51 protein-coding genes (2 of these 51 running past the window's edge) are annotated in these 56,434 nt (G+C 71.0%); 23 read left to right on the top strand and 28 right to left on the bottom strand.

What is annotated here, in order from left to right; genetic code table 11:
* Positions 1–532: the 5' portion of a CU044_5270 family protein gene (locus tag AB0K18_RS16745; RefSeq protein WP_364914889.1), read on the bottom strand. Its footprint begins 506 nt before the window's first position; only the first 532 of its 1,038 coding nucleotides appear in the window; its start codon is at positions 530–532; the stop codon falls past the left edge of the window.
* Entirely contained in the window at positions 529–1,113 is a 585-nt protein-coding gene (locus AB0K18_RS16740; RefSeq protein WP_364914888.1) for an RNA polymerase sigma factor, read from the bottom strand. Before AB0K18_RS16740 ends, AB0K18_RS16745 begins: the two co-directional genes overlap by 4 nt.
* 211 nt (positions 1,114–1,324) lie before the next feature.
* Between AB0K18_RS16740 and AB0K18_RS16735 the strand changes: the two genes are divergently transcribed.
* Positions 1,325–1,549, top strand: a complete 225-nt coding sequence (locus AB0K18_RS16735; protein ID WP_364914887.1) for a hypothetical protein — start codon at positions 1,325–1,327, stop codon at positions 1,547–1,549.
* Between the two features lie 13 nt (positions 1,550–1,562).
* On the opposite strand, the gene AB0K18_RS16730 is transcribed toward AB0K18_RS16735, so the two are convergent.
* The 3 genes from AB0K18_RS16730 to AB0K18_RS16720 all read right to left on the bottom strand — a co-directional run bounded on the left by AB0K18_RS16730 (position 1,563) and on the right by AB0K18_RS16720 (position 4,415).
* Entirely contained in the window at positions 1,563–2,771 is a 1,209-nt protein-coding gene (locus AB0K18_RS16730; protein WP_364914886.1) for an acyl-CoA dehydrogenase family protein, read from the bottom strand.
* Between the two features lie 90 nt (positions 2,772–2,861).
* Positions 2,862–3,788, bottom strand: a complete 927-nt coding sequence (locus AB0K18_RS16725; RefSeq protein ID WP_364914885.1) for a glucosyl-3-phosphoglycerate synthase — start codon at positions 3,786–3,788, stop codon at positions 2,862–2,864.
* Between the two features lie 219 nt (positions 3,789–4,007).
* Positions 4,008–4,415 carry a RidA family protein gene (locus AB0K18_RS16720; RefSeq protein ID WP_364914884.1) on the bottom strand — a complete coding sequence of 136 codons (408 nt, stop codon included), beginning with the start codon at positions 4,413–4,415 and terminating at the stop codon, positions 4,008–4,010.
* 99 nt (positions 4,416–4,514) lie between these two features.
* Between AB0K18_RS16720 and AB0K18_RS16715 the strand changes: the two genes are divergently transcribed.
* The gene (locus AB0K18_RS16715; RefSeq protein ID WP_364914883.1) at positions 4,515–4,907 is read left to right on the top strand and encodes a helix-turn-helix domain-containing protein; all 393 of its coding nucleotides are present in this window, start codon (positions 4,515–4,517) and stop codon (positions 4,905–4,907) included.
* A gap of 429 nt (positions 4,908–5,336) precedes the next feature.
* Here the strand turns inward: AB0K18_RS16715 and AB0K18_RS16710 are convergent, their stop codons facing one another.
* Entirely contained in the window at positions 5,337–6,377 is a 1,041-nt protein-coding gene (locus tag AB0K18_RS16710) for a DUF6461 domain-containing protein (protein ID WP_364914882.1), read from the bottom strand.
* A 215-nt stretch (positions 6,378–6,592) separates the two neighbouring features.
* The gene (locus tag AB0K18_RS16705) at positions 6,593–7,723 is read right to left on the bottom strand and encodes an NAD(P)/FAD-dependent oxidoreductase (RefSeq protein WP_364914881.1); all 1,131 of its coding nucleotides are present in this window, start codon (positions 7,721–7,723) and stop codon (positions 6,593–6,595) included.
* Between the two features lie 131 nt (positions 7,724–7,854).
* Here AB0K18_RS16705 and AB0K18_RS16700 point away from each other — a divergent pair, with 131 nt between their 5' ends.
* Both AB0K18_RS16700 and AB0K18_RS16695 read left to right on the top strand, forming a co-directional pair.
* On the top strand, positions 7,855–8,553 hold the full coding sequence (locus tag AB0K18_RS16700; protein ID WP_364914880.1) for a helix-turn-helix domain-containing protein: 699 nt from the start codon (positions 7,855–7,857) through the stop codon (positions 8,551–8,553).
* A gap of 51 nt (positions 8,554–8,604) precedes the next feature.
* Positions 8,605–10,128, top strand: a complete 1,524-nt coding sequence (locus AB0K18_RS16695; RefSeq protein ID WP_364914879.1) for an FAD-dependent oxidoreductase — start codon at positions 8,605–8,607, stop codon at positions 10,126–10,128.
* Positions 10,129–10,278: 150 nt separating this feature from the next.
* Here the strand turns inward: AB0K18_RS16695 and AB0K18_RS16690 are convergent, their stop codons facing one another.
* A complete protein-coding gene (locus AB0K18_RS16690; RefSeq protein ID WP_364914878.1) occupies positions 10,279–10,869 on the bottom strand; it encodes a helix-turn-helix domain-containing protein in 591 nt (196 codons plus the stop codon).
* Between the two features lie 276 nt (positions 10,870–11,145).
* On the opposite strand from AB0K18_RS16690, the gene AB0K18_RS16685 reads away from it, so the two are divergent.
* Both AB0K18_RS16685 and AB0K18_RS16680 read left to right on the top strand, forming a co-directional pair.
* On the top strand, positions 11,146–11,376 hold the full coding sequence (locus AB0K18_RS16685; protein ID WP_364914877.1) for a hypothetical protein: 231 nt from the start codon (positions 11,146–11,148) through the stop codon (positions 11,374–11,376).
* 58 nt (positions 11,377–11,434) lie between these two features.
* The gene (locus AB0K18_RS16680) at positions 11,435–12,652 is read left to right on the top strand and encodes a pectin acetylesterase-family hydrolase (protein WP_364914876.1); all 1,218 of its coding nucleotides are present in this window, start codon (positions 11,435–11,437) and stop codon (positions 12,650–12,652) included.
* Between the two features lie 1,234 nt (positions 12,653–13,886).
* Here the strand turns inward: AB0K18_RS16680 and AB0K18_RS16675 are convergent.
* The 5 genes from AB0K18_RS16675 to AB0K18_RS16655 form a co-directional block, all read right to left on the bottom strand.
* Positions 13,887–14,642: a hypothetical protein gene (locus AB0K18_RS16675; RefSeq protein ID WP_364914875.1), complete on the bottom strand. Its 756-nt coding sequence runs from the start codon at positions 14,640–14,642 to the stop codon at positions 13,887–13,889.
* A gap of 479 nt (positions 14,643–15,121) precedes the next feature.
* Positions 15,122–17,146 (bottom strand): beta-galactosidase, encoded by a 2,025-nt coding sequence (locus AB0K18_RS16670; RefSeq protein WP_364914943.1) that lies wholly within the window; start codon positions 17,144–17,146, stop codon positions 15,122–15,124.
* 32 nt (positions 17,147–17,178) lie between these two features.
* Positions 17,179–18,549, bottom strand: a complete 1,371-nt coding sequence (locus tag AB0K18_RS16665; RefSeq protein ID WP_364914874.1) for a sugar ABC transporter substrate-binding protein — start codon at positions 18,547–18,549, stop codon at positions 17,179–17,181.
* Between the two features lie 76 nt (positions 18,550–18,625).
* The gene (locus AB0K18_RS16660; RefSeq protein WP_364914873.1) at positions 18,626–19,519 is read right to left on the bottom strand and encodes a carbohydrate ABC transporter permease; all 894 of its coding nucleotides are present in this window, start codon (positions 19,517–19,519) and stop codon (positions 18,626–18,628) included.
* Positions 19,520–19,522: 3 nt separating this feature from the next.
* The gene (locus AB0K18_RS16655; RefSeq protein ID WP_364914872.1) at positions 19,523–20,449 is read right to left on the bottom strand and encodes a sugar ABC transporter permease; all 927 of its coding nucleotides are present in this window, start codon (positions 20,447–20,449) and stop codon (positions 19,523–19,525) included.
* 256 nt (positions 20,450–20,705) lie between these two features.
* Here AB0K18_RS16655 and AB0K18_RS16650 point away from each other — a divergent pair, with 256 nt between their 5' ends.
* Positions 20,706–21,797, top strand: coding sequence for a LacI family DNA-binding transcriptional regulator (locus AB0K18_RS16650; protein ID WP_364914871.1), 1,092 nt, complete (start codon positions 20,706–20,708; stop codon positions 21,795–21,797).
* Positions 21,798–21,807: 10 nt separating this feature from the next.
* A complete protein-coding gene (locus tag AB0K18_RS16645) occupies positions 21,808–22,428 on the top strand; it encodes a TetR/AcrR family transcriptional regulator (protein WP_364914870.1) in 621 nt (206 codons plus the stop codon).
* Positions 22,429–22,489: 61 nt separating this feature from the next.
* Here AB0K18_RS16645 and AB0K18_RS16640 read toward each other — a convergent pair whose 3' ends face one another.
* Both AB0K18_RS16640 and AB0K18_RS16635 read right to left on the bottom strand, forming a co-directional pair.
* Positions 22,490–22,852, bottom strand: coding sequence for a peptidase inhibitor family I36 protein (locus AB0K18_RS16640; protein ID WP_364914869.1), 363 nt, complete (start codon positions 22,850–22,852; stop codon positions 22,490–22,492).
* Positions 22,853–23,042: 190 nt separating this feature from the next.
* Positions 23,043–24,164, bottom strand: a complete 1,122-nt coding sequence (locus tag AB0K18_RS16635; RefSeq protein ID WP_364914868.1) for an FAD-dependent monooxygenase — start codon at positions 24,162–24,164, stop codon at positions 23,043–23,045.
* A gap of 62 nt (positions 24,165–24,226) precedes the next feature.
* Here AB0K18_RS16635 and AB0K18_RS16630 point away from each other — a divergent pair, with 62 nt between their 5' ends.
* Both AB0K18_RS16630 and AB0K18_RS16625 read left to right on the top strand, forming a co-directional pair.
* The gene (locus AB0K18_RS16630; protein WP_364914867.1) at positions 24,227–24,673 is read left to right on the top strand and encodes a MarR family transcriptional regulator; all 447 of its coding nucleotides are present in this window, start codon (positions 24,227–24,229) and stop codon (positions 24,671–24,673) included.
* 257 nt (positions 24,674–24,930) lie between these two features.
* Positions 24,931–26,376 carry an MFS transporter gene (locus tag AB0K18_RS16625; protein WP_364914866.1) on the top strand — a complete coding sequence of 482 codons (1,446 nt, stop codon included), beginning with the start codon at positions 24,931–24,933 and terminating at the stop codon, positions 26,374–26,376.
* A 6-nt stretch (positions 26,377–26,382) separates the two neighbouring features.
* Here the strand turns inward: AB0K18_RS16625 and AB0K18_RS16620 are convergent, their stop codons facing one another.
* From AB0K18_RS16620 to AB0K18_RS16610, 3 genes are read right to left on the bottom strand one after another with little or no spacing between them, the layout of a single operon-like run.
* Positions 26,383–27,633 carry a wax ester/triacylglycerol synthase domain-containing protein gene (locus tag AB0K18_RS16620; RefSeq protein ID WP_364914865.1) on the bottom strand — a complete coding sequence of 417 codons (1,251 nt, stop codon included), beginning with the start codon at positions 27,631–27,633 and terminating at the stop codon, positions 26,383–26,385.
* Positions 27,630–28,601 (bottom strand): NAD-dependent epimerase/dehydratase family protein, encoded by a 972-nt coding sequence (locus AB0K18_RS16615; protein ID WP_364914864.1) that lies wholly within the window; start codon positions 28,599–28,601, stop codon positions 27,630–27,632. Before AB0K18_RS16615 ends, AB0K18_RS16620 begins: the two co-directional genes overlap by 4 nt.
* The gene (locus tag AB0K18_RS16610) at positions 28,598–29,743 is read right to left on the bottom strand and encodes a hypothetical protein (protein ID WP_364914863.1); all 1,146 of its coding nucleotides are present in this window, start codon (positions 29,741–29,743) and stop codon (positions 28,598–28,600) included. Before AB0K18_RS16610 ends, AB0K18_RS16615 begins: the two co-directional genes overlap by 4 nt.
* Before the next feature lie 79 nt (positions 29,744–29,822).
* On the opposite strand from AB0K18_RS16610, the gene AB0K18_RS16605 reads away from it, so the two are divergent.
* The 3 genes from AB0K18_RS16605 to AB0K18_RS16595 all read left to right on the top strand — a co-directional run bounded on the left by AB0K18_RS16605 (position 29,823) and on the right by AB0K18_RS16595 (position 34,281).
* Complete coding sequence (locus AB0K18_RS16605; protein WP_364914862.1) at positions 29,823–31,082, top strand: cytochrome P450; 1,260 nt, start codon at positions 29,823–29,825, stop codon at positions 31,080–31,082.
* A 36-nt stretch (positions 31,083–31,118) separates the two neighbouring features.
* On the top strand, positions 31,119–33,011 hold the full coding sequence (gene asnB / locus AB0K18_RS16600; RefSeq protein ID WP_364914861.1) for an asparagine synthase (glutamine-hydrolyzing): 1,893 nt from the start codon (positions 31,119–31,121) through the stop codon (positions 33,009–33,011).
* Positions 33,012–33,108: 97 nt separating this feature from the next.
* On the top strand, positions 33,109–34,281 hold the full coding sequence (locus AB0K18_RS16595; RefSeq protein ID WP_364914860.1) for an FAD-dependent monooxygenase: 1,173 nt from the start codon (positions 33,109–33,111) through the stop codon (positions 34,279–34,281).
* Positions 34,282–34,285: 4 nt separating this feature from the next.
* Here the strand turns inward: AB0K18_RS16595 and AB0K18_RS16590 are convergent, their stop codons facing one another.
* Positions 34,286–35,725, bottom strand: a complete 1,440-nt coding sequence (locus AB0K18_RS16590) for a helix-turn-helix domain-containing protein (protein ID WP_345409739.1) — start codon at positions 35,723–35,725, stop codon at positions 34,286–34,288.
* A gap of 292 nt (positions 35,726–36,017) precedes the next feature.
* Between AB0K18_RS16590 and aceA the strand changes: the two genes are divergently transcribed.
* Positions 36,018–37,304 carry an isocitrate lyase gene (gene aceA, locus AB0K18_RS16585; RefSeq protein WP_345402404.1) on the top strand — a complete coding sequence of 429 codons (1,287 nt, stop codon included), beginning with the start codon at positions 36,018–36,020 and terminating at the stop codon, positions 37,302–37,304.
* 102 nt (positions 37,305–37,406) lie between these two features.
* On the opposite strand, the gene AB0K18_RS16580 is transcribed toward aceA, so the two are convergent.
* The 3 genes from AB0K18_RS16580 to AB0K18_RS16570 all read right to left on the bottom strand — a co-directional run bounded on the left by AB0K18_RS16580 (position 37,407) and on the right by AB0K18_RS16570 (position 41,149).
* Positions 37,407–39,038, bottom strand: a complete 1,632-nt coding sequence (locus AB0K18_RS16580) for a serine/threonine-protein kinase (protein ID WP_364914859.1) — start codon at positions 39,036–39,038, stop codon at positions 37,407–37,409.
* A gap of 203 nt (positions 39,039–39,241) precedes the next feature.
* Positions 39,242–40,078, bottom strand: coding sequence for a siderophore-interacting protein (locus tag AB0K18_RS16575; protein WP_364914858.1), 837 nt, complete (start codon positions 40,076–40,078; stop codon positions 39,242–39,244).
* A 93-nt stretch (positions 40,079–40,171) separates the two neighbouring features.
* Entirely contained in the window at positions 40,172–41,149 is a 978-nt protein-coding gene (locus AB0K18_RS16570; RefSeq protein ID WP_364914857.1) for an alpha/beta hydrolase, read from the bottom strand.
* A gap of 121 nt (positions 41,150–41,270) precedes the next feature.
* Between AB0K18_RS16570 and AB0K18_RS16565 the strand changes: the two genes are divergently transcribed.
* From AB0K18_RS16565 to AB0K18_RS16555, 3 genes are read left to right on the top strand one after another with little or no spacing between them, the layout of a single operon-like run.
* Positions 41,271–42,158, top strand: coding sequence for an ABC-2 family transporter protein (locus AB0K18_RS16565; RefSeq protein WP_364914856.1), 888 nt, complete (start codon positions 41,271–41,273; stop codon positions 42,156–42,158).
* Complete coding sequence (locus tag AB0K18_RS16560; protein ID WP_364914855.1) at positions 42,151–42,939, top strand: ABC-2 family transporter protein; 789 nt, start codon at positions 42,151–42,153, stop codon at positions 42,937–42,939. The genes AB0K18_RS16565 and AB0K18_RS16560 overlap by 8 nt, the downstream gene beginning before the upstream one ends.
* A gap of 2 nt (positions 42,940–42,941) precedes the next feature.
* A complete protein-coding gene (locus AB0K18_RS16555) occupies positions 42,942–43,688 on the top strand; it encodes an ATP-binding cassette domain-containing protein (protein WP_364914854.1) in 747 nt (248 codons plus the stop codon).
* Here AB0K18_RS16555 and AB0K18_RS16550 read toward each other — a convergent pair.
* Positions 43,682–44,164: a hypothetical protein gene (locus AB0K18_RS16550; protein ID WP_364914853.1), complete on the bottom strand. Its 483-nt coding sequence runs from the start codon at positions 44,162–44,164 to the stop codon at positions 43,682–43,684. The genes AB0K18_RS16555 and AB0K18_RS16550 overlap by 7 nt on opposite strands.
* A 119-nt stretch (positions 44,165–44,283) precedes the next feature.
* Here AB0K18_RS16550 and AB0K18_RS16545 point away from each other — a divergent pair, with 119 nt between their 5' ends.
* Complete coding sequence (locus AB0K18_RS16545; protein ID WP_364914852.1) at positions 44,284–44,820, top strand: MFS transporter; 537 nt, start codon at positions 44,284–44,286, stop codon at positions 44,818–44,820.
* 48 nt (positions 44,821–44,868) lie between these two features.
* Positions 44,869–45,591: a YcnI family protein gene (locus AB0K18_RS16540; protein WP_364914851.1), complete on the top strand. Its 723-nt coding sequence runs from the start codon at positions 44,869–44,871 to the stop codon at positions 45,589–45,591.
* A 50-nt stretch (positions 45,592–45,641) separates the two neighbouring features.
* Here the strand turns inward: AB0K18_RS16540 and AB0K18_RS16535 are convergent, their stop codons facing one another.
* Genes AB0K18_RS16535 through AB0K18_RS16525 form a run of 3 tightly spaced genes read right to left on the bottom strand, consistent with a single transcriptional unit; the run spans position 45,642 to position 48,860 of the window.
* Positions 45,642–46,730, bottom strand: a complete 1,089-nt coding sequence (locus AB0K18_RS16535; protein ID WP_364914850.1) for an ABC transporter permease subunit — start codon at positions 46,728–46,730, stop codon at positions 45,642–45,644.
* Positions 46,717–47,694, bottom strand: coding sequence for an ABC transporter ATP-binding protein (locus AB0K18_RS16530; RefSeq protein ID WP_364914849.1), 978 nt, complete (start codon positions 47,692–47,694; stop codon positions 46,717–46,719). Before AB0K18_RS16530 ends, AB0K18_RS16535 begins: the two co-directional genes overlap by 14 nt.
* A complete protein-coding gene (locus AB0K18_RS16525) occupies positions 47,691–48,860 on the bottom strand; it encodes a DUF2092 domain-containing protein (protein ID WP_364914848.1) in 1,170 nt (389 codons plus the stop codon). Before AB0K18_RS16525 ends, AB0K18_RS16530 begins: the two co-directional genes overlap by 4 nt.
* A 145-nt stretch (positions 48,861–49,005) precedes the next feature.
* On the opposite strand from AB0K18_RS16525, the gene AB0K18_RS16520 reads away from it, so the two are divergent.
* Positions 49,006–49,680, top strand: coding sequence for a response regulator transcription factor (locus tag AB0K18_RS16520; RefSeq protein ID WP_355429009.1), 675 nt, complete (start codon positions 49,006–49,008; stop codon positions 49,678–49,680).
* Entirely contained in the window at positions 49,673–51,019 is a 1,347-nt protein-coding gene (locus tag AB0K18_RS16515) for an ATP-binding protein (RefSeq protein WP_364914847.1), read from the top strand. Before AB0K18_RS16520 ends, AB0K18_RS16515 begins: the two co-directional genes overlap by 8 nt.
* Positions 51,020–51,413: 394 nt before the next feature.
* On the opposite strand, the gene AB0K18_RS16510 is transcribed toward AB0K18_RS16515, so the two are convergent.
* Complete coding sequence (locus AB0K18_RS16510) at positions 51,414–52,283, bottom strand: LysR family transcriptional regulator (protein WP_364366831.1); 870 nt, start codon at positions 52,281–52,283, stop codon at positions 51,414–51,416.
* Positions 52,284–52,758: 475 nt separating this feature from the next.
* Between AB0K18_RS16510 and AB0K18_RS16505 the strand changes: the two genes are divergently transcribed.
* Entirely contained in the window at positions 52,759–53,913 is a 1,155-nt protein-coding gene (locus tag AB0K18_RS16505; RefSeq protein WP_364914846.1) for a neutral zinc metallopeptidase, read from the top strand.
* A 134-nt stretch (positions 53,914–54,047) separates the two neighbouring features.
* A complete protein-coding gene (locus AB0K18_RS16500; RefSeq protein WP_364914845.1) occupies positions 54,048–55,952 on the top strand; it encodes an LCP family protein in 1,905 nt (634 codons plus the stop codon).
* 60 nt (positions 55,953–56,012) lie between these two features.
* Here AB0K18_RS16500 and AB0K18_RS16495 read toward each other — a convergent pair whose 3' ends face one another.
* Positions 56,013–56,434: the 3' portion of a cytochrome P450 gene (locus tag AB0K18_RS16495; protein ID WP_364914844.1), read on the bottom strand. Its footprint extends 790 nt past the window's final position; 422 of the gene's 1,212 nt are visible here — the last part of the coding sequence; its start codon lies off the right edge, out of view; its stop codon occupies positions 56,013–56,015.

Here is a 56,434-nt window from a genome sequence, read left to right as displayed (position 1 = left end):
CGGTGCACGGCCCGGCGCGCTGGAACTCCACCGTGCCAGGGGTCTCCATGCTGGTCGGGACCGGGCCGGTGTGGGTGCGCAGCTTGCCGTAGGTGAGGCGGGTCAGCGCGCCGCCGGGGTCGGCGGCGGGGATCCAGTACTCGCGGTCGATCTCCTGGGTGACCTCGGAACGTCGGTCGCGGCCCCACACGGTCGTCCTGCTCTGGTCCGTACGGTCGACGTAGAGGATCTGCCCCGGCCCCGGCGCCGATTGCCGTCCGGCGGCCGTGGCCGCCTCCAGGAGCAGTTCCGCCGCGTCGGCGGGGGTCCCACGGCCGTCGGTACCGGCCAGAAAGGCGACCGCGGCGACGGCCGCCGCCAGGCCGACCGCGGCCGTCCTGAACAGGAGAAGACGCTTGGTCGAGCCGGTACGCGGCGTTCGCTCCGCCACCACCTCGGCCGCGAGCAGGTCCGCGGCCTTGGCGGTGGCCGTGGCGGAGGGACCGGGCAGCGCGTCGTGGAACGTCCTGATCTCCTGCAGATCATCGGTCATGACGACTCCTCGATGGTGATGAACGGGCGGAGCTTCCTGCGGGCCCGGTTGAGCCGGGAACCGACGGTGCCGCGCGGCACGCCGAGCGCCACCGCGATCTCCTCATAGGAGAGCTGAGCGCAGGCCACCAGCAGCAGCACCGTCCGGTCACCAGGCGAGAGCGCGGCCAGACCGGCGGCCAGCCGGGGACGCATGACGGCGGCCGCCACCCGCTGGACCACCCGATCGTCGTGGCTCACGACATCGGTGACCTCGGCGCTCCTGGCCAGGGCGCGGTACCTGCGGGCCTCGGCACGCCGGTGACCCTCCACCAGATTGGAGGCGATGCCGTACAGCCAGGCGCGGGCATCGGAGCGGGAGAGGTCGTAGCCCTCACGGCTGCGAAAGGCCCGCAGGAACGTCTCCGCGGCGATGTCGTCCGCCGCCGACTCGCCGAGACGGAGGTGCACGTAGCGGTGAATGGCCTCGTGATGCCGGTCGAACAGTGCACCGAACCGCTCAGGACGGTGCAGTGACACCTCGATGAGCTGCGCGTCGGTCTCAGCGGTTGGCGGAGCCGACTGCGGAGGGGGAGCTGGCATGCCTGCCCTTCGAAGAAGAACCATGGACACGCCTACTTCGCCGTTCCCCTGATTCGTGTTCACGCCCAGCAGATCATTCCTGCACCTGCTCGTCCGCCGGGCCCCAGAGCGCACATGACGGCCCATGGCCTTGAGAAACCCGCCGGGTGCGCCTGGCTTCCCCGCTGCATACGATCAATGACGTGGCCGGGCCCAGAACGGAGGTGGTCTGATGGCGCGTCGTTCCTGGTTCAAGGGTCAGGACCCCAGTCAGGTCGTGCTCGGTTGTGCCCTCACCGTGACGATCACGTTCATCGGGTCCGCCATCACCGAGTACATCGTCGAAGGGCCGGAAGGCTTGACGATGGCGTATCTGGCGGCTCGGGGGCTCATCCTTCTCATCACATGGGTGATCGCGCTGGTGATCATCGGTTGTCTTGCCCGTCGGCAACGATGATGCACCTGGGGTGTCAGCGGACCGGCAGGCCCGTCACCGCGCGGCCGATGATGAGGCGCTGGATTTCTGACGTGCCCTCGAAGATGGTGTAGATCTTGGCGTCGCGGTGGAAGCGTTCCACCGGATGTTCGCGGGTGTAACCCGCGCCGCCCAGGATCTGGATGGCCTGTTCCGTCACCCAGACCGCGGTCTCTCCTGCCACCAGTTTCGACATCGAGCCTTCGGCCTGTTCGAAGGGGCGGGCGTTTCGGGCCATCCAGGCGGCGCGCCAGGTGAGAAGGCGGGCCATGTCGACGCGGGTGGCCATGTCGGCGAGGAGGAAGGCGATGGCCTGGTTCTCGCCGATCCTGCGGCCGAACTGGGTGCGTTCGCGGGCGTAGTCCCTGGCGTACTCGAAGGCGGCGCGGGCGATGCCGACCGCCATGGCGGCGACCACGGGGCGGGTGGTCTCGAAGGTGCGCATCGCGGCCTGCTCGCCGGCCCGCTCCCCCTTCCGTACGCGCGCCAGCCGCGCCTCCAGCTTCTCCTCACCCCCGACCAGGCACGAGGCGGGCACCCGTACGTCCTCCAGGACGACCTCGGCGGTGTGCGAGGCGCGGATGCCGTGCTTGCGGAACTTCTGCCCCATGGACAATCCCGGCGTGCCGGGCGGGATGATGAAGGACGCCTGGCCGCGGGTGCCGAGTGACGGGTCCACGGAGGCGACGACGACGTGGACGTTCGCGATGCCGCCGTTGGTGGCCCAGGTCTTGACGCCGTTCAGCACCCAGTCGCCGCCGTCGCGGACGGCGCGCGTACGGATGGCGCCGACGTCTGAGCCCGCGTCCGGCTCGGAGGCGCAGAACGCGCCGAGCTTGACGTCGTTCTCGGTGCCGAACATCTGCGGCAGCCACTCCCCCACCTGCTCGGGGGTGCCGTTGGAGGCGAGGGCGGCGGCGGCCAGGCCGGTGCCGGTGATCGACAGGCCGATGCCGGCGTCGCCCCAGAACAGCTCCTCGAACGCCACGGGCAGCGCCAGTCCGCTCTCCTCGAACCACTGGGTGGCGAAGAAGTCGAGGGAGTACAGGCCGACCTTGGCGGCCTCCTGGATGACCGGCCAGGGGGTTCCTTCGCGTTCGTCCCATTCGGCGCCGGCGGGGCGGATCACGTCGCGGGCGAAGGCGTGCACCCAGTCGCGGACCTCCTTGACGTCGTCGCTGAGCTCCGGGCAGAAACCCGCCATGTGCCGCACCTCTCGAACCGCGTCGCCGTTACCGGTGGTAACACCTTACCGGTGAGTAGCTCCGCGGGGTGCGGCGTTCCGGTGACGGGCTCAGGCCGCCATGGTGATCATCGGCGGGCGTTCGCCGATGCCGATGTCGCGGACGAGCACCTCGTGCCCCTCCGGCCCCCTCCTGAACTGGGAGAGCCGCAGGGACGGCGCGGCGGCCGCGGTGATGCGGCCCTGGCGTTCCAGCCGCGACCAGGCGGCGAGCATGATCTGGGACGACATCCGCCCCAGCGCCTCGGTGCACTGCGGCGCGTGCTCGCGCGAGCCCAGGTCCACCTGCGCGAACCCGTCGAGCCCGGCCAGCTCCAGCAGGTCGATGAGCAGGCCCAGCTCCACGGCGTACCCGGTGAGGAAGGGGACACGTTCGAGCGCGGAGCGGCGGCCCGCGTACTCCCCGGCCAGGGGCTGGACGAAACCGGCGAGTTCCGGCCAGTGCAGGTTGATGAGCGGGCGGGCGACCAGTTCGGTGACGCGGCCGCCGCCGTTGGGGGTGCCGTGCAGCGGGCGGTCATAGCACCCTTTCGTGTACATGACGCTCGGATCCGCGAGCAGCGGCCCCAGGACCCCGAGGATCAGCGAAGCACGAAAATTCCGGATGTCGGCGTCGGCGAAGACGAGCACGTCCCCGGACGTGACCGCCAGCGACTTCCACAGCGCCTCCCCCTTGCCGTCCATCGGCTTGAGCTGCGGCAGGATCTCGTCCTGAGCGTGCACCCTGGCTCCGGCCCGGGCGGCCACCCGGGCGGTGTCGTCGGTCGAACGCGAGTCGATGACCACGAGCTCGTCCACGAGCGGAGCCAGCTCACGCCGGATCACTCCGACGATCTCTCCCACGGTCTCCCGCTCGTCGCGGGCTGGGAGCACCACGCTGACCGTGGTCTCCCCCTTGGCGGCCACCAGGTCCCGGACCGGCCAGTCCCCGGCGGACGAAGTGCGGCGTCGCAACCATCCGTGCACTTCAGGAAGCATGCGACCCCTCCCTCCGTATCCCAATTAATCAGCGTAAGCGAAGTGCCGATCCGGCCTCGGGATACGTCGTCCACACAGGTCAAGCCGGCTTGAAGGGATCCGCGGGCCGGGCAACGCCACCACAAAGGGACAGCCGGAGGCGGGACAAGCTTCGCAGGCGTCAGGAATAGCATTTTCCGGCGGCGGTGGTGGCCGTCCGACGAGGGGACCGGCCTTCGGTCAGTCGAGAACCGCGATCGCCTCCACCTCCACCAGATGCTCCGGTACGTGCAGGGCCGCCACCCCCAGCAACGTGGCCGGCGGCGCCGCCGTCACCCCCAGCCCCGCCATGGCCCGCGACACCCCCTCCATGAACTGCGGCATCTGCTCGGGACTCCAGCCCGCGACGTACACGGTCAGCTTCGTCACGTCCTCGAACGTGGCCCCGGCCCCCGCCAGAGCGGTGGCGACGTTGCGGTAACACTGCTCGACCTGCGCCGCGAGATCCCCCGCGCCCACGGTCTTCCCGTCGGCGTCCCAGGCCACCTGACCGGCGATGCAGACGAGCCGCGACCCGGACGCGACCGCGACCTGCCGGTAGGCGGGCGACTCGATCAGCCCGTCCGGGTTCAGCAATGTGACGGCCATGACTTTCTCCTCGATTCAGCTCTCTTGTGGTTACCTAGGAACTGTAGGAGAGTGTTCGCTGACGTGGAAGAACGCACTTTTTTGTGACTGGGGCACCAAATGGTGAGCAAGCAGTTCGACGGCCCGGCGGCGGCGGACCTGCGCAGGGCCGACTCCCTGGCGCGCGAGATCTTCTCGGACGTCGCCAACAAATGGGCCCTGCTGATCATCGAGGCACTCGGCGACCGCACCCTGCGCTTCAGCGAGCTGCGTACGCAGGTCCAGGGCATCAGCCACAAGATGCTCACCCAGAACCTGCGCATGCTGGAACGCAACGGCCTGGTCGAACGGCGCGTGTACCCGACGGTGCCGCCACGCGTCGAGTACACCCTGACGGAGGCGGGACTCGGCCTGCAGGCGACGGTGGACGCCATGTGCGACTGGACGCAGCGCTTCCTCAACCACATCGAGTCCGCCCGCACCCACTTCGACAACCCGGACCCGCTCTCCTAGAGCGGGTGCCGCAGGTTCGAATTCTGCCGGGGCACTCGCCTTGATCGGCCTACAACGCCCCTGACCTGCGGTTTCACAGCAGCAGGTCTTTGTTTCACCACCCTCGATAGGCAGCGGGCAATGCCCGTACGCAGCCGTACGACCATGATCAGGGGACATACGGGGGGTGATCTTGAAGATGTTTCCCCAGGTCAACCCCCGATTCCGGGCCGTCCACGCAGCGAGACCCTGCTACGACCGCCTCCGCCCGCGGGCGACGCAGCCGTCGATCGTGCCAAATACGTGCGTACAACCCGGAACGGCAACCGGCCATCGCCATTGGGGGCGTCGTCGCTCCCCTGGGCGACGCCCTGGCCGCGGACCACCGCCCATCCACGAGGGCACCGTCGGCAGCCTCCTCACTGAGGACGCCACGCTGCGGGAGCGCGTTCAGGGCGCGGTGCGGCCGATGCGCTGCAGGCACCGCTTCATGATGACGACGACGGCTTTCTGATCGTCGGTGAGATGCCCCATGTAGGCGCGGCCCGCGACCGCGTCCGCGGATGCGGTGAGGTCGTCTCCCAGCGCGTCCAGCAGCACCTTCACGGCCGCACGGCGCGGCGTCCAGTCCGGGCCGGGTTCACGTGAGACCTCCTCGCGCAGCAGGGCGACCCGGCGGCGAACCTCCCACCGCCGGGTGGCATCGTCGTCGCCGCGCAGGAACTCCAGCGCCTCATCCACTGCCGGGTGCGACAGCTGCGAACCCTGCACCACCGTCTCCGTCATCAGATAGCGGATGGAAGCCACCTTGCCCGGCGACAGATCATCGAGGATGGCCCGTACGTCGGACCGGTCCAGTACGCGGTGATCGCGTAACTGATCGGGAACGATGTCGGCGGGCAGCGGATTTTCGACGAGCAGGCGCGTGAGACCGCCGTCCAGCAGCCACTCCTCCGTGAGGCGGGCACCGGTGATGTGCTCCGCCGCCAGAAGCGTGGCGACTTGGAGCCCGATGACATCATCGGTGCCGACCGCGTCGATGACGGCGTCGATGACCGCGTCGGCGTCACCCGGAAGCCGGTCGGAGCCGGACGGGGAGGACGTCAGCCGGACGGCCGGCAACCGCCCGGCGGCGGCGTAGCCGAGCCGGTCGTACCGGCCTCCGTCGAGCAGCACGTTCACCACCCGCCCCCGGGCCGACAACGCCTTCAGCACCTCGGGCCGTGCGCCCTGGCACCCGTTCGGTTCGACGACCAGCATCCCGTCACCGATCGTCCCGGCCACCAGACTGGGCAGGAGGCCGGGAATGTCCGCGTTGTACTGCTCGAGCTGGGCGTCCTCGAAGCTCATCGACTCGGCCGCGGCGAGGTCGGCGCCGAAGGACCGCGCCACGTCGTCCAGCCCCGATGCCTCGCACCAGGTCAGACAGCTGGGATCGGAGAACCACGCGGAGACGAGCCCCTCGTAATGGGTGAAGTCGTCTTCCCTCATGCCGCGGCCTCCATCGTGTGGAGCCGGCGGGCCTCCTGGAACGCCCGCCGGCACAGCGCCTACTGGGCGGGCGGCTGCCCGTCATAGATCTTCACATAGAACGTGTCTCCAGGGAGCACTCCGTACCGCATCCAGAAGATGCTCTGAGTCGAACCGGCCGCGCAGTTCGCGCATTCCGGGGTACCGAAGATGCGGCCCCATCAGCCTGGTCCTGCTCAGTTGTCCTGCTGGTGTTCGGGCATCAGCGCCCGCAGGGCTTCCGGGATGTCATCGCCGAAGGTCTCCTCGAGGTGTTGGTTCATCACGTCGTCGGCCTGGCTCATGCGGGTGAACAGGGCCTGTTCGTAGGCTTCGAGGCCGGCTTCGAAGTCGTCGGGGTGAGCGGCGAGGGCGTCGGCGAGTTCGGCGCCGTCGCACATGGCCCAGTTGGCTCCCTCGCCGTTGGGGGCCTGCAGGTGTGCGGCGTCGCCGATCAGGGTCACCCCTGGCGTGCGCTGCCAGCGGTGCCCATCGGGCAGGGCGAAGTGCGGGCGCAGGACCGGCGGGGTGTCGCTGTCGGTGATCAGTGCGGTGAGCTCTGGGGCCCAGCCGTCGAATTCGGCGGCGATGTGGGCGGCGGCCGCGGCGGGGTCGGTGAAGTCGATCTGGCCGAACCAGTCCAGCGGTTTGGTGAGGGATATGTAGGCGTGCAGGGTGTCGCCGCGTTCGCGGTGCGCGGTGATCTCACGGTCGGGTGCGGGGACGAACATCGAGCCGCCGCCGACCGCCTTCGCGGCGCCCGGGTGCCGCGTGTCGGCCTCGTACAGGTACGTCTCGACGAACGACGTGCCGGCGTACGCCGGGGTTGCCGCCGACAGCAGTGGGCGGATCTTCGACCAGGCGCCGTCCGCGCCGACGAGCAGGCCGGTGACGAGCGTGCGGCCGTCGGCGAAGGTGACCTCGTGGCGGCCCTCGTCGAGGCTGCGGGCACCGGTGACCTTGGCGCCCCAGCTCACCGTGCCGGCGGGGAGTGCGTCGAGCAGCATCCGCCGCAGGTCCGCGCGCTGGACTTCGGGCCTGCCGCCCTGCCCGTCGTCGGCCTTCTCGAACAGCACGGCTCCGTCCGGGCTCAGCGCCCGTATCGCCTGGCGACCCTCCAGCACGATGGCGCGGAAGGCGTCCTGCAGGCCGGCGGCTTCGATGGCCAGCTGGCCGTTGTAGTCGTGGATGTCGAGCATGCCGCCCTGAGCCCGCACATCGGGCGAGGCTTCGGCTTCGTAGACCTGGACCGGTATGCCGTGCACGTGCAGGACGCGGGCCAGGGTGAGGCCGCCGAGCCCGGCGCCGATGATCGTGACAGTTTTCATGACGATTCCCTCTGAACTGGACGGGTGCAGCCGCCACCCCGTTTGGTGCAGCGTGCCAAAATGGGACGCTATACCACTGTGGTGCGTCACGCCAAATTGGCACAGTGCACTAAATGTGTCACCATGGAGGCATGACAACGCCAACCCGCCGCCCAGGGCGGCGTAATCAGGTGCTTTCCAGGGATCAGATCATTGCCGCCGCCATCGAGCTGCTCGACGGGGGCGGCGAGGGTGCGTTGACCGTGCGGGCCCTCAGTGAGCGCCTGTCGACGGGGGCGGGGGCGATCGCGTACCACGTGGGCAAGCGGGACGATCTGCTGGACGCGGCGACCGAGACGGTGGTGACGGCGGCGCTGGCCGCGGCGCCCGCTCCCGCGGCGTCCACGCCGGCCGAGGAGATCCGCGTGGCCGCCCTGGCCCTGTTCGATGCGATCACCGCTCACCCGTGGCTGGCCACGCGGCTGACCCTGCAGATCGTCCGCAACCCCGTCGGACCGGTCACGGTCGGCATCTTCGAGCGCATCGGCCGGCAGGTGCAGGCACTCGGTGTGCCACAGGAGCGCTGGTTCGACGCGGCCTCCACGCTCAGGGACTACATCCTCGGCGCGGTCAGCCAGAAGGTCCGCATCGAAGGGGACGCCTCCGGCATCGACGGCGATGCCGACCGCGAAGAGCACCTCGGCGCGGCTTCAGCGGGCTGGCAGGAACTCGCACCCGAGACCTATCCGTTCATGCACGCCATCATCGGCCAGATGCGGGATCACGACGACCGCGAGCAGTTCCTCACGGGCATCGCCGTCATCCTCGACGGCCTCACCCGTCTGCGCTGACGCCCTGGCCGGGCAGTCCCAGCCAGGGTTTTGAGAAAGGACACATCGCCCATGCATGACGTCATCGTCGCGGGGGCCGGCCCGGTCGGGCTGTTCACCGCCGGTGAGCTGGCCCTGGCCGGCTGTTCCGTCCTCGTCCTCGAGCGGGACCAGGACCCGCACCCGCCGCTGAAGGAGCTTCCGCTGGGGCTGCGGGGCCTGAACGCCGGATCCGCCGAGACGTTCTACCGGCGCGGCCTGCTCCAGGCGGTCATGAAGGCGTCCGGCGCCGATCCGCGAAAGGTCGGCGCGGAACCGGAAGCGGTCGAGGCGCCCGATCCGCGGGAACTGAGCCACTTCGCGGGCATGACGCTGGACGCGGCCGATGTCGACACCGCCGTCCTGCCCTACCGGCTGCCCAGCCCCGCGATGGAAGGTTTCATGACGAGTCTGGACGCGGTCACCACTGTGCTGGCCGAGCAGGCTTCCGTACTCGGTGTGGAGATCGTCCGGGATGCCCCGGTCACCGCGGTGAGCCAGGACGACGAGAGCGTCGTCGTCACCGCGGGCGGGCAGCAGTACCAGGCTCAGTACGTGGTGGGCTGCGACGGCGGCCGCAGCGCGGTGCGCCGGCTGGCCGGGTTCGACTTCGTCGGCACCGACCCTCTGTTCACCGGCTACGTCGCCAAGGTCACCTTCGCCGACCCCGACCGGCTGCCCATGGGCTTCAACCTGACCGAGACCGGCATGTTCCTGCGCACGCCCCTCGAAGGGCACCTGGGCATGATGGACTTCGACGGCGGCGCCTTCGACCGCTCCAAGCCGCTGACCCGCGAACACCTGCAGAGCGTGCTGCGCCGCGTCTCCGGCACCGACGTGACCCTGGACGAGGTGCACCTCGCCTCCAGCTTCACCGACCGCGCCATGCAGGTGACGACCTACCGCAACGGCCGCGTCCTGCTCGCCGGCGACGCCGCCCACATCCACTCACCGCTGGGCGGCCAGGGACTCAACCTCGGTATCGGCGACGCCATGAACCTCGGCTGGAAGCTCGCCGCCACCCTGCACGGCACCGCGCCTGAGGGCCTCCTCGACACCTACACCACCGAACGCCACCCCATCGGCGCCGCCATCCTGGACTGGTCCCGCGCCCAGGTGGCGACCATGGACCCGGGCCCCAACGCCCCCGCCCTGCGCCGGCTGGTCCACGACCTGATGCGCACCACCGACGGCACCACGCACGTCTACCGCCGCACCTCCGGCCTGTTCCACCACTACGACCTGGGCGAAAGCCACCCGCTGGTCGGCAGCAGCGCCCCGGACTTCTGCTTCGAGGACGGCACCCGGCTCGGTGAGCTCCTGCAGACGGGCCACGGCGTCGTGCTGGACTTCACCGCCGATCAGGCACTGCGCCCTACGGCGCAGCAGTGGCAGGGCCGGATCCAGTACGCCACCGGCCCCGTACGCAACAGCCTCGGCTTCACCGCCCTGCTCGTGCGCCCGGACGGCGTCGTGGCCTGGGCCCGCGAACACGCCCCGGCCCCTGCAGGGTTCGAGAACGCGGCCGCACGCTGGTTCGGCGCCACGAACCGGTAGAGCCCACGGCATCCCCTGCGCACAGGCTGCGGCGCCGCCCCGAGAACAAGGCGGTGCCGCAACCGAGCACTCTGCACCGCACAGGGCTCCCGAGCCGAAGGCCGGTGAACCACAGTGCACCAGCGCAGGAAGGCACCGACACGGACTGAGCTAGCGCCCGCCCTTGCCGTAGTGGGCCCAGCCCTGGTCGAGGAACCGGAAACCGGCCTCGACGAACGCCTCCGGATCAGGTTCGCGAACCGCCATGAGCTGGATCTGCAGCGCGAAGCGCACGTAGAAGCGGATCTCCTCACTCGGCTCGGCGAGACCGGACTCCTCGGTGAGCGTGGCGATCAGCGCATCCTCGTGACGCAGCCACATCTTCTCCGCGTAGTCGATCAGCGCCGGCGTGCCGTCCATCAGTGCGAGGATCCGGCTTTGCGGCTCCGTCCTCAGCGCGGCGATCTCCGCCAAGTAGTGCGCCTTGAGCGCGTCAGAGACCGAAACACCCCGGCGGCGGTCCCGGACGGCCGCCACCAACCGGTCGTGCCGCTCCTTCTCGTCCGCGAAGACGAGCGCTTCCTTGTGCGGGAAGTGCGTGAAGACCGTCTTGGGCGTCACGTCGGCCTGGTCCGCGATCTCACGCACCGTCACCGCATCGAAACCCCGCTCCAGGAACAGCGCCGTCGCCGCTTCCAGGATCGTCGCCCGCGTCGCCGCCTTCTTGCGCTCACGCCGCCCTAGGGGCTCTGCATCCACCATCCCCCCATCATACTCTCGGACTCTTTCTACCTTGAGATTAAAAGTAATCTCGGTATAGTAAGAGTCTGAGTGAAGCTAACTCCGCTGCCCTCACGAGTCCTGTGCTGTTGACAGCGGCTGCTCTGTTCCGCCGGCGGCAGCGCACGTACCCCGCGGGCCCGCCCGACGCGGACACGAGACTGCTGCACCCCAGGACATCAACCCCGGCAGCCGAACTCACCTGTCACAGGCGGCCTTTGAACACCTCCATGCAACCGTCCAGCGAAGGAAACGACCATGAACACCACCATCTCTACCGCCGCCCCTCACGCCCCCGCGTGGGTGCGCACCTGGGGTGCTTCGCCACAGGCCCCGGACAACTCCGTTCCCGACTTCGACGCCGTCTGGCGCGACCCCGCCGACCCCAGCCGCATCCGCGACGACCTGCACATGGGCGACAACCTCCACGGCAACGACGGCGGCTACGCCGCCCTCGCCCAGTCCATCGACCTCACCCTCTTCGACTGACCTTCTGCCAAGACCTCACCGAACACGCACCCCCACGACACGGACAGGCAGTGAACGCATGAAAGCAGCAAAGTGGGCCGTCGCCGCAGTCATCTGCGCCGCGGTCGCCCTCGGCCTCTACACGAACGCGGCGGCGACCGCGGCCACGATCGGTGCCGTACTCGTTCTGGGACTCCTCTACGTGTACTTCATCTATTTCGGCCGCCCGAGCCACGTGGCCAGTCTCAACGAGGTCACGGACACCAAATGGCACACCGTTGACCTGGGAAGGACAACCATGAGCGCCGACGGCTCCGCGTACCGGATGTTCGTCCGGCGCGGCACGTCCAGCAACCTCGTGATCCACTTCTATGGTGGCGGAGCCTGCTGGGACGGTGAAACCGCCGCCCGTCCGATCACGCTCCTCGGCCTCGTACGCGGCTACACGCGAGAGCTGCAGATGTTCTACTTCAACTCGCTGACCCGGCTGTTCCCCGCCGCGCTCGCCGGAATGGCCAACCGCCGCGACACCACCAACGCCTTCCGTGACTGGAACTTCGTCTTCGTCCCCTACAGCACCGGGGACCTGCACGTCGGTGACACCATCAACACCTACTCCCACAACGGCAGGACCATCACGGTCCACCACAACGGGCGCAACAACGCAACGGCCGTACTCGACTGGGTCTACGCCAACTTCCCGGAGGCCGACAAGGTCCTGGTCTCCGGCGAAAGCGCCGGCGCATGGGCCTCCGCCTTCTACGCCCCGCAGATCGCCGACCACTACACGGACTCGAAGCTTTACTGCCTCTCGGACGGCGTCGGAGTCGTCACCGAGCGCTGGCGCGACATCGTGGACACGGTTTGGAAAGCCGACAGCGCGAAGACCCTGGGTTTCGACATCGGCAACGACCTCTACGAGGACGCGCTCCTTCGCCGCTCCGACGAGGCCGCGCGCAAAATCAAGTACCTGCACGCCAACACGCTCTACGACGACACCCTCACCCGCTTCGACGCCGCACTGAACCGCACATCAACGAAGACCGACGCGTTCATCGACGACTGGGCAGCCAACACCAAGGCATCGATCGCACGCCTCAACCAGTCCGGCCTCCACTACAACTTCTTCCTCACCGACTGGGGCCACAACCCGAAGAAGCACACCACCGAACACACCCTGACGACCAACGAGTTCTACAACAAGTGCACGGCCGACGAGGTCCTCTTCTCCACATGGATCAAGCGCAACGTCATCGACGACGAAGACCTCTCGCTCGGACACGAGCTGCTTCTCTGACGCCCCTTCGCCTTCATGAACACGGCGTCGCACTCGACGCCGCCACCGAGGCGCTGGGCTCTGTCGCACATTCGGTGGTTACGGAGGCGCCGGAATATCACGCTGAGTTATGATTGACGGGGACGAGCTTGTGTGAGTCGTATTCCCGGGGCTGTCGCCGCTCCTTGTTGAGGACGTCACGGACGAGGGCGAGCACTCCCGCACCGACTCCGGCTCTCATCGACGAGCGGCTCTCGGATACGCCGGCACTCGGTGGCCAAGAGATGCTGGGCGCCAGAACGAGGCTAAAGAGTGTCACAGAGGTTGCGATCTCCAGGCGGAGATTGGCGAGCACGAACTTGTCCACTTTGCTTTTGCCGAACGATCCCGTCGGCTTGGCATTCGTGTACGCGCTCCATTCGCTCGCCACTAGCGGTGTATTACCGACCCCACTGGAGGCCCAGATCAGGACGGCCCCGGCGTCGAACGCTATCCCCTGGGTGGAGTAGTCCCATCCATAGAGCTCGGATCTGCATCCCCCGTTGACGCATTTCTTGAGGGCTTTCCAAGCTTTCGTGCCGGTAGGCCCCCCGCCCCTGCAGCGCCTCCTAAATCTTGGCACACCTCGTGCTGGGTCCCCTCGGGGTCGACAAATCCTGAACACGGGTCGTAGCCGTCTGTGCCGTCTGGTATCTCGGTAACGGAGCCTGAATCTCGGTCGTGTTGCCACATCGGTCGAACACGTGTATCGAAATGGTCGACTCGATGGGGTGAACGACGCCTCGTGTGCTGGGGCCCGACCGGCTCTCGGGGTCATCTGGCGACGTTTGCGTCCAGGTTCGCTCGACGGAGGCGACGACGTGAACCGATCCGTTCGGCCCAGGCTGGACCACGACATTGTCGAGCGTGACGCGGGAGTCGCTGCGCGTTCCCCCGCCCTGCTGCATACTCGCGCCATACTGCACCAGCGCAGCGTTGAAGAGCGACAGCTTGGCCGTGCTCGGAGCATCATAGGTCACACCCGGCGCATCCCAAAGCTATTTCCCCAGCTCAACGTTCCCAGACGGGCGGAGCAACCTCCGCTCTCCTGAGGCGGGTGCCGCAGGTTCTCCACCTGCCGGGGCGCTATCGCTCCGACCACGCTCTGAAGCGGGTGAGTCGGCTGACGCCGACTCACCCGCGCGCGAAGGACGTTCCCAGCGGCCGGCTGTCCGGCCCTGTATGCCCGGCCTGACGCACCTCACCGGCGGCGGGCTCACCCCGGCGGCAGTTGGCCGTTCTTCGCTACTGGCACGCCCAGTTGTACGGCGCCGGTGAGGGTCGCGCGCTCCTGCGGCAGTGAACCCAGCACCGGGTTCAGGTGGCGCAGGCTCAGCGTTACGGGCGCGATCCCTGGAGCGATCGTGTCGAACTTCTCCAGGTCCACCCAGCGCACGACCTCAAGCACCTCAGGCGGAATGTCGTCTCCGCGCTTCAGCATCGGTACGCACAGCTGGCGGGCGTCGGTCACCCGTACCGTCGCCGGGGGGATCTGGCCGGTCAGGACCGGGTTCAGCTGTCTGAGGTTGAGTGCCCGGTTCATCGGGGCGTTCGGGGTGATTCCGTAGCAGAGCAGGTCGATGTGCTGGACCAGTCGCAGGACCTCATCTGGCGGAACGACGCCGTTTTTCGCCACCGGGACGCACATCTGCTGTGCTCTGCTCAGCACGACCTCCGTACGGGGCAGGTCCTGCAGCACCGGGTTCAGGTGGCTGAGCACCAGCCCTTTGCCGGTCGCCGGGGTGAGGGCCCGGTAGCAGGCCAGGTCGACGAACCTGATGAAGTCCAGCGCCCCGGGTGGCGGGATGACGTTGTTCTTGGCGACCGGCACGCACAGCTGTTCGCGCACGCCCAGGGTGACCTGCTCGATCGGCAGGCCGTCGAGGACCGGGTTGAGGTGCCGCAGCGTCAGCTCGATGGCCGGCGGCTGGTACGGGTCGGTCTTGAAGCATTCGAGGTCGAGGTACGACACGAATTCCTTCGGCGTGGGCGGCGCCAGCGCAGCGGCCGACGGTACGGTGACAAATGCCAGAGTGACAATTGCCAGAGCCACGGATAACGCGCGCCGGATCGTCGGCCGGACGCGCCGGAGCCCGCTGACGGGTCGGTTCACCGTTCCTCCATCGGTCGTGGTTCCTCCTGGTCACCTCTCACTTTCTGCGCACCATGCAACTTTGACAAGATAAATGACAGCTTTTCGCTATTTCCCGATGGACATTGGGCTATAAGTGCCGCCCATAACCGCTTCGAGAACCATCAGGGCTTTTTCGCGCATTCCTGTCGAGCGATTCGGGCGTAATCTATTCGGGCCGTTCCGCCGCCCATCTCTTCCGCTGAGCTCGATCGAGGGCGGCATGCTCCTGCACAGCGCCCTCGTCGGTCAGCAGGTAGGAGTGGCGGGCGCGGCGGCCTTCGGCCAGGTGTTCCAGAGGCGCAGCAGGGCCAGGTGTTCTAGCGGCGCAGCAGGATGCGGACCTGGCCCGGGGCGAGGGTCGCGTCGGGGGCCAATGAAGGGCCGGTCAGCGGGTCGCCGGGGACCGCCGACACGTCCACCTGGCGGTCCCCTCGGTTGATGAGGAACCAGTAGGAGTCTGTTCCGTCGGTGCGGATGGCCAGTTCGATCTGGCCGTGCAAGTCGGTGGGCAGTTCTGAGGTGACGCCTGCGGTTTGCAGGAGGATGGGGAGCAGTGCGGCGAGTCCGTCGGGGCCGAGGCGGGTTGAGACGTAGGTCGCCGTTCCCGGGCCCGTGTGGTGGCGGGTGATCGCGGGGCGGCCGGCGTGGTCGCCCGTCTTGTACGACGCCAGCACCGAAGCGCCCGCCAGGTCGATGCCGTCGGTCCACAACGTGCCGGTGACGCCGAGGTCGAGGTCCACGGTGTCGCCGTCCAGCAGGGGGCCGAACTCCTGGATGCGGATGCCCAGGAGGTCCCGGAGCGCGCCGGGGTAGCCGCCGAGCCAGACGCGGTCGTCCTCGTCAACGATGCCGGAGAAGTACGTGGTGACGAGGTGCCCGCCGCCCGCCACGTACGACTGCAGCCGCCCGGCCAGCGCGGCGGGCACCACGTGCAGGATGGGCGCCACCACCAGGTCGTAGCCGGAGAAGTCGGCGGCGACCGGCGCCACGTCGGCCCGCACGCCCGCCGCCAGGAACGCCGAGTACCAGTCGAGCGCCTCCTGCCGGTAGCGCAGCAGCGAGGTCGGGTGGGAGTCGAGCTCGGACGCCCACCACGACTCCCAGTCGAACAGGATCGCGGCGCGGGCGGGCGAGCGGCGGCTGCCGGCGACGGAGGCGAGGGCGGCCAGCGTGGCGCCGAGGTCGGTCACCGACCTGAACACGTCGCTGTCCTCGCCCGCGTGCGGCACCATCGCCGAGTGGTACTTCTCGGCCCCGCCGGCCGACTGCCGCCACTGGAAGAAGCAGACGGCGTCGGCGCCGTAGGCGACGTGGGTGAGCGAGTCGCGGGCCATCCCGCCGGGCCGCTTGGCCAGGTTCACGGGCTGCCAGTTGACGGCGCTGGTGGAGTGCTCCATGAGGAACCAGGGCCGGCCGCCCGCCAGTGAGCCGGTGAGGTTCGCCGAGAACGACAGCTCGTCCTGGGCCTGCGGCCCGGTCAGCACGTAGTGGTCGTTGGAGACGAAGTCGACCTCGCCCGCCCAGTCGGCGTAGTTCATCCCCTTGGTCTCGCCCATCACCATGAAGTTGGTGGTGATCGGGACGCCGGGGCTCAGGCGGCGCAGCAGGTCGCGTTCGGCGCACAGGTGGTCCTTGAGCGCGTCGGAGGAGAAGCGCTTGAAGTCGAGCTGCTGCGTCGGGTTCGGGTAGGACGCGGCCAGGCGCGGTGGCAGGATCTCCGCCCAGTCCCCGTAGCGCTGGGACCAGAACGCGGTGGCCCAGGCGCGGTTCAGCTCGTCGAGGGTGCCGTAGCGGGCGCGCAGCCAGTCGCGGAAGGCGGTGGCGGCGTCCTCGGAGTAGTCGTAGACGTTGTGGCAGCCCAGCTCGTTGGACACGTGCCAGGCGGCCAGCGCCGGGTGCTCGGCGTAGCGGACGGCCAGGGCCTCGACGAGGCTCAGCGCGTACCGGCGGAAGATCGGCGAGGTGGGGCGCCAGTGCTGGCGGGCGCCCGGCCACACGGTGTGGCCCTGCTGGTCCACCGGGAGGATCTCCGGGTGCGCGGCCGTCAGCCACGGCGGCGGTGAGGCCGTCGCCGTGGCCAGGTCGGCCGCGATGCCGTTGGCGTGCAGCAGGTCCATCACGTCGTCGAGCCAGGTGAAGTCCCACGTGTCCGCGGCAGGCTGGAGGTGCGCCCAGGAGAAGATGGCCAGGGAGACGATGTTCACCCCGGCCGCCCGCATCGCGCGCATGTCGGCGTCCCACACCTCCCGGGGCCATTGCTCCGGGTTGTAGTCCGCGCCGAACGCCAGCCTGGCCCTGTCCGGCTCCGAAGGCCAGCGCACCCACCGGTGGCCGTGTTCCACCTGCAACGTCTGCTCCTGTCCTGCTGGTCGTGCTACTTGACGGTGAAGCCCTGCTCCTGGCCGTACGTGATGGAGGCGTCCTGCCACGCCTTCAGTCCGTCCTGGAGCGTGGTGCCCGAGGTGTACGCCTTGCCGACCGTGTCGTTGAAGATGCTGTTGGCGTAGACCTGGAACGGCAGGTACGACCAGCCCGGCGCGACCTGCTCGGCCGACTCGGCGAGCACCTGGTTGACCTTCTGGCCGCCGAAGTAGGGGAACTCCTTGTCCTTGAACGCGGGGTCCTGCAGCTGGGCGGTGGTGGCGGGGAAGGCGCCGCCGTCGATCCTGGTCTGCACGCCCTCGTCCACGGTGGCGTACTTGACGAAGGCGTAGGCGAGGGTCTTGTTCGCGCCGGCCTCGGGGACGGCCAGGGAGCTGCCGCCGTTCTCGGCGGTGACCTTGCCGCCGGCCTCCCACTGCGGCATGGGCGCCACCCGCCACTTGCCGGACGCGGCCTTCACGCCCGACTCGAAGTTGGCCGGCATCCAGGCGCCGGTCACCAGCGTGGCGATGGTGCCGTCGGCCAGGCCCTTGTACCAGGCGTCGGTCCAGCCGGGGACGGAGGAGAGCAGCTTGCCGTCGATGAGCTTCTGCCAGGTCGCGGTGAACTTCTGGGTGCCGGGGTCGGCGAAGTCGACGGTGACGTCGGTGCCGTCCACCGTGTACGGCTTGCCGCCCGCCTGCCAGATCATGCTGGTGGTGAAGCCGGCGTCGCCGCTGTCGCTGCCGATGTACGCCTTCGGGTCGGCCTTGTGCAGCTTCTCGGCGGCGGCGACGTACTCGTCCCAGGTGGTGGGGACCTCGATGTCGTGCTTGTCGAAGACGTCCTTGTTGTAGAACAGCGCCATCGGGCCCGAGTCCATGGGCAGCCCGTAGACGGCGGGGCCGCCGGCGTGCACGGAGTTCCACGGGCCCGGGGTGAAGGTGCCCTCCAGCGTGCCCGCGCCGTAGGCGTTCAGGTCGGTCACCGCCTTCGACAGCGCGAACTGCGGCAGCGCGTAGTACTCGATCTGCGCCACGTCGGGCACGCCTGAGCCGGCCTTGATCGCGTTCTGCAGCGCGGTGTACTGGTCGTTGCCGGTTCCGGCGTTGACCAGGTCCACCTTGACCTTGGGGTACTTCTGCTGGAAGTCGGCGACGACCTGCTTGAGCGTCGGCTCCCACGCCCAGACGGTGAGGGTGCCGCCGGCGTCGAGCGCCTTCTGCAGGTCGGCGTCGGAGACGGCCTGCGACGCGGCGGCGGTGGCGGTGGCGCCCCCGCCCCCGCCGTCGCCCGAGCCGCCGGACGAGCCGCACGCGGTGGCGGCGAGTGACACGGTCAGTGCCGCGCCCAGCAGGAGGGCGTGACGACGGTTGATCGTCATGGGCGGTGCCTTTCTGATGGTCTGTCCTGGTGTACGCGTTGTGTCGCGGCTTGTCGCTCGGCCCCCGATGTGCCGGTCAGCCCTTGACGCTCCCCGTGGCGAGGCCTGACTGCCAGTACCGCTGCAGCAGCAGGAACGCCGCCATCAGCGGGACGATGGTGAGCAGTGATCCGGTGATCACCAGGTTGAAGACGGCCTCGCCGCCCGCCGTGCCGGCCTGCTGGTTCCAGCTGTGCAGGCCGAGGGTGAGCGGATACCAGTCGGGGTCCTTCAGCATGATCAGCGGCAGGAAGAAGTTGTTCCAGGTCGCGACCACGTTGAAGAGCAGGACCGTGACGATGCCGGGGCCGAGCAGCGGCAGGCTGATCCGGAAGAACGTACGGAACTCGCCCGCGCCGTCCACCCGCGCCGACTCCAGGATCTCCTTCGGGACGGCGTCGGTGGCGTACGTCCAGATGAGGTAGAGGCCGAACGGCGAGATCAGCGACGGGATGATGATCGCCCACGGGGTGTTGGTGATCCCCAGGTCGGAGAAGAGCAGGAAGATCGGTACGGCCAGCGCCGTGCCCGGCACCGCCACCGCGCCGATCACGACCGCGAAGACGGCCTTCCTGCCGGGGAAGTCGAACTTGGCCAGGCCGTAGCCGGCGAGCGTGGCCAGCAGGGTCGCGCCGCCCGCCCCGGCGACCACGTACAGGAGCGTGTTGAGCAGCCAGCGCAGGTAGACGCCGTCGTCGTAGGTGAAGGTCCGCGCGATGTTGTCGAACAGCGCGAAGTCGCCGGAGAACCAGAGCCCGAAGGAGGACAGCAGGCGCTCCTGGGTCTTGGTGGCGTTGATCAGCAGCCAGGCCAGCGGGAGCAGCGTGTAGACCAGCATGATCGTGGTCAGCGCGGTGAGCGTGCGGCTGCGGCGCCGCCGGCGCGGGCGCCGGTGGCGGATGACGAGCGGGCGGTGTGCGGTGACGGCCATGGCTCAGACCGCCTTCCGCATGCCGCGGAGCTGGACCACGTACGCGATGATCATCGTGATGAGGCCCATGATGATGGCGACCGCCGCTGAGTAGTTGAACTGCTGGCCGGCGAAGGACAGCGAGTAGGCGTACAGGTTGGGCGTGAAGTAGGTGGTGATCGAGTTCGGCGCCAGCGCCTTGAGGATGCTGGGCTCGTTGAACAGCTGGAAGCTGCCGATGATCGAGAAGATCGTGGCGATCACCAGCGCGCCGCGCAGGGCGGGGAGTTTGATGGACCAGATGATGCGGAACTGGTCGGCGCCGTCGATCTCGGCGGCCTCGTACAGGGAGGGGTTCACCACGCGCAGCGCCGAGTAGAGGATCAACATGTTGTACCCGACGAACTCCCAGGTCACGATGTTGCCGATGGAGGCCAGGATGAGGTCGGGCGAGAGCGGGTCGGGCAGCGACAGGCCGAACGCCTCGTTGAGGTTGCCGATGAGGCCGAACCTGGTGCCGTACATGAAGCCCCACATCAGCGTCGCCACGACGGCGGGCACCGCGTACGGCAGGAACACGGAGATGCGGAAGAACGCCGCCCCGTAGAGTCGGCCGCTGTCGATCGCGAGGGCGACCAGCAGGGCGAGGAACAACATGATCGGCACCTGCACGACCAGGAACAGCGACACCCGGCCGAACGCCGACCAGAACTGCGGGTCCTGCAGCGCCTTGACGTAGTTGTCCAGGCCGACGAACGCGGTGCCGCCGATGAGCTGGGTGCGGTAGAGGCTGAGGTGGATCGAGTAGCCGATCGGCGCCAGGAAGACGAGCGCGAACACCGCCATGAACGGCGCCACGAACCGCCAGCCGAGCCAGGACCTGCGCCTGCTGCTCCCCCGGGCGTGCCGGGCCGCCGAGGGCGGGCGCCCTCGCGCGTCTTCGGTGACCACCGGTCACTCCTCTCACCGCCATGTTCACGTGAACATCGACCACGGACAGAGGTCGCGGAGAGTGATGAGCTGGATCGCCATGGGCGATGTTTACGTTAACTTCTGCTGCGGTATCGTGGCACCCGCCCCACCTGCGGTCAAGAGGCGGTTGCGCATTGACACCGGCCGGGACCAGGCCGAAGGATTTCCCAGGCCCGTGACGGACGGCGACGAACGAGGGCTGAGGAAACAGGCGGCAGGCAGGAGCGGAACAGGCATGGATCTGGAGCGGCAGGCGCCGGACGGCGGCGCCCGGCCCACGGGGGGCGCGCAGCGCGGCCGTTCCGGCGTGCCGGGCGGGCGCCGCAGGCAGCGGGTCTCCATGGCCGACGTCGCGAGGCTCGCCGGCGTCTCCTCGCAGACCGTCTCCCGGGTCGCCAACGGTCACCCCGGCGTCATCGGCTCCACCCGCGAGCAGGTGCTGGCCGCGATGCGCGAGCTGGGCTACCGGCCCAACAGCGCCGCCCGCGCCCTGCGCTACGGCCAGTTCAACACCATCGGCGTGATCCTGTTCAACCTGTCCACGATCGGCAACAGCCGTACGGTCGAGGCCATCGCCACCCACGCCGCCGCCGAGGGCTACGCCATCACGCTCATCCCCATCGACGTCCCGACCCAGGACAACGTGCTGGGCGCCTTCACCCGGATGGGCGAGCTGGCCGTGGACGCGGTCATCGTGATCATCGAGGTGCACCTGCTCGACGCCGGCACCGTGACGCTGCCGCCGGGCGTGCACGCGGTGGTCGTCGACTCCGACGCCGGTGACCGCTACAGCGTGGTGGACACCGACCAGGCCGAGGGCGCGCGCTCGGCCGTCCGCCACCTGCTCGGCCTCGGTCACCGTACGGTGTGGCACGTCACCGGGCCGCAGACGTCGTTCGCCGCGCAGCGCCGCGCCCAGGCGTGGCGGCTGGCGCTGGAGGAGGCGGACCGGCCGGTGCCGCCGCCGCTGCACGGCGACTGGTCGGCCGAGTCCGGGTACGCCGCCGGGCTCGAGCTCGCCGGGCAGCCGGACTGCACGGCGGTGTTCGTCGCCAATGACCAGATGGCGCTGGGCGTGCTGCGGGCGCTGCACGAGCGGGGGCGGGCGGTGCCGGGCGACGTCAGCGTGGTCGGGTTCGACGACATCCCCGACTCGGCCTGCTTCGTCCCGCCGCTGACGACCGTGCACCAGGACTTCGCCGAGGTGGGGCGGCGCTGCGTGGAGCTGGTGCTGCGGCAGATCCGCGAGGGCGGCACCACTCCCTCGGGCACCGACCTGGTGCCGACCCGCCTGGTCGTCCGGTCCAGCACGGCCCCGCCGCGCTAGACTCTGATCGATGCGATCACATCGGCGTACTCGGGGGCCTGGCGCTCACCACGAGCAGCGGCGGGCCGAGATCGCCGACGCCGTGCTCGCGATCGTCGCCGAGCGCGGGCTCGGCGCGGTCTCGCTGACCGAGGTGGCCGCGCAGGCCGGCATCTCCCCTGGACGGGTGCAGCATTACTTCCCGGCCAAGCGGCAGCTCATCGAGGCGGCCTTCGAGCGGGGCAACGCGCTGTCGGCCGCGCGCATCAGGGACAAGGCCGGGGCCGACCTCGACGCCGCCGACCCCCGCCTCGTGCTGACGACCGTGCTGACCGAGCTGGTGCCGTACGACCCCGTCAGCGAGGCCCACATGCGGGTGCGGCAGTCGTTCCACGCCTTCGCCTTCGCCGAGGAGGCCATCGCGGCCCGGATGCGGGTCCTGTACGCCGAGTTCCACGGCCAGATGGCCGACCTGATCCGCAGGGACCAGCAGGCCGGGCGCATCGACGCCGGGCTCGACCCGCACGCGGTGGCGCTGTCCCTGGTGGCGCTGGCCGAGGGGCTGGCCGCGTACGTGCTGACCGGCGTCACCCCCGGCCAGGTCGCCCGCGACCGCGTCCTCGCGGCCGTCGCCGGCCTCTACACCGCCTGACCGGGCGCGCGGCCGGGTGCGCGGCCGGGTGCGGGTGCCCCGGCCGCCGGTGGATCGCCGGTCAGCAGTAACGGGCGGGCGCGATGCGGTCCATCACGCCGCCGAACCTGCCCCGGTAGTTGGAGCTGTAGTCGCCCCGCGACGCCAGGCGCTTGGCCCGCCAATTCCACTCGGTGTCGGCCGTGTCGACGAAGCAGGCTCCGCTCGTGGCGACGAACGAGCCCACCTTGTCGGCGTGCGTGCCGCCGATGAACCTGTTGCCGTTGGCCTCCCACCAGGTGTAGACGGCACCCGTGTAGTTGGCGCCCGTCCACAGGCACACGTGGGCGTGACAGGCCGGCGCGGCGGCCTGCGCGGTCGCGGCGGGCACCGCCAGGAGGCCGGCGGCGAGCGCGGGGGCGGCGATCATGCTGAGGACTCTCATGATGCTCCTTCTGTCGTTCTTGCTGGAACATCACGGGACGCTATACGCACCGTCATCGATCGAACACAGAAAGTAAGGAGCTTCTCACTGTCCGGGCCCTATTTCGACACATCCGCCGCTCCTCTGTGCTCGTGGGGCGAGGTGCGCGCTCATGCCCGGGGCGGCGGAAAGGAGACGAACCAACGGTGGGTCAGCCGGTCGCGGTGGTGAGGCGGTTGCTGAAGCGGGCCAGCATCCGGGTCTGCACCGTCTCCGGGATCAGGCGGGCGAGCATGGGCGGGGTGCGCCAGTTCGCCGGGTTGCGCTTGGCGAGCCGGGAGACCAGGGAGATGTGCGGATAGCGGGCCCGCTCGTACGCGCGCAGCCGCGCCGCCGGGTCGCCCTCGCCGACCAGCGCCCGCCCGAGCACCCAGGCGTCCTCCAGGGTCTGGTTGGCGCCCTGGCCGAGGGTGGGCGGCATGGTGTGGGCCGCGTCGCCGGCCAGCGTGATCCGCCCCGCGCCCCACACGGCGGGCACCTTGTTCCAGTGGTGGCCGAAGAACTCCAGGTCCTCCTCCTTGGCGGCGGCCAGCACGTCGGAGACCGGCGAGCGCCAGTGCCCGAACCTCCGGCGCAGCTCGGCCAGCGGCGCGGCGGGCCGCGGGTCGGCGGGCGACCAGCGCACGTCGAACCACCACTGCAGCAGCCCGTCCCCCGCCGGCATGAGGCCGCACGCGCCCTCCGGCCCGCTGATCATGAGGTGCCTGGTGGTGTCGGTGATCTCGATGTCGATGGGGCTCAGCCCCTGCCAGGTCCCGAACGTGGCGGGCCGCACGGTCCCCTCGCCCCACAGGTGGCGGCGTACGACGGAGTGGTGCCCGTCGGCGCCGACGAGCACGTCACCGGTGGCGGTGGAGCCGTCGGCGAACGTGGCGGTGACGCCGTCCGCGTCCTGGCGCACGTCCCGGCAGGCCATGCCGTGGCGGACGACGCCGTCCGGCAGCCCGGCGGCCAGCCGGTCGAGCAGGTGGCGGCGCGGTACGGCCCTGGTCGGGAAGCCGTAGCGGGCGGCGGCGTGAGCCAGGTCCATGGTGGTGCGCAGCCTGCCGGTCGAGGTGAGCGCGTCGATCCTGTCGATGCGGGCCCCGACGTCGGCCAGGGAGATGCCGAGGTCGTCGAGTATGGCGTTGCCGTTGCTCCACACCAGCAGCGCCTTGCCGCCGGTGCGGCGCTCCGGCGCCTGCTCGTACACGCGGACGCGGTGCCCTCCGGCCATTGACACGTGCGCGATGGCGAGCCCGCCGACTCCCGCGCCGATGACGATGACGTCCATGATTTCTCCACTTCGATAAATCTTCACTTCGAAGATACATCGATGGGGAGTAGGGTGACGAAGTGGGTTCCGCGCAGCAGCCAGAGGACGTCTTCCGCGAGTTCGTGATCGCGATCCTGCTGCACAACGACGCGCTCGCCGACCGGCTCGGCCTGCAGCCCGCCGACGTGGCCGCGATCATGCTGCTGGAGACGCGCGGACCGCTGCCCGTGGGCACGATCGCCGAGGAGCTGGGGCTGCCGTCCGCTTCGACGACCCGGCTCATCGACCGGCTGGAGAAGGGCGGCTACGCCCGGCGCGTGCGCGGCGCGCGCGACCGCCGCACGGTGACCGTTGAGCTGGTGCCCGAGGGCCTCGAGGTGTACGAGACCGCGTGCACGTCCACCAGGAAACACCTCGAAGCGCTCGCGCTGCGTCATGGGATCGAGCGGATGCCGATGATGCTGGAGGTGTTCGCGATGGTCGGCTCCGCGTACCGGACGGCTCTTCGCGACCTCCGCGCCGGCTGACGTCTCGCGCCTTCCTGTGAAAGCGCGATGCCGAGGGGCACCGGCGGCGCACGTCCTTGTACGCGGTCGCGCCACCCCGCCGTCACTGGATTTCCCGGCGCACGTGAGCCGGTGACCACCGCCTCCGCCGGCCCCCTCACGTGTGGCCGCTCGCGCATGCCCGCGCGAAGGTCGGACATTTCCGCCATGAGAGGCATGGTTAGAGTTGTGCCTTCGGGGCGGTGCTCGGGCCCGCCGCGGCGTACCACGGGGAGGACATGGCGGACGTGTCTCGGGACGACCAGGCCGCGGCAGAAGGAAGGGCTCCCCTGCGAGTCGCCCTGATCGTGGCCATGGCGTGGTTCATGCAGAACCTCGACACCACGATCATCAACACCTCGCTCCCCCAGATGGCCGAGACGTTCGGCGTGGACGCGGTCAGCGTCAACATAGGCATCACCGCCTACGTCGTCGCCGGCGCCGCCTTCATCCCGCTGGGCGGCTGGCTGTCAGACCGGTACGGCGCCAAGCGGGTGTTCGCGCTCGCGATCGTGGTGTTCGGCCTGGCCTCGATCGCCTGCGCGGCCTGCACGGCCTTATGGCAGTTCGTCCTCGCCCGGGTCGTGCAGGGGGCCGGTGGCGCGCTGATGGTGCCGGTCGGCCGCATCATCGTGCTCAAGAACGCCGGCAAGCAGGACCTGATGCGCGCCACCGCGCTGATCACCTGGCCGGCGCTGCTCGCCCCCGTCATCGCCCCGGTGCTCGGGGGCGCCCTGACCACCTGGTACGGCTGGGAGTGGATCTTCCTGCTGAACGCGCCGCTCGCTCTGGCCGGCACCGTCCTCGTGCTGGCGTACGTGCCGAGCGTGCGCGACAGCGAGCCCAAGCCGCTCGACCGCGTCGGCACCGTTCTCATCGTCACGTCGCTGAGCCTGACCATCTACGGCCTGTCCGAGCTGGCGCAGCCGTCCCTGATCGGGCTGGACCTCGCCCTGCCGGCCGTCGGGCTGCTGGTGGGCGCGGGGGCCGTGCGGTGGTTCCGGCGGGCCGCGTACCCGCTGGTCGGGCTGGGGCCACTGCGGGTGCCCACGTTCGCGGCGGCGAGCCTGCACGCGGGCAACCTGATCCGGCTGGCGATCAGCGCGACCCCGTTCCTGCTGCCGCTCATGCTCCAGGAGGCGTGGGGGCTGACGCCGCTGGAGGCAGGGCAGCTCGTGCTCGTGTACTTCCTCGGCAACCTCGTCATCAAGGTGATCACGACGCCGCTGATGCGGTGGCTCGGCTTCCGTACGGTGCTGGTGTGCAACGGGATCGGAGTGGGGCTGTCGATCGCGGCGTTCGGGCTGCTGGACGCGCGCACCGGGTTCGTCCTGGGGGCCGCGGTGGCGTTCGTGGCGGGGGCCACCCGGTCGATCGAGTTCACCGGGATCAACACGCTGTCGTTCGCCGACATCGGCTCCGCCGACCGGGCTTCGGCCTCGACGCTGTTCAGCATGACGCAGCAGATCTCCGTGGCTCTCGGGGTGGCGGTCGCGGCGATCGTCCTCCAGGTCGCCCATGGTCCCGCCGCCACGCCCCTCACCCAGAGCGACTTCTCCCTGGCCTTCTACGTCAGCGGCGCGATCGCGCTGGCCGGCGCCCTGCTGATGCTGCTCCTGCGCCCCGACGCCGGCCACGAGGTGACCGGCCACCGCCCCAGGCGCGACGCCCGTACCAACGCCTGACCGCGGTCACCCGTGGTCTTTCCCGAGGTCGGCGTGCAGGTCGGTCAGGGCGTGGGTGAGCAAAGCGAGGACCTCGCCGGGGCCGTCGACGGAGGCGTCGAACACCCCGCACACCGACGCGGCGCCCCTGCCGTACAGGAGGGTGATCATGGCGGAGACGCCGGGGGCCAGCGGCGGGCACAGGAACAGCTCGCGGGCGGCGGGGAACTCGCCGGTGATGCGGATGGTTCCGACGTCGAGCCGGCGCGGCGCGCCGCGCGCCATCAGCGGCATGGCGGTGCCGAACGCCGTCCTGGACACGGCGGCGGGCAGCCGGTAGAGGGCGCGGATGCGGCGGCGCTGCCGGCTGATGAGGGCGAGCGTGGTCTGGTCGGCGATCGCGCGCAGCCGCGCGTGCGGTGCCGGCTCGCCGCACGGCAGCGTGACCGGGAAGACGCCGACGTGGTTGCCCAGCGCCGCGTGGTTGCGCGGTCCCCGTACGCTGACCGGCAGGTTCACCGTGATCCCCGGTCGCGAGCGCCACACCTGCGGGCGCCAGGACCGCAGGGCGCCGGCGAGCAGCGCCAGCATGACCTGGGTGACGGTGGCGCCGGTGCGCTGGACGACCGCGCGCAGCGCCCCGGCGTCCAGCGGCACGGTCAGCAGGCGCGGGCCCTGGCCGCCGGGCGGCTTCGACGGGTGCCAGCGTGGCAGCGGTGCGGCCAGTCTCGCGAGGTCGGTGAGCGTCCCCCGGATCGCGGGCGCGTCCCTGGCGGGCGGGTCGGGCGCCGGATGCGGCAGGCGCTCCTCGCCGGTCAGCGCCCTGATGCCGCTGAGCAGGCCCAAGGCGTCCTGGAACGCGTGGTGCACGCGGTGCACCAGGACGTGCTCACCCGGCGTGTGGCCGTGCAGCACCAGCAGGTCCCACAGCGGGCGGTCGCGGGGCAGCGGGCGTTCGGCGATGAGGTCGAGGGCCGCCTGGGCGACGTCCTGCCCCGGTCTCAGGTGGTGGTGGGTGACGTGGCCGGCCGGGTCGAAGCCCGGATCGGGCGCCCATGCGGCGTGCCGCCCCGCGCCGGTCAGGCGGTACCGCAGGACGGGCGCCCGTCCTGCGGTGGCGGCGATCTGCTCGTGCAGGTCCGGCGGCGCGGGCGGGCCACCGGGCAGGTGGGCGGCGACGGCCATGTGCATGCGGGAGTCGGCCGCCGCCGCCCGCGCCAGGCTCAGCACGTAGTGGTCGCCCAGGGTCAGCGGCACGGCACGAAGAGGAGAGGTCACGGGAGGTCGGATCCTTCGGGGGCGAGTGCCGCTTTCAGGCCGTCGGCGAGGGTGAGGGACGGGGTGAACCCCAGGTCGCGAGCGGCGGCGTCGTAGGTGCAGGTCCAGTCGGGGTGGCGCATTTCGCGTACCTTGTCGCGGTTGAGGGCGGGCACCGTGTGGCGGGCGCGGCCCAGCAGCTCGGCCAGCGCGGCGATGGCGGTCATGACGGGCAGGGGGATCGGCAGGACGGCCGGGGGGCGGCGGCCGAGGGCGGCGGCGACGGCGGCGCAGATGCCGGGCCAGTGGTGGGCGATGCCGTCGCTGAGCGGGTAGACGCCGGTCGACGGGTCGTCGTGGCGTACGGTGGCGCCGCGTTCCGTGGCGGCAAGGAGCGCGGCGCACAGGTCGGTCACGTGGATCATGCTGTAGCGGCCCCCGGCACGGCCCGGCCGAGGCACCAGGCCGAGCCGGACCAGCGGGAGCAGGGCGGGCAGCAGGGCGGGCTCGCCGGGGCCGTGCACGATGCCGGGGCGCAGGATGACCGACGGCACGCGGTGGGCGTGCGCGCGGATCGCGTCCTCGGCGGCGCGCTTGCTCGCACCGTACGCCGACACCGGCCCCCTGCCTCCTGGACCGGCGGCGGCCAGCGACGAGCAGTGCACCAGCCGGGGCGGTACGCGGCGGGCCGCCAGCGCCTCGACGAGCCGGGCGGTGCCGTCGCGGTTGACCGCCCACAGCTCGGCCGCGCTCCTGGCCCTGACGGCGGCGGCCAGGTGGACGACCACGACGGCGTCGCGTACCGCCTCCTCGACGCCCCGCCCGGTGACCAGGTCGCCTTCCACCACCTCCACGCCCAGCGCGCGCAGCGCGGCGGCCCTCGCGGACGGCCGGGTCAGCGCGGTGACCGCGTGCCGCCGGGCGAGCGCCGCCCTGACCAGGTGGCCGCCCACGAAACCGGTGGCGCCGGTGACGAGTACGCGCGTCACAGCTCGCGCCGGTAGATGCGGTACGTCTTCGTGCGCACGCAGCCGTCGGCCGCCAGGTAGCGGTTGACGGCGTCGTTGTCCTCCAGCGTCCAGCCCAGCTCGCAGTCCACCGGCCCGCGGGCGCGGATCGCGTCGTACGCGGCGGCGTACAGGACGGCTTCGACGCCCTGGCCGCGCAGGCGTTCCACGACGCCGAACAGCACCGCGCGGGTGCGGCGGACGTGGCGGGCGGCGCGCGCCAGCCGGAGCAGCCCGATCGGCAGGCCCCACGTGGTGAGGCGGCCGCGGGCGGCGGGCAGGGCCTCGTTGAGATCGGGCAGCACCAGGGCGACGCCCACCGGTTCGCCGCCGGCCTCGGCGAGCTGGATGAGGCGGGGGTCGATGACGGAGCGCAGCCGCCGCGCGGTGGCGGCGAACTCGGCGTCGGTCATCGGGGTGAAGCCCCAGTTGTGGCGCCAGACGTCGTTGTAGACGTGTTTGACCCGGTCGATGTCGGCGGCGAAGCGGCGGCCGTCGAGGGGACGTACGGTCAGGCCGTGCCGCCGCCGCGCCCGCTCGGCGACGTGGGCGAGCCGCTCGCCGAGCGGGTGGGGGCCGCGCCGCCACGCCCACAGGTCCTTCGCCTTGCGCAGCCCGCACCCTTCGAGCAGATCGCGGTAGTAGGGCGGGTTGTACGGCATCATCACGGCCGGCGGCTCGCCGAAGCCGTCGACGAGCAGCCCGCACTCGTCGTTCATGGTGAAGTTGACCGGCCCGGCGAGGCTCGTCAGCCCCCGCTCGCGCGCCCACCGGGCGGCGGCGCCGAGCAGCGCGGCGGCGACGGCGGGATCGTCGGCGCAGGCGAACTGCCCGAAGAAGCCGTCGCGGCCGCCGTGGGCGGCGTTGTGCCGCGGGTTGTGCACGGCGGCGACGCGGCCGGCCACCCGCCCGCCGGCCGTGACGGTGAACAGCTCGGCGTCGCCGTAGGCGAAGAACGGGTTGCGGCGCCGGTCGAGCAGCCATCGGCACTCGCCGCGCAGCGGCGGCACGAAGTGCGGGTCGTCGCCGTGCAGCAGGTAGGGCAGCTCGACGAACGCCCGCAGCCCGCGCCGGTCGCGTACCGGCCGGGCGGTCGCGCCGGCCGCGGGAGTATCCGGAATCACACTGCGCGTATGTCGCATGACGGTAAGTTACTCTCTCGTGACGGTCTGCCGCAGGAGCCCCCGGTTCTGGGAAACCTTCTTGGGCAGCGGCGTGCTGCCCGCCGCGCTGCTGACCGGCGACGGCGTGGTCGAGCGCAGGCTGCGCCGTACGGGTGGCATGTTCGGCCTGTGGTTCCCCGGCATCGGCAGGGCGGTGCTGGTGTCGGATCCCGCGCTGGTCAGGGCGGTGATGCGGGCGCCGGCCGGCGTGGTGGCGGCGGGCCCGGCCAACCGGGTGCAGGAGCCGGTCATCGGGCCGAGCGGGCTGGCCAGGCTGGAGGGGGCCGAGCATCGCGAGATCCGTACGCTCATGGCGCCGTCGGTCCGCGACCGGGTGCCCGAGCGGCTGCGCGCGGCCACGGAGCGGCTCGCGCTGCGGGCGGCGGCCCGGTGTCCTTCCGGCGTGCCGTTCCCGCTGCGGCCCCTGCTGCACGGCGCGCTGATGGAGGCGGTCCTGGAGCTCACCATGGGTCTCAGCCCCGAGCGGCAGCGGGCCTGGCGGGTGCCGCTGCGCGAGCTGTTCAGGCGAGCCGACTCCTACGAGATCACCGTCCGCTACGCGCTGCGGCACGCGGGGGCGCTCGACTGGTGGCCGTCCTACCACCGGGCGAAGGACGCCTGCGACCGGCTGATCCACGCCGAGATCGACCGGCGGCGGGACGGCGACGAGGGCGACGACCTGCTCGGCGCGCTGCTGCGGGCGCGCGACGACGACGACCTGCCGCTGCCCCGTTCGGTGGTGCGCGACCAGGTGATGAGCATGATCGCGGGGGCGCGGACGACCACGGCCAACGGTCTGGCCTGGGTGTTCGAGCGGGTGGTGCGCCATCCCGAGGTACTGCGGCGGGTGACCGGCGAGAGCGAGCTGGGCGAGGGTGACGCGTACGCGAGCGCGGTGACGTACGAGGCGCTGCGGGTGCGCCCGCCGGTGGCGTTCTTCGGCCGGGTGGTCAGGCGGCCGTTCGAGCTGGGCGGCCGGCTGCTGTCGCCGGGCACCACGATCATCGTGCACCTGCGGACGCTGCACCACGACCCGGCCCTCTATCCCGACGCGGCCACGTTCCGCCCCGAACGCTGGCTCGACGGCCGGCCCGCGGGCTACGGATGGATGCCGTTCGGCGGCGGCGCGCACACCTGCCTGGGCGATCGCCTGGCGATGGTGCAGATGCGCACCTTCCTGCAGGTCTTCACCCGCGAGCTGGCGCTGTCACCGGCCTGGCCAGGCGACGAGCCGGTCAGGTGGAAGGCGGTCTCGAACTCGCCCGGCGCGGGCTGCCGGGTGATCGCCCGCCCGCGTTGACCAGGTTTGTACGGGTTTTGCCCAACGCTCTACCCGATGGCGGGCACAACCCGGATCCTGGAACGACGGGAGATCGACGTGTGTGGCATAGCCGGATGGGTGGACTTCGAGCGTGACCTGCGGCAGGAGCGGCGGACCGCGCAGGAGATGACCGGCACGATGGCCTGCCGGGGGCCCGACGACGAAGGGCTGTGGCTGGCCCCGCACGCCGCCATCGGGCACCGCAGGCTCGCCATCATCGACCTGGCCGGCGGGCGGCAGCCGATGACGGCCCCGGAAGAGGGCAGGGAGGAGGGCCGGGAGGCGGCGGTCCTGACGTACAGCGGGGAGATCTACAACTTCGAGGAGCTGCGCGCCGAGCTGGAGGGCCACGGGCACGTCTTCCGCACCCGCAGCGACACCGAGGTCCTGCTGCACTCCTACCTGCAGTGGGGCGAGGACCTGGCCGAGCACCTCAACGGCATGTACGCCTTCGCCGTCTGGGACCCGCGCGCCGAGCATCTGCTCATGGTGCGCGACCGCATGGGCATCAAGCCGCTCTACTACTACCCGACCGCGCACGGCGTGCTGTTCGGCTCGGAGCCGAAGGCGATCCTGGCCAACCCGCTGGCCCGGCGCGTGCTGGAGATGGACGGGCTGCGCGAGCTGCTGGCGTTCGTCAAGACGCCTGAGCACGGCATCCTGTCCGGCCTGTACGAGGTGCGCCCCGGCCAGGTCGTCCGCGTCTCCAGGGACGGCATCGTCAAGCGCCGCTACTGGCGGCTCTCCTCCCGCGAGCACCCCGACGACGTGAGCTCGACCGTCAAGACCGTCCGCGAGCTGCTCGACGACATCGTCACCCGGCAGCTCATCAGCGACGTGCCGCTGTGCACGCTGCTGTCCGGCGGCCTCGACTCCAGCATGGTCACCGCGCTGGCCGCCAAGCTGCTGCGCGAGCAGGGTCTCGGCACCGTGCGCTCGTTCTCGGTGGACTTCACCGGCTACAGCGAGAACTTCAAGCCCGACCTCACCCGCTCCACCCCCGACACGCCGTACGTGCACGAGCTGGCCCGTTACGCCGGCGCGGACCACAGCGACATCGTGCTCGACTCGGCCGCGCTGATGGACCCGGCGGTGCGCTCGGCTGTGCTGCGGGCGCGCGACCTGCCGATGGGCATCGGCGACATGGACACGTCGCTGTACCTGCTGTTCAGAGCCATCAGGGGACACTCGACGGTGGCGCTGTCGGGCGAGTCGGCCGATGAGGTGTTCGGCGGTTACCGCTGGTTCCACGACCCGCAGTCGGTGGCGGCCGAGACGTTCCCGTGGCTGGCCAGCCCGGCCACCGCCGCGCACGCCGGGGCCGAGCGGCTGTTCCACGACGACCTGCTGCGCCTGCTCGACCTGCCCGGCTACCGCGCCGAGCGCTACCGCCAGGCGCTGGAGGAGGTGCCGCGGCTGCCTGGCGAGAGCGGGCACGAGCGGCGCATGCGCGAGATCAGCTACCTGCATCTGACCCGGTTCGTACAGATCCTGCTCGACAGGAAGGACCGGATGAGCATGGCCGTGGGGCTGGAGGTGCGGGTGCCGTTCTGCGACCACCGCCTGGTCGAGTACGTCTTCAACGCGCCGTGGGCGATCAAGACGTTCGACGGGCGGGAGAAGAGCCTGCTGCGCGCGGCCTCGGCCGACCTGCTGCCGGACAGCATCCTGCAGCGGGTCAAGAGCCCGTACCCGGCCACCCAGGACCCCGGGTACGACGAGGCGCTCCGCGAGCGGGCCCGCGAACTGCTGGAGCTGCGGGACTCGCCGGCGGGGCGGCTGGTCGACCGGGCCAAGGCCCGCGCGACCGTCGAGGAGCCGGCCTCGCCGGGGAGCAGGGCGGCGCTGGAGCGATTCGTCCAGCTCCACTACTGGCTGAACCGCTACGATGTCGGCCTGGCCCTCTGAACGAACCGTCGCGAGCCCGCCTCCACGGACGGGAAGCGCCCGCCTGTTACCCTCTGGAATGGATTGATGGCATTGCGTCACGTCGGGGGGTTCGGGGATGAAGGTCGCGTGCGTCGGTGGTGGTCCCGCCGGTCTTTACTTCGCGCTGCTGCTGAAGCGCACCGACCCGGCGCACGAGGTCACCGTCTACGAGCGCTATCCGGAGGGCTCGACGTACGGATGGGGCGTGACGTACTGGGACGAGCTGTACGCCAAGCTGCGCGCCATCGACCCCGAGTCCGCGCGGGCCATCCGTGACGGCTCGGTGCGCTGGAAGTCCTGGGTGGCGCGGGTCGGCGAGCATCCGCCCGCCCGCGTCGGCCACTGGGACGGCGGCTTCGGCATCGGCCGCAACCTGCTGCTCGGCATCCTCGCCGACCGGGCCCGCTCGCTCGGCGTGCACATCGAGTACGGGCGGGAGATCACCGGCGAGGAGGAGCTGTCCGTCGCCGACCTGATCGTGGCCTGCGACGGCGTCCACAGTGCGCTGCGGGAGCGGCATTCCGGGCATTTCGGCACCTCCGTCGCGCTCGGCCGCAACGCCTACCTGTGGCTGGGCACGACCAAGGTGTTCGGGCCGTTCACCTTCTCCTTCGCCGAAACCCCGCACGGCTGGATCTGGTGTTACGGCTACGGCTACGACGCCGGCCACAGCACCTGCGTCATCGAGTGCTCGCCCGAGACGTGGGAGGGGCTCGGCCTCGACCGGGCGACCGACGCCGATGGCCTGGCGCTGCTGGAGAAGCTGTTCGCCGACATCCTCGACGGCCATCCGCTGATCGGCCGCGACGACGCCGGTGAGCGGGCCCGCTGGCTGAACTTCCGTACGGTGACCAACGAGCGCTGGCACCACGGCAACCTCGTGCTCATGGGCGACGCCGCGCACACCACCCACTACTCCATCGGCGCGGGCACCGCGCTCGCCCTCGGCGACGCCGCCCATCTGGTGCACTCGCTCACCACCGAGCAGGACCTCGCCGCGGCGCTGGCCGGCTACGAGCGGGGCCGGCAGGCGACGATCCGGCGCGCCCAGAAGGCGGCGCGCTACAGCGCCCGCTGGTACGAGAACCTGCCGCGCTACGCGAAGCTGCCGCCCGAGCAGCTGCTCACCCTGCTCGGCCGGCGGCACTCGACCGTGCTCCCGCACGTGCCGCCAGGCCTGTACTACCGCTGCGACCAGGTGCTCGATCGGGCGGCGACGTGGTGGTCGCGGATCAGGGGACGAGCCTGAGGCCTCAGCCGCCCGCCGCGTGCCGCTCCAGGAACGTGTAGACGTCGGCCTCGTCCACGCCGGGGAACGACCCAGGTGGCAGCGCGGCCAGCACGTGGCTGTTGGCGCGGGCCGACGGCCAGGCGTAGCCCTCCCAGCGCTCGGCCAGCTCGGCGGGCGGGCGGCGGCAGCAGTCGCCGTTGGGGCAGTTGGAGCGGGTGCGGCTGGTCGTCTCGCGCCCGCGGAACCAGCGCGACTCCTTGTACGGCACCCCGAGCGTGATCGCGAAGTCCCGCTCGCGTGACGGATCGACGTGCGCCACGCAGAAGTAGGTGCCGGTGGGCGAGTCGGAGTATTGGTAGTAGACGGAGAACCGGTCGGGCGAGGCGAACACCTGCCGCCCCGACCACTGCAGGCACATCCGCTGCCCCTCGATGGCGCCCTGCTCGTCGGCGGGGAAGACGATGCCGTCGTTCTCGTACGCCTTGTAGATGGTGCCGCCCGCGTCGTTGCGCACGAAGTGGCAGACCAGGCCGAGGTGGTGGGTGGCGAGGTTGGTGAAGCGGTGGGCGGCCATCTCGTACGACACGGCGAAGACGTCGCGCAGGTCCTCCACCGACAGCGCACGGTCGGACTTGGCCTCCTGGAGGTAGAGCGCGGCGGCCTTCTCGGGCACCAGGACGGCGGCGGCGAAGTAGTTGGCCTCGGTGCGCTGGCGCAGGAAGTCGGCGAAGTCGCGCGGCTTGTCGTGGCCGAGCGCGAGGTGGCCGAGCGTCTGGAGCAGGATCGTGCGCGGGGTGTGCATGCCGAGCTGCTCGTGCTTGACGTAGATGCGGCGGTGGCGCAGGTCGGTGATGGAACGCACCGATCTCGGCAGGTCCTGGGCGGTGTGCACGGTGTAGCCGAAGTGCGTGACCACGCTCTGGATCATGCTCTGCGACAGCGCGCCTGTTCGGTAGCCGACCGCGTCGAGCGCCTCGGCCGCGGCCTTCTCGATCTCGGGGAAGTAGTTGCCCACCTCGCGCTGGCGGCGGCGCAGCTCGGCGTTGGCGACCCTGGCCTCCTCGGGCGTGGCGGTGCCTCTGGCCTGGCGGGCGCGTAGCTCGCCGTACAGGCCCAGGATGTGTTCGAGCACGTCGTTGGGCACGCGGGCGGAGACCTTGAGCCGGGGCAGGCCGAGGCCGGCGTAGACGGGGTCGCGCTGGGCCTCCTCCAGCGCGATCTCCAGCTGGGCGCGGCGGTTGGGCGGCTGGCGGCGCAGCAGCTCTTCGACGGGCACACCGAGCGCGGTCGCGAGCGACTTGAGCAGGGAGAGCTTGGGCTCGCGCTTGCCGTTCTCGAGCAGGGAGAGCTGGCTCGGCGCCCGGCCGACGCGCGAGCCGAGGTCGGACAGCGTGAGCCCGCGCTGTTTGCGCAGGTGGCGCAGGCGCTGGCCGAACGCGATCAGATCGAGCTCCTGCGTCAAAGACAGCGGTTCTTCGCTCAGCACGGGCGCCATACTGGGATCTTAGACAGAATTTCCAGCCATTTTCTAGCCTCAACCCGATGCCGATTCGGGTTCGGGCGCCGCCTCGGTGCGCCCGCCGGATTGGTCTAGGCCAAAGGTAAAAGTTGCGAATTCTTCACTGCTGAATACGCGCGAGTAATGCATGTAGGCGGAAGATTCGCGATTCTTCTCGGTGGTTTGCCCTATTTGACGGTGCTTGCGAGGGCAGAGACTCGGCGTGAGCCCCAGGGGACGACCGAAGGAGTGAACGGTGAACGATCGCCTCAAGGGAGCTGCTGAGCAGCTGCGGGACGAATGGGAGAACGACCCTCGCTGGGCCGGCATCGAGCGCACCTACAGCGCCGATGACGTGATCAGGCTGCGGGGCAGCGTCCAGGAGGAGCACACGCTGGCCCGGCTCGGCGCCGAGCGGCTGTGGAGCCTGCTGCACACCGAGGACTACGTCAACAGCCTCGGCGCGCTGACCGGCAACCAGGCGGTGCAGCAGGTGCGGGCCGGCCTGAAGGCCATCTACCTGTCCGGCTGGCAGGTGGCCGCCGACGCGAATCTGAGCGGGCAGACCTACCCCGACCAGAGCCTGTACCCGGCCGACTCCGTGCCGTCCGTCGTGCGCCGCATCAACAACGCGCTACTGCGCGCCGACCAGATCACCTGGTCCGAGGGCGTGGACGACGCGCCCCACTGGCTCGCGCCCATCGTGGCCGACGCCGAGGCCGGCTTCGGCGGCGTGCTCAACGCGTTCGAGCTGATGAAGGCGATGATCGCGGCCGGCGCCGCCGGCGTGCACTGGGAGGACCAGCTCGCCTCCGAGAAGAAGTGCGGCCACCTGGGCGGCAAGGTGCTCATCCCGACCGGCCAGCACATCAAGACGCTCAACGCCGCCCGGCTCGCCGCCGACGTGGCGGGCGTGCCCACCCTGGTCATCGCGCGGACCGACGCTCAGGCCGCGACCCTGCTGACCAGCGACGTGGACCCGCGCGACCAGGCGTTCGTCACCGGCGAGCGCACCGCCGAAGGCTTCTACCGGGTCAGGAACGGGCTGGAGGCGTGCGTGGCGCGCGGCCTGGCGTACGCGCCCTACTCCGACCTGCTCTGGATGGAGACCGGCACGCCCGACCTCGACGTGGCCCGCGCGTTCGCCGAGGCGATCAAGGCCGAGTACCCCGACCAGATGCTCGCCTACAACTGCTCGCCGTCGTTCAACTGGAAGGCGCACCTGGACGACTCCACCATCGCCAAGTTCCAGCGCGAGCTGGGGCACATGGGGTACAAGTTCCAGTTCATCACGCTCGCCGGGTTCCACGCGCTGAACTACGGCATGTTCGACCTGGCCCAGGGGTACGCGACCGACGGCATGAGCGCGTACGTCGAGCTGCAGGAGGCCGAGTTCGCGGCCGAGGCGCGCGGTTACACCGCCACCCGTCACCAGCGCGAGGTCGGCACCGGCTACTTCGACCTGGTCAGCACCGCCGTGGCGCCCGACTCCTCGACGACGGCGCTCAAGGGCTCGACGGAAGAGGAGCAGTTCGCCCGCTGACCCCGCACAGGCTCGCCGGCACACGTCCTAGGGCATGGGACGGTTCCCCGGCGACCGGGCCGCGCCGGCCCCACCACCGGCGCGGCCCTCACCTCTTCGGCGTCACGGGGTGGGGGTGCTGGTCGGCGGGGTCTCCGAGGGAGTTGGGGACGGGCTTTCCGACTCGCCTGGACCGTCCTGAGGGATGGTGCTGATCGAGGCCGACGGAGTGGGGCAGGCGCGGCGAGGGACCGGGCGGCGGCCAGGGCCCGCGCAGGTCTGCGGCTCGTCGGCGCCGCCTCCACCGTCGCCCCCGCCGTCGCCCCCGCCGTCGCCGTCCCGGCCTCCGGGGCCGAAGGTGCGGGTGCGGGGTTGCCTGAACGGGCTGCCGGAGGACGGGGTGAGCGTTCTGACCGGGCCTTTCGTCGTGGTCTGCGTGACGATCACCGTGGACGTGCCCGGCGGCGGAGCCGTCGTCGCCGGGCGCACGACCGGCACCCCGCGCCCGGCCGAGGCTGTGGGCCTGATGGTGGAGTGGGCGCTGCCCGAGGTCTGCACCACGGCGGGCGGGTCACCGGGCGGCAGCGCGCCGCCCTCGGCGCTCCTGCCGTCGCCGCCGGCGGCCACGATGACGGTGACCGCCGCGATGGAGACGGTCGCCAGCGCGGCGAAGCCCGCGTGGCCGAGGTGCGCGCGCTGCCGGGCCCGCCGGCCGCGCCTGGCCGGCCGGGAACGGTCCACCCCGGCCGCCGGCCCCGCGAGCCCGTCCCCGACGGGGGTCAGGGCCGGCTCGCCCCCGCCGGGGAGTCGAGCCGGCCCACCCCCGTCCAGGTGCCCGCTCCCCTGCGGGTCGCGAGCTTGATCGTCCTCGGCCTGGTGCGGGAGCGGGGTCCAGATCTTGGAGAGCACCTCGGCCACCGCCTGGCGCAGGTCCCAGGGGGCGCCGACGCCGCCCGACGCCAGCAGCGCACGGAGCAGGGCGGTGGCGTCGGGGCGTGCCACGGCGTCCTTGGCCAGGGCGGCGGCGACGGCCGGGCGCAGCAGCGCGGGGACGCCGTCGAGGCGGGGCGGCTCGAAGAGGATGCGGCGGGTGATCGCGTCGTCGTCGCCGCCGCCGAACGGGTGGTGCCCGGTGGCGGCGAAGGCCACCACGCAGCCCCAGGCGAAGACGTCGGACGCGGGCAGCGCGGCCCCGCCGGTCAGCCGCTCGGGCGCGACCCACCCTGGGCTGCCCATGACCTGCCCGGCCTGGGTGTGCGCGGCGGCGACGGCCACGTCGCGGGCGATGCCGAAGTCGATGACCCGCGGCCCCTCGGGGGACAGCAGCACGTTCGCCGGCTTGAGGTCGCGATGCACGAGACCGGCCTCGTGCACGGCCACCAGCGCGGCGGCGGCGCCGAGCGCGACGCCGTACGCCAGGTCGGGCGTGAGCGGCCCGCCGGCCAGGACGACCTGGGAGAGCGCGGGGCCCGGGATGTACTCGGTGACGAGGTAGGGGCGCTCCCCCTCGGCGCCGTCCTCGATGACGGCGGCCGTGCAGAAGGGCAGCAATCTGCGGGAGAAAGCGACTTCCTCTGCGAAGCGGGCCCGTAACGTGGCATCGTTGAGATGCACCGGATGCGGGGTTTTGAGGGCTACCAGGCCACCTTGCGGGTGTTCGGCCAGATAGACGATCCCCATCCCGCCCGTTCCCAGGCGGCCGAGTAGCAGGTAGCGGCCGATGATGACCGGGTCCCCCACCGTAAGCGGTCGCACGCCGGGAGGCATGCCGCTCGCACCACGCGCCATCCGGGCCGCCTTCCCCTGATCGGTGTCCTGGCACAGCACACTGTGGCGGCATCCGCGGGGGCTTTCCGCATGTCTTACATAAGGGGTATTGGAGGTAAGGCGGTCGTACCCTCTAGGTGAGTAAGTGCAGTGACATAGCGGCCTGAAGTGGCACAGCGCGCCCCGGGGGGTCAGGACGCGACGGCCGCCGCCTCCTCGGCCTCGACCTGGCGGTTCCAGTCGCTCTTGACCGCGCGCCACGCCTCGTCGTCCACGCCGAGCCGCCAGTAGCCGGAGATCGACAGCCGGTCGAGGCCGATGCCCCGCTCCAGCCGCAGGAAGCGGCGCAGCTCCTTGACGAATCCGGCCTCGCCGTGCACGAACGCGTGCACGTCACCGCCGGGGAACTCCAGCGCCCGCACGGCCGCGACCAGCGGCTCGCCCACCGGCCGGCCGCCCCGGTAGAGCCAGGTGATGTGGGCGTCGGCGGCGGTCTCCAGCTTCAGCTCGTCCTCGGGGGCGTCCACCTCGACGAACACGTGCGCGGGCGCGCCCTCGGGCAGCGCCTCCAGCGCGGCCGCGATGGCCGGCAGCGCGCTCTCGTCGCCCACCAAAAGGTGCCAGGCGGCGTCGGGGTCGGGCGCGTAGCCGCCCCCCGGGCCCAGCATGATCAGCTCGTCGCCGGGCGCGGCCTGCGCGGCCCAGGGACCGGCCAGGCCCTCGTCGCCGTGCACGACGAAGTCGAGGGTGAGCTCAAGCGCGTCGGGGTCCCACGCGCGCACGGTGTAGGTGCGCAGCCGCGGCCAGTGCCGGCGCGGCATCGTCTCGCGGCAGGTCTTCATGCTGAACGGGCGCGGATAGTCGACGTCCTCGTACGGGAACACGAGCTTGACGTAGTGGTCGGTGCACCCGTCGGTCGAGAAGTGCGCCAGCCCTTCGCCCCCCACGACGACGCGCACCATGTGACGCGAGATGCGCTCGGTTCGCTGGACGATCCCCTGGTGATGGTCGACCCTGGTATCCGGCATGAGCTGTCCCCCTGAGCAAGTTAGGTATACCTAACCTTACACTGCTCTCTTTCCTCTGCGTATGCCATTGCCCCCAAATAGGACGGGTAAAAATCAGGCCGCCGCCGTGTCCCCCGTGGCGGACCCCGTCGTCGCCACCTCCTTCAGGAAGCCCGCCATGTGACGGAACGCCTGCCGCGCCTCAGGCAGCACGTCGGCCAGGATCGGGAAGACGTGCGGCATCCTGGACCACTCCTCGTACCGCACCGGCACCCCGGACTCACGCGCCCGCGCGGCCACCCGGCGCGCCTCGTCGCGCAGCACCTCCGTCGACCCCGTCACGATCATCAGCGGCGGCAGCCCCGTGAAGTCCCCGTGCACCGGCGAGACCAGCGGGTCCCATGGGTCGAGCCCCGAGGTCCACCGGCGGGCCAGCCAGCGCACCCGCCCGGCCGGCAGCATCGGGTCCTGCCAGCGGTTCTCCCTGCGCGGGATGTCGGTCAGGTCGGCCCACGGCGACAGGCAGATCGCCGCGGCGGGCAGCGGGCGGTCCGCGTCGCGCAGCGCCAGCAGCGTCGCCAGCGTCAGGTGACCGCCCGCGGAGTCGCCCGCCAGCACGACGTCCTCGGGCGCGTACCCCTGGCGCAGCACGCAGTCGTAGGCGTCGAGGGCGTCGGCCAGCGAGTCGGCCAGCTTGTGCACCGGCCCCTGACGGTAGTCGAGCGCGAGCACGGGACGCCTGGCCGCCGCCGACAGCCGCCAGGTGATGGACCGGTGCGTACGCGGCGAGCACGAGAAATAGCCGCCCCCGTGGAAATAGAGCACCATCTTGCGCTCGTCGAGCGCCTCCCCCGCGCGCACCCACTCGCCCCCGCATTCCGAGAACGCCGCGGGCGCGAGCGCGACGTGCTCGGGGCACGGCACCCGCACGACCCGTCCGAGCTCGCCCAGCCGCGCGGCGCCGGCCAGCGCGAGCGGGTGGCGCATGAGCAGGCTGGAGACCGGTTTGACGGTGCCCCACATCAGGCCGGTGAGCGCGCGGGCCTGCCAGCTCAGGGGGTAGTCGGGAACCACGTCCGTATCGATCCGCATTGTGTGACCCTCCAAGGAAGTCCTTCCCTGGAGATCGCGTTCCTACCGGCCAGTAAGTAACTCATCTCTTACCGGCACATTTCGGCCCGGCATCCGAGGACAGAAAACGCGTTGCGCGCCGGTGCCGCCGCAACGGATAATTCCGTGCTTCCCGACCGCAGACCCGTGCGCGGGTCCGGGCACGGACCGTCACCGTGCCATCACCCCCCGGAGGTGCCAAACCTTCCCGCTCTACGCCCGGCTCGTCCGGTACGGCTTCCGCAAGCACGCCACCTACGTCTGGGCCGCACTCGCCGGCGCCTTCACCAACAGCGTGTTCGGCGTCCTGCGCGCCTACATCCTCATCGCGCTCTGGCAGGCCCGCCCGGGGCTGGCCGGCTACGACGTGACCGACGCCGTCACCTACTGCTTCCTCACCCAGGCGTTCATCGCGCCGATGCAGCTCTTCGGCGGCGGCCTGGCCATCCCCGAGCGCATCCGCAGCGGCGACATCGCGCTCGACCTCGTCCGCCCGGCCTCCCTGCAACTGTGGTCGCTCGCCGAGGACCTCGGCAGGGCCTCCTACCTGTTCCTCGTCCGCGGCATCCCGCCGATGCTGCTCGGCGCGGCCCTGTTCGGCATCAAGGTCCCCACCGACGCGGGACGCTGGGCCGTGGTGCTGGCCGGCCTGTCCATCGCCGTCGTCGCCAGCTTCGCCTGGCGCTACCTGCTCGCCCTGTCGGTCTGCTGGCTCCTCGACGACCGCGGCGTCGCCGTGCTGTCGATGGTCCTGATGACCTTCTTCTCCGGGATGATGGTGCCGCTGCACCTCTTCCCCGGACTGCTCGGCGACATCGCCGCCGCGCTCCCCTGGGCCGCCATGGTGCAGGTGCCCGCCGACCTCTACCTCGGCAAGACCGACCCCGCGCAGGCGCTGGCCTTCCAGGCGTTCTGGGCGGCCGTCCTGCTCGGGCTCGGCGCGCTCGGCACCCGGGCGATCCGCCACAAGGTGGTGATCCAGGGTGGTTAGGACGTACCTGCTGCTCATCTGGACGTGGACCCGCGCCGCCGCGGCCTACCCCGCCTCGTTCGCCATGATGACCCTGCTCGGCTTCGTCACGGCCGCGATGGACGTGGGCGTCATCCTGGTCGTCTTCGCCAACACCACCAGCCTCGCCGGCTTCTCCCGCGACGAGGTGCTGTTCCTGTACGGCGCGGCGAGCCTCTCCTTCACGATCTGCGACACGTTCGTCAGCAACCTCGACCGGGTCAGCCAGCACATCAAGGCCGGCACCCTCGACACCATCCTGATCAGGCCGGTCGGCGCGTGGCTGCAACTGGCCACCGACCGCTTCAACGCCACCAGGATCGGCCGCATCCTCCAGGCCGCGCTGGTGCTCGGCTACGCGATCGCCGCGCTCGGGGTCGACGTGCGGCGCGCCTGGATGATCCCCGTCATGGTGGCCACCGGCATCGTCATCTTCGCGGCGCTGTGGACGCTGGCCGGCGCCGTGCAGTTCATGCTGACCGACGCGCCCGAGGTGGTCAACGCCTTCACCTACGGCAGCCAGCAGCTCAACCAGTATCCGCTCAGCATCTACACCCGCGACCTGGTGGCGGGCGTGACGTACGTGCTGCCGCTGGCGTTCATCAACTGGCAGCCGGGCCTGTACGTGCTGGGCCGCGCCGACCCGTTCGGCACGCCCGAGTTCATGCGTTTCATCGGGCCGGCCGCCGCGCCGGCCCTCGCCCTGCTGGCCGCGCTGGCCTGGCGGCAGGGCGTCCGCCACTACCGATCCACGGGGAGTTGACGATGATCGAGCTCGATCGGGCCGGGCGCTCGTTCAAGGTGCGCAAGAACGTCGTGCACGCCGTACGCGACCTGTCGTTCACCGTGTCGGCCGGCGAGTTCGTCGGCTGTCTCGGGCCCAACGGCGCGGGCAAGTCCACCACGATCAAGATGCTCTGCGGCATCCTCACCCCCACCTCGGGCACGGTCCGGGTGGCCGGGCTGGAACCGTCGCGGCGGCGTACGACGCTGGCGCGGCGCATCGGCGTGGTGTTCGGGCAGCGTACGACGCTGTGGTGGGACCTGCCGCTGAAGGACAGCTTCGAGCTGATCCGGCACCTTTACAAAGTAGATCGCACGGCGTTCCGCGCCAGGCTGGCCGAGCTGACCGAGACGCTCGACCTGGGCGCGTTCCTGGGCACGCCGGTGCGCCAGCTCAGCCTGGGCCAGCGCATGCGCGGCGACCTCGCGGCGGCGCTGCTGCACGCGCCCGACGTGCTGGTGCTCGACGAGCCGACGATCGGGCTCGACGTGGTCAGCAAGGCCGGCATCCGCGACTTCCTGCTGCGGCTGAACGCCGAACGCGGCACGACCGTGCTGCTGACCACGCACGATCTCGGCGACATCGAGCGGTTGTGCCGGCGGGTGATGCTCATCGATCACGGGCGGCTGGCCTTCGACGGGACGCTCGACGACCTGATGGCCACCGCGCCAGGCCAGTCGTCACTGGAGGACGTCGTCACCCGCCTCTACACGGGCGCGGATCAGTAGTAGCTGCCTTCGGGGCTGGTCTCGTAGTCGTCGTCCAGATCGTCCTGGCGCCTGGACCATCTGGACGGCATCAGCACGGGGATGAACAGGGCGACGCCGAGCAGCGCGTACACGCCGCTGGTCAGCAGCGTCCTGGCGCCCACTCCCGCTTCGAGCACGATCTGGTTCACCGACTGCCCGGTGGGGATGAGGGAGAGCGCCCTGTTGACGTCGAGCGCGTACACGACCGTCCAGGCCAGCAGCACCATCGACGGCACGAACGTCGCGAGCGGCGAGATGCGGCCCGCGGTCACGAGACCGACGACCAGCCCCACGGCGGCCATCGAGCTCAAGGCGATCCACATCGTCTTCTCGTCGGCCGTGGTCGCCGCCGCCACGTCGAGCGCCTGCCGCACCGCCCACCCGCCGCCTCCGAGCACGGCCGCCGTCACCACTAAACCGACGAGCAATCCAGCTAAGTGCCGCAACGTTCTCACCTCTATGTCGACGTGGTCGGCACGACCCTAGCGACAAATGCCATTTTCGGCCCAGCCCTTGGGCAGCTTGGAATCGGAGGTCTCAAGAGACCTTGCCCCGTGAGACCATGAGCACACCCATGCGTGCGCAACTCCCGTTGAGGTTCGCGCGGACGGCCGCCTTCGCCGCCGTCTGCGTGGCGCTGGCCGCGTTCGCCCACGTGCTCGGCGGCGGTTCCGTGCCGGCTCCGTGGGCCGCGGCGCTCGGCCTCGCCGGGGTCTCCCTGCTGGGGCTGGCACTGTGCGGCAGGGAACGCTCGGCGGGCACGATCAACCTCACGCTGGTCGGGGCGCAGATCGGGCTGCACGAGCTGTTCGCCGGCGAGGGCGCCTCCTACGTGTCCGTGCACGGGCACGCGCAGGGCGGGCTCGCCGTCAACGCGGGCATGCTGCTCACGCACCTCACGGCGACCGTCATCACGGGGCTGTGGCTGGCGCGCGGCGAGGCCGCGCTCTGGTCGGTGCTGCACCGGCTCGGCCGCCGGCTCACGCTGCTCGTCCCGCCCGCACCGCCGGTGCGGCCGCAGTGCGCGCCGCCCGTCGTCACCAGGGTGATCCCGCTGTGCCCCGCCTTCCGGCACAGCGTGGCCAGGCGCGGTCCTCCACTTCCCGCCTGACCGTCTGACACCCCTGTTTCATCCCCCCGATACAAGTGGAGTTCTCTCATGTCCTTCGTACGCCGTTCCGTCACCGTGCTCGCCGCTGCCACCGCCCTCACCGCCGGCCTGGCCCTGCCCGCGCTGGCCCACGTCACCATCCAGCCCGGCTCGGCCGAACAGGGCGGCTTCACCAAGGTCGCCTTCCGGGTGCCGAACGAGCGCGACAACGCCTCGACCACCAAGATCGAGGTGTCCTTCCCCACCGACCACCCGCTGGCGTTCGTGTCGGTCAAGCCGGTGCCCGGGTGGGACGTCAAGGTCACCGAGGGCAAGCTGCCCAAGCCGGTCACCACCGAGTACGGCGAGCTGGACGAGGCCGTCACCAAGGTCGTCTGGTCCGGCGGCAAGGTCGAGCCCGGGCAGTTCCAGGAGTTCGAGGTGTCCATGGGCAAGCTGCCCGAGGGCGTCGACTCGCTGATGTTCCCGACGAAGCAGACGTACTCGAACGGTGAGGTCGTCGACTGGTCGCAGGCGCCGAAGGCGGACGGCTCCGAGGCCGAGCACCCGGCGCCGCTGCTCAAGCTGACGCCCGCCGCCGCGAACGGCACGGCCGGCACCACCGCCCCCGCCACCGCTCCGGCCGCCGCCGCGCCTTCGGTGGCGCCGGTGGCCGCGTCAGGGTCGTCGTCCGACGGGACGGCGCGGCTCCTCGGCGGGGCCGGGCTGGTGGTCGGCGTGATCGGCCTCGTGGTCGGCTTCCTCGGCCTGCGCCGCCGCCCGTCCGCCTGATCTCTTGAGCCTGCGGCGCTCCGGGACACCTTCCGGAGCGCCGCGCGCGCTCAGGAGGTGATGTCCTTGCCCGAGAAGCGCGCCCAGGCGATCGACCCGAACAGCAGGATGTACGCCCCGAACGCGAGCAGCCCGTCGCGCAGCGCGGCCACGTCGATGGGGCTGCGCAGCACCGCGTCGAAGTCGGTGAACCTGGTCGGCAGCAGGTAGGGCGCGACCGCGTCCAGTTCGGGGATCGCGCGCAGCACCTGGCAGACGATGATGAGCACCATCGTGCCGGCGATGGCGCCGATGGACACCTCGGTGAACACCGACAGCGCCAGCGCGACCGCGGCCAGCGCGGCCATCCCGGCGCCGACGTACCCGACGCAGATGGCGATCCGCAGCAGCCCCTCGGCCATGCCGATGGTGGTCCCCGACAGCAGCGTCACCGGCCCCGCCGGGAACAACAGCAGCCCCGTCACCAGCGCCGACAGCGCCACCACGGCGGTCACGGCGTAGGAGTAGACGGCCGCGTTGAGAAACTTCACCACCAGCAGCCTGGTCCGCCCCGCGGGGGCGGCCAGCAGGTACCGCAGCGTGCCGGCCCCCGCCTCCCCCGCGATCGCGTCCCCCGCCACGACGCTCACGGCCACCGGCATCAGCAGCAGTGTGAGGAACGAGAACGACAGGAACGTCAGCATCAGGCTGTTCCCCGCGACATCCTGCACGATGCCGCCGATGTCCTCATCGCCGCCGCCGACGACCCGCAGCGTGACCCCGATGACGACCGGCACGACGGCCAGCACGGCCAGGATCACCAGGTTCCGCGGCCGCCTGAAGGTCAACCCCAGCTCAGACCCCAGCAACCGCCAGAACGCCCCGACACCGCGCCCCGCCCCAGCCGCCCCCGCGGCGGCAGCGGCCCTCCCCGCGGTGCCGGTGGACGCCCCGCCACCTGCGGACCCCGTCGGCGCGGTGCCGGTGGGCGCGGTGGCTCCGGTCCCCGCGGCGGCCTCGGACGCCTCGCTTGCCCCATTCGGCTCGGTGCGTTCGGTGGTGCGGAGGGTTTCGGTCACCGGGACCAGGCCGGGGGTGCGGCGGGCGCGGCCGCCCAGTGTGGAGGTGCCGGCCGGTCCTCCGTTCTCAGCCGTCGACATCGAAGCCCTCCCCTGTCAGTCCCACGAACACGTCCTCCAGGCTCGGCCGTACGACGGCCAGCCCCCGTACGGCGATGCCGTCCTCGACCAGGGCGGCGTTGACCCGCTCCGGCGCGTGCCCGCCCAGCTCCGCGGTGACCTGCGCGCCCTCGTCCCGCACGTCGGTGAGCCCGAGCCGGTCGAGCACCCGCGCGGCCCCCGCCGCGTCCGGCGTCTCGATCTGGATGCGGACGGCGAGCCCGGCGCTGAGCGAGGCGATCGTGCCCTGCGCCACCAGCCGCCCGGTACGCATGATCGCAGCATGCGTGCACATCTGCTCGACCTCGGCCAGCAGATGGGAGGAGACGAACACCGTCGTGCCGTCGGCGGCGATCTCCTTGACCAGCGCGCGCACCTCGCGGGTGCCCTGCGGGTCGAGCCCGTTGGTGGGCTCGTCGAGCACGAGCAGCTCGCGCGGCCCGAGCAGGGCGGCGGCGATGGCGAGGCGCTGGCGCATGCCGAGCGAGTAGTTGCGGTAGCGTTTGCCGGCGGCGCCGGACAGCCCGACCCGGTCCAGCGCGTCGGCGACCCGCCGCCGGGCGGTGGCGCGCGGCGCGGTCGGGTCGGCCGCGTCGAAGCGCATGAGGTTGGCGGCCCCCGACAGGTACGGGTAGAAGGCCGGGCCTTCGACCACCGCCCCCACCCTGGGCAGCGCCCGCACGGACGGCATCCCGAGCACGGTGTGCGCGCCCGAGGTGGGCGCCACGAGGCCGAGCAGCATGCGGATGGTGGTGGTCTTGCCCGAGCCGTTGGGCCCGAGGAAGCCGAACACCGAGCCGCGCGGCACGGTCAGGTCGAGGGCGTCCACGGCGACCTGGCCGCCCTTGAAGCGCTTGGTGAGCCCCCGGGTCACGATCGCCGCGTCCGCCCCGGAGGGCGGGGCCGCCCCGGAGGGCGCCCCCGCTTCGTGCATGACCGCGGTCACTTGAGGCCCGCCGCCTTGGTGATCTCCTCCGGGGTGACCGCGCCGACCAGCAGGCGGCCGTCGTCGGTCAGCAGGGCGGTGACGAGCTTCGTCCTGATCAGCTTGCCGGAGCCCCACGTGCCGCTGACCGGGGTGGCGCTCTGCAGCACGCCGTCGATCAGCGCCTGCGGGTCGGCGCCGGCGCCGAACCCGCCAGGACCGTGCTGCTCGCCGGACTCGCTCTCGGGCGCCTTCGCGGCGTCCTTGGCCAAGGCGTCGGCGTCGAACGGCAGCACCGCCACCGTCGCCCAGCCCTCGCCGACGACCTTCGCGTCGCCCGCGACGTCCTCGGCGTGCTCGGCGTGCTCGGCGTGCTCGGCCCGCTGGTCCTTGCCGCTCTCGAAGCCGATCTCCTGCTCCTCGACCTTCGCGCCCGCGGGCGGGGTGAAGGTGAAGTTCTCGGCCGCCGGCGGCGTGAACGTCACCTGCGTGAAGCCCACCTGGTACGCGGGCTCGGCCGAGCCCTTGGCGTAGACCTGCACCTGGAGCGGGACGTACGTCTCGCCGTCGAGGGCGATGCGCACCTCCTGCACCAGCGAGCCCTCCTCCTTGGGCGAGAGCACGAGCTGGTAGACCGGGCGACCGGCCACCTCCGCCGTGTTGATCACCCGGATCGCGGTGTGCTCGCCGGCCGCGTCCAGCAACCGCTGGGCCAGCTGCTGCGGCGTCAGGTCGGTCTGCTGCGGGACGGGCGTGGCGGGCCGCTCGGGGGCGCCCTCCTTGATCTTCAGCTTGGTGGCGGTGTTGGTGGCGCTGTCCCAGTACCACGCCTGACCGCCGTTGACGACCAGGTTGGTCTCGTTGAGCTGGGTCGGCATGGCGACGCGCAGCTTGTCGGCGGCGCCGTACCAGACCTTGACCTCGTGCGAGCCCGACAGCAGGCTCAGCGGCGAGGAGCCGCCGGCAGACGGCAGCGCGGGGATGCCGAGCGACGCCGTCTGCTGCACGGTGCCCGACATGGGCGGGATGCCGCCCTCCTTGTGCGTGGCCGCCACGGCGTCGGCGAGCAGTTGCTCGGCCGAGCGCTCGGGGAGCACGGGTTCGCCGCTCACCGCGGCGATGACGGGGCCGGCGCCGATCGCGGCTCCGATCACGGCGATCGCCGCGACCGGGACCCCCCACCTCACGAACGTGCCTCTTCGCATCTCACTCCTTAACGGTATGTCGATGCTCAGAGCCTGCGTCACCGATCCTGTGGTGGACCTGAGACAGTCTGAGACGGCTCTCAGCCTTCTCAGCGTCGTCTCAGCGCAGGAACGGGAGAATCGCCACATGAGAGTACTGGTCGTCGAGGACGAGCGCCGGATGGCCGCCGCGCTCCAGCGCGGGCTGCAGGCCGAGGGGTTCGCCGTCGACCTCGCGCACGACGGCGAGGAGGGGCTGCACGCGGCCAGGCAGGGCGACTACGACGTGGTCGTGCTCGACATCATGCTGCCCAGGCTGTCCGGCTACAACGTGTGCAAGCAGCTGCGCGCGGAGGAGAACTGGGTGCCGATCCTGATGCTCTCGGCCAAGGACGGCGAGTACGACATGGCCGACGGGCTCGACCTGGGGGCCGACGACTACCTGACCAAGCCGTTCTCGTACGTGGTGCTGGTGGCCAGGCTGCGGGCGCTGATGCGGCGCGACGCCGGGCGGCGGCCGTCGGTGCTGCTGGCCGGCGACCTGTCGCTGGACCCGGCCAGGCGCAGGGTGGAACGGGGACAGCAGGCGGTCGAGCTGACGCCCAGGGAGTTCGCGCTGCTGGAGTACCTGATGCGGCGGCGGGACGAGGTGGTGTCGAAGTCGGAGATCCTGGAACACGTGTGGGACACCTTCGACACCGATCCCAACGTGGTCGAGGTCTACGTCGGCTACCTCCGGCGCAAGATCGACGCCCCGTTCGGCAGGAACGCGCTGCAGACCGTGCGCGGCGCGGGCTACCGGCTGGCGGGCGACGGTGGCTGAGTCGCCGCTGGTCTGGTGGCGGCGGCAGGGGCTGCGTTTCCGGCTCACGGCGGCGGCCGCGGCGGTGCTCGCGCTGGCCCTCGCGCTGTCGGCGTCGGTGCTGCTCAGCGTGCTGGACCGGGCGCTGATCTCCACCGTCGACGACACGACCACGCAGCACGCGCAGGCCGTGCGGGTGGCGGCCGACGCGGGCACGCTGACCAGCCCGATCACCACGCACGACGGGACGATCGTGCAGGTCATCGACGCGCGCGGGCGGATCACGCACGTCACGTACGGCACCGACCGGCTGGTCCCGCTGCTCGACGCGCCCTCCAGGGCCAAGGTGCTGGCGAGCGGGCAGGCGGCGCTGCTGGACGGGCGGCCGTACGCGATGCCCGGGTTCCTGCGCGTCGTCGTGCTCAGCGCGGACCGCGGGCAGACGGTGGTGGCGGCCCGGCCCATCGGCGAGATCCAGACCAGCCTGGCCACGGCCGGGCGCGTGCTGTTCGTCGGCACCCCGGCGCTGATCGTGCTGCTGGCGGTGGCCAGCTGGCTGATGATCGGCCGTACGCTGCGGCCCATCACCGCGCTGCGCAGGGGCGCCGCGGAGATCACGCACACCGCGCGGTCGCGGCGGCTGCCGGTGCCGCAGTCGCGTGACGAGGTGCACTCGCTGGCCACCACGCTCAACGACATGCTGGCCAGGCTGGAGGAGGCCGAGCAGCGCCAGCGGGCGCTGGTCTCCGACGCCGCCCACGAGCTGCGCAGCCCGCTGGCCAGCATCCGGCTGCAACTGGAGGTGGCGCTCGGCCACCCCGACGGCCAGCACTGGCAGGAGACCGCCGAGGGCGTCCTGGAGGACGCCCTGCGGCTGTCCCGGCTGGCCGAGGACCTGCTGGCGCTGGCCAGGCTCGACGAGCGCGGCGGCGTGCCGGCCCGGCGCGAGCCGGTGGACCTCGACGAGGTCGTACGCCAGACCGTCGACCGCTATCCCGAGGCCCGGCTGGCCGCCTGCGAGCCGGTCGTGGTGACCGGCGACGCCCTCGACCTCAGCCGGGTGCTGACGAACCTCATGGACAACGCCGTACGCCACACCACCTCCAAGGTCGAGGTGGCGCTGAGCGGCGACGGCGTGCTGACCGTCACCGACGACGGCCCGGGCATCCCCGAGCAGGACCGCGAACGCGTCTTCAACCGGTTCACCCGGCTCGACACCGGCCGCAGCCGCGACGAGGGCGGGGCCGGGCTGGGCCTCGCGATCGTCCGGGAGACCGTGCGGGCGCACGGCGGGACCGTCCGGCTGGAGGACGCGTCACCGGGGCTGCGGGCGGTCGTCTCGCTGCCGCCGGCCCGCTAGCCATACCCGTTGGTGTGGATGAGGGGCCCTGGCCCTTCTCAACGCGGGGCTCCGCGTGTTACGCACGGGTCATGCGTTCGGCACGCGACCGGCTCGCCGGGCTCGTCCCGAGCGCCGCCTCCATGGCGGCGCCCGCTTCCTCGCCCGTGCCCGCTCCACGACTTGAGGGCGTGCCTGAGCACAGATCAGGATCCGCGCATGCCGCCGGAGCATGCGCGTATGACGTCCTCGCGGGGATCAGCAGGGGGTTCCGGGAGTTCCGGGATTCATCGGGGGGTGGGGATCGTCCGCTGACGGGGCTCCCGCCGTCGTGGTGCCGTCACCTCAGGGGCGGGCGGCGTCACCGGGACGGCGTGGCTCGTCAGGCGGAAATGGATCGTTCCAGATGCGTGTGTCAGGCGGCGGTTCCTTTCTCCGCGGTCGTCAGGAAGTCCTGCGCGATGAGCGGGAGCCGGCGGCGGGCGTGCACGACGGCGATGACGCGACGCACCGCGGGTTCGAGCGAACGCACCACCAGGCCCGCGCGCGCGGCCTGCTCGGCCATGCCGCGGTACCACAGCAGGGAGGCCTGCCCGGCGCGTACGGCGTTGAGCCAGCCGTTGCGTTCGTCGGTCTCGACCACGACCACCGGGGTGACCGCGTACTTGCCGAACATCGCGTCGAGCTCCCTGCGGCGCAGGCTTCCCCGTGCGGGCAGGGCCAGCCGCATGCCGTGCAGCTTGCCCATGGGCACCGGGTTGGGAAGTTCGAGCCCCGGCGGGGAGATCAGGACGATCTCCTGGCGTTCGAGTGGATGGGTGATGAGATCAGTGGGCACCGGCAGGTCGGTGAGACCCAGGTCGGCGCGCTGATCCCGGATGGCGCTGACGACGCCGTCACGGCCGTCGCAGCGCACGATGTGGACGCGTACGCCCGGATGCTCGGCCGCGTAGGCGGGCAACAACCGCCCTGCGAGGCCGGGCTCGAGGCTGGGGGTGGCGGCGATGCGGAGCTCCGCCTCGGTGACCGTACCCTGGTTGGCCAGGCCCTCGATCTCGTGAACGGCGTCGAGTGCCTCCTGGGCCAGCTTGACCACCCGGCGTCCCTGCGCGGTGACGACCACCCCGCGTCCGGAACGAGCGAAGAGCGTCATGCCGAGCTCCCGCTCGAGATCGCGAATCGCGCGGGACAGCGCAGGCTGCGCGATATAGAGCGATCTGGCCGCATCGGTCATGGTGCGGTGCTCCGCAGTCGCGACCACATAGCGGAGCTGCTGGAGATTCATGCCAAAGAAGCTAGGACACCGCCCGCCGCCGGGACCGGGAGATAGCGGAGATCACCTCGAATGATTTCGGACTGTAACCGAGCGCTGCTACATCCGTGACGGGTGATACGTCAGTATGCTTTTGCCCCAAATTTGGCAAGGGTCCGTCAAGCCGTGCGACAAACCATGGCAATGCAGACATCCAGCTGAACGGGGAGACAGGTTGACAGGGAACGGGCATTATCCACCCCCGCCTCAAGGGCCAGGGCAGCCCCAGAGGCCACCCTCGCGGCCTTGGCCGCCGCCGGGCTACCGGCAGCCGCCGCCGCAGGGCAGCCCGTACCCGCAGCACGCTCCACCACCCCAGCAGGCTCCACCCCAGCAGGCTCCGCCGCCTCAGCAGGCTCCGCCGCCCCGGCAGTACCCTCAGGCGCATCCGCAGCAGCCTCCTGCGCCGCCGCAGGCGCCGCCCCACACGCGGCCCTACACGCAGCCGATGCCGCAGCCGATGCCGCAGCCGATGCAGCAGCCGCCGTACGGGCAGCAACCGTACCGGCAGCAGCCGCCTCCTCCTCCCCCACCGCCGCCGCCCCCGATGCCGCCGCAGCAGTGGCACCGGCCCCCGCCCAAGAAGCAGGGCATGGGCGTGGGGGGCGTGCTCGGCGTGGTGTTCGGGTCGCTGGCGGCGCTGTTCGTGCTGATCGTGGTGGGCGCGGTGCTGCTCGGCGGGAAGTCGGGCACGGAGACGACGAGGCCGGTGGCGATCCCGACGTACGAGCCGTCCGAGGAGCCGTCCGAGGAACCCTCGTACGACCGCTCGGACCGGCCGTCGGAGCGGCCGTCGGAGCGGCCCACCACCAGCAGGGAGCCGACGGATCGGCCCGACACCACGGTCACGCCGCCCGCCCAGGTGCAGCTCAACACGAGCCTGAAGAACAACACGATGTACAAGGCCGGCATCCTGCCGCGCCTGAGCTGCCGCAGCGGGAACGTCAACATCTTCAACCACAGCCAGACCAAGGCGCTGATCCTGAAGACAGGGAAGTGCATGGACCGGGCGTGGGAGTCGATCCTGGAGAAGCAGGGCATCCGGTTCAGCCCGCCGCGCTGGGCCATCGTGGCGGGACGCGGGCGCGGCGCGTGCGGCGACTATCCGCAGCCGGGCAACATCGTGCCGTACTACTGCCCGCGCAACAACACGATCTACGCCTCCACCTCGGCCATGGCCAAGGGGAACGGCAGGTCGATGGGCTACGGCCAGCTCCTGAACTGGCACGGCGCCATCATCAGCATGATGGCCCACGAGTACGGGCACCACGTCCAGAACATCACCGGCCTGATGGACTCCTGGTGGCGCCAGACCCTCGACTCCAGCAGCCAGAACACCAAGCTCGCGCTCAGCCGGCGGCTCGAGCTGCAGGCCACCTGTTTCGGGGCCATGTGGATGCGGTCGGTGGCGGCGTCGTACCCGGTCAGCACGGCCAACCGGAACCGGCTCTACTGGTTCTACGGACAGGTGGGCGACTACCCGGGCCGGCCGCCGGACCACGGCAAACCTGTGAACAACAATCGCTGGTTCCGCCAGGGGTGGGAGAAGAGCAAGGCATACCAGTGCAACACGTGGATGGCGCCCTCTTCGACCGTCTCCTGACAGCCCCCTGACGTTCATCTCAGGTTGAGCACATGTCTCGGTTGTCCAGATATGGGGACTAGAATCCTGGCAATCTTGTGCCCAACGGGGGGCAAACGTCAGTTTTGCCTGGTAGGCGGTCAAAGGAGCCGGGTGTGAGCAATCGCGATGGGGAAGACACCGTGCCAGAAGGCAGGAAACGGCGCCCCCAGCGACGGTCACGCACGAGCGGCAAGGGGGAGCCGGGGGCGGCGAGCCAGGACAAGCACGTGGCGGGCCCGGCTCCGTCGCGCTCGTCCGGGCCGGGGGCGGCCGGATCCGGGTCGTCCCAGCCCCGGTCGTCCCAGCCCCGCTCGTCCCAGCCCCGCTCGTCCCAGCCCCGCTCGGGCTCCAGGAGCCGCTCGGAAGGCGCGGGGGCAGGGAGCCGCTCGGAGGCTCCCTCCGGCTCCCGGAGTCGCTCCTCGGAAGGTGCGGGGCAGGGGCCCAGGGGCCGGTCGGGAAGTCCCGCCGGCGCCTCGTCGGGGACGCGTCCCGGCGCGGGCCGTCCCTCCGGCAAGAAGGGCCGTCCCGGCCGTAAGCCCGGCGCCGGGGCCGCCGCGCCGCGTTTCGCCAAGCCGCTGACCCCCGCCTCCTTCCTCGGCTGGACCGCTCTGTCCGCCATCCTGCCCGGCGCCGCTCACCTGCGGGCCGGGCATCGCCGTACCGGGCTGGTGCTGATCAGCGTGTACGCGGTGCTGCTGCTCGCCCTGCTCGCCTACGGGCTCAGTGTGGCCGGCGACCTGTCGAACGTCGCGTTCCTGGCCGACGACAGCGCGATGGGCACGGTGATCGTGCTCGCCGCCGTGTTCGCGCTGGCGTGGTTCGCGCTGCTGGTGACCTCGTACATCGCGCTCGGGCCCAGCCGGCTGCCGCAGCAGGGCCAGGTGCTGACCGGCATCGTGGTGGGCGTGCTGTGCGTGGCCGTGATGTCGCCGTTCGCGCTGACCGCCAACTACGTGGTCGCCGCCCGCGACTCCATCGGGGCCATCTTCCCCTCGCACCCGGACGCCGAGGTGCCCGTCGCCGCCAAGGACCCCGAGAACCCGTGGGGCGACAAGGACCGGGTGAACTTCCTGCTGATCGGCGGTGACGCGGCGGGCAACCGTACCGGTGTGCGTACCGACAGCATGAACGTGGCCAGCGTCGACCTGAAGACCGGCGCCACCGTCCTGTTCAGCCTGCCGCGCAACCTCCAGCACGTCCGCTTCCCGGCCGGCTCGCCGCTGCACAAGCAGTTCCCGAACGGCTTCATGGCCGAGCTGCCGAACGGCGGCCTGCTCAACGAGGTCTGGCAGTACGCCAACGACAACCCGCAGCTCATGGGCGGCCGCAACAAGGGCCCCCGCGCCCTGATGGACGCCATCGGCTACACGCTCGGCCTGAAGATCGACTACTACATGCTGATGAACATGTACGGCTTCGCCGACCTCGTGGACGCCATCGGCGGGCTGAAGATCCGGGTCGAGCAGGACGTCAAGTGGGGCGGCCTGTACGGCACCGCCGGCACCATCAAGGCCGGCTACCGGAAGCTGAGCGGCGAGGAGGCCCTCTGGTACGGCCGCTCGCGCGTCGGCAGCGACGACTTCTCCCGGATGGCCCGCCAGCGCTGCGTCATCGGCGCCTTCGCCCAGCAGGCCACCCCGACCGTGATCCTCACCAGGTTCGAGAAGATCGCCAGCGCGGCCAAGCGGCTGGCGCAGACCAACATCCCGCGCCACCTGGTGCAGCCGCTGGTCGAGCTGGGGCTCAAGGTCAAGAACGCCAAGATCACCAGCCTGCAGTTCGTGCCGCCGGAGTTCTACTCGGGGCGTCCCGACTGGGTCAAGATCCGCCAGGCCACCAAGAAGGCGATCACCGACTCGATGCGCCCGGCCCGCCGCGCCCAGACCGCGAACGTCTCCGCCTCCCCCAGCGGCACCCGCCCCAGCCCGACGCGTACGCGCGCCATATCCCCCACCCAGACCCCCACCAAGAACCCCCAGAAGGGCGCCCAGTCCATCGACGACCTCTGCGGCCTCTGACCGGCCTCTGACCCGCCTCTGACCCGCCTCGGGAGGGGTGGGAGGGTCGCGCCCTTCCTCTCAGCGGGTGAAGGTGATGGGGAGGGTGCGGGGGCCGCGGACGGTGATGCTGCTGCGCCAGTGGAGGGTCTCCGGTGGGACGGCCAGGGCGAGGCCGGGCAGGCCGACGATCTCGGTCAGGGCGGCGCGGCCCACCAGGCGGGCGAGCTGAGCGCCGAGACAGTGGTGGGCTCCGTGGCCGAAGCTGAGGTGGGGGTTGTCGTCGCGGGTCAGGTCCGGCAGGTCTGGACAGGCGAAGCGGCGCGGGTCGCGGTTGGCGGCGGCCAGGGCCACCAGGATGGGCTGTCCGGCCGGCAGGCGTACGCCGCCCAGCTCCACGGGCTCCAGCGCGAAGCGCCAGGTGGCCAGCTCGACGGGGCTGTCGTAGCGGAGCAGCTCCTCCACGGCCTGCTCCATCAGCTCGGGTCGCGCGCGCAGCCACT

Source organism: Nonomuraea sp. NPDC049421, assembly GCF_040677005.1.
In the GTDB taxonomy this organism is placed as follows: domain Bacteria; phylum Actinomycetota; class Actinomycetes; order Streptosporangiales; family Streptosporangiaceae; genus Nonomuraea; species Nonomuraea salmonea.
Note: the sequence above shows the minus strand (reverse complement) of the source record. Positions and strands in the feature narration are given on the sequence as shown.

Coding starts and splice junctions, on each gene's coding strand:
- AB0K18_RS16740 (WP_364914888.1), bottom strand. CDS start 1,113: ATGCCAGCTCCCCCTCCGCAGTCGGCTCCGCCAACCGCTGAGACCGAC.
- AB0K18_RS16735 (WP_364914887.1), top strand. CDS start 1,325: ATGGCGCGTCGTTCCTGGTTCAAGGGTCAGGACCCCAGTCAGGTCGTG.
- AB0K18_RS16730 (WP_364914886.1), bottom strand. CDS start 2,771: ATGGCGGGTTTCTGCCCGGAGCTCAGCGACGACGTCAAGGAGGTCCGC.
- AB0K18_RS16725 (WP_364914885.1), bottom strand. CDS start 3,788: ATGCTTCCTGAAGTGCACGGATGGTTGCGACGCCGCACTTCGTCCGCC.
- AB0K18_RS16720 (WP_364914884.1), bottom strand. CDS start 4,415: ATGGCCGTCACATTGCTGAACCCGGACGGGCTGATCGAGTCGCCCGCC.
- AB0K18_RS16715 (WP_364914883.1), top strand. CDS start 4,515: ATGGTGAGCAAGCAGTTCGACGGCCCGGCGGCGGCGGACCTGCGCAGG.
- AB0K18_RS16710 (WP_364914882.1), bottom strand. CDS start 6,377: ATGAGGGAAGACGACTTCACCCATTACGAGGGGCTCGTCTCCGCGTGG.
- AB0K18_RS16705 (WP_364914881.1), bottom strand. CDS start 7,723: ATGAAAACTGTCACGATCATCGGCGCCGGGCTCGGCGGCCTCACCCTG.
- AB0K18_RS16700 (WP_364914880.1), top strand. CDS start 7,855: ATGACAACGCCAACCCGCCGCCCAGGGCGGCGTAATCAGGTGCTTTCC.
- AB0K18_RS16695 (WP_364914879.1), top strand. CDS start 8,605: ATGCATGACGTCATCGTCGCGGGGGCCGGCCCGGTCGGGCTGTTCACC.
- AB0K18_RS16690 (WP_364914878.1), bottom strand. CDS start 10,869: ATGGTGGATGCAGAGCCCCTAGGGCGGCGTGAGCGCAAGAAGGCGGCG.
- AB0K18_RS16685 (WP_364914877.1), top strand. CDS start 11,146: ATGAACACCACCATCTCTACCGCCGCCCCTCACGCCCCCGCGTGGGTG.
- AB0K18_RS16680 (WP_364914876.1), top strand. CDS start 11,435: ATGAAAGCAGCAAAGTGGGCCGTCGCCGCAGTCATCTGCGCCGCGGTC.
- AB0K18_RS16665 (WP_364914874.1), bottom strand. CDS start 18,549: ATGACGATCAACCGTCGTCACGCCCTCCTGCTGGGCGCGGCACTGACC.
- AB0K18_RS16660 (WP_364914873.1), bottom strand. CDS start 19,519: ATGGCCGTCACCGCACACCGCCCGCTCGTCATCCGCCACCGGCGCCCG.
- AB0K18_RS16650 (WP_364914871.1), top strand. CDS start 20,706: ATGGATCTGGAGCGGCAGGCGCCGGACGGCGGCGCCCGGCCCACGGGG.
- AB0K18_RS16645 (WP_364914870.1), top strand. CDS start 21,808: ATGCGATCACATCGGCGTACTCGGGGGCCTGGCGCTCACCACGAGCAG.
- AB0K18_RS16640 (WP_364914869.1), bottom strand. CDS start 22,852: ATGAGAGTCCTCAGCATGATCGCCGCCCCCGCGCTCGCCGCCGGCCTC.
- AB0K18_RS16635 (WP_364914868.1), bottom strand. CDS start 24,164: ATGGACGTCATCGTCATCGGCGCGGGAGTCGGCGGGCTCGCCATCGCG.
- AB0K18_RS16625 (WP_364914866.1), top strand. CDS start 24,931: ATGGCGGACGTGTCTCGGGACGACCAGGCCGCGGCAGAAGGAAGGGCT.
- asnB (WP_364914861.1), top strand. CDS start 31,119: ATGGCGGGCACAACCCGGATCCTGGAACGACGGGAGATCGACGTGTGT.
- AB0K18_RS16595 (WP_364914860.1), top strand. CDS start 33,109: ATGAAGGTCGCGTGCGTCGGTGGTGGTCCCGCCGGTCTTTACTTCGCG.
- AB0K18_RS16575 (WP_364914858.1), bottom strand. CDS start 40,078: ATGCCGGATACCAGGGTCGACCATCACCAGGGGATCGTCCAGCGAACC.
- AB0K18_RS16570 (WP_364914857.1), bottom strand. CDS start 41,149: ATGCGGATCGATACGGACGTGGTTCCCGACTACCCCCTGAGCTGGCAG.
- AB0K18_RS16555 (WP_364914854.1), top strand. CDS start 42,942: ATGATCGAGCTCGATCGGGCCGGGCGCTCGTTCAAGGTGCGCAAGAAC.
- AB0K18_RS16545 (WP_364914852.1), top strand. CDS start 44,284: ATGCGTGCGCAACTCCCGTTGAGGTTCGCGCGGACGGCCGCCTTCGCC.
- AB0K18_RS16540 (WP_364914851.1), top strand. CDS start 44,869: ATGTCCTTCGTACGCCGTTCCGTCACCGTGCTCGCCGCTGCCACCGCC.
- AB0K18_RS16535 (WP_364914850.1), bottom strand. CDS start 46,730: ATGTCGACGGCTGAGAACGGAGGACCGGCCGGCACCTCCACACTGGGC.
- AB0K18_RS16520 (WP_355429009.1), top strand. CDS start 49,006: ATGAGAGTACTGGTCGTCGAGGACGAGCGCCGGATGGCCGCCGCGCTC.
- AB0K18_RS16510 (WP_364366831.1), bottom strand. CDS start 52,283: ATGAATCTCCAGCAGCTCCGCTATGTGGTCGCGACTGCGGAGCACCGC.
- AB0K18_RS16505 (WP_364914846.1), top strand. CDS start 52,759: ATGCCGCAGCCGATGCCGCAGCCGATGCAGCAGCCGCCGTACGGGCAG.